We start from the raw sequence: 57,671 nt of genomic DNA on the forward strand, positions 1-57,671 counted from the left end.
AATAATGAAGCGGATTTTGCAATACTAATATGTGGAACAGGAATTGGTATGAGTCTTTCTGCTAATAAAGTTAAAGGAATAAGAGCTGCTTGCGTATCTGATGTTTATTCTGCAAAGATGTCTAGAGCACACAACAATTGTAATGTTTTATGTATTGGTGCAAGAGTAATTGGATCAGAAGTTGCAAAGATAATTGTAGAAACTTTTGTAAAAACTAAATTCGAAGGTGGAAGGCATCAAAGAAGAATAGAAAAAATCACTGAAATTGAGGAGAATAATTAATGTTTAATGAAAAAGATATCAATGCTATAAATGCAATTAGAACTTTATCAATTGCTCAAATAGAAAGTGCAAATAGTGGACATCCTGGTCTTCCAATGGGTGCAAGCCCAATGGCATATGTATTATGGAATAAGGTTTTAAATGTAAATCCAGAAAAAAGTGATTGGCATAATAGGGATAGGTTTGTTTTATCAGCAGGTCATGGATCAGCAATGCTTTATTCATTACTTCACCTAAGTGGATTTGATTTATCTATTGAGGACTTAAAAAACTTTAGACAAATAGGTTCTAAGACTCCAGGACATCCTGAAAGAAAACATACTGATGGAGTTGAGGTAACCACAGGACCATTAGGTCAAGGAATTGCAAATGCAGTTGGATTTGCTATAGCTGAAAAGCATCTTGCAGCTTTATATAATAAAGAAGACTTAAAGATTGTAGATCACTATACTTATGCCATATGTGGAGATGGTGATCTTATGGAAGGTATTTCATATGAATCTATGAGTCTTGCTGGACACTTAAATTTAAATAAACTTATAATTTTACATGATTCTAATGATATATGCTTAGATGGAGATTTAAAAACTTCATTTTCTGAAAATATTGAAGGAAGAGTTAAGGCTCAAAATTGGAATTATCTTAAAGTTGATGATGGTAATGATTTAGATGCTATATATGAAGCAATAAATAAAGCTAAAGAAAGTAAGGATAGACCTAGTTTCATAGAGATTAAAACTATTATAGGTTATGGTTCTTTAAACCAGGGTACCAATAAAGTTCATGGTGCTCCTATAGGTTTTGATGATTATAAAAGAGTAAAAAAATTCTATAATTGGTCCTATGACGACTTTGAAATACCTGAAAATATATACGAAACCTTTAGGGAAAATATATTGAAAAATGGTAAAGAAAAATATCAAAAATGGCTTGAAAAATTTAAAGAATATAAAGAAAAATACCCAGAAGACGCAAAAAATTATATAAGTGGATTTGAAAGAAAACTTGATGAAAATTGGATTGATCAAGTTAAAAAATATTCACACGAAGATGCACCGATTGCCACAAGAGCTTCAAGTGGCGATATAATTCAAGATATAGCAAAAATAAATAAAAACTTTTGGGGAGGAAGTGCCGATTTATTTTCTTCAAATAAGACAGATATAAAATCAAGTGATAGGTTCAAAAAATCAAATCCTGAAGGAAGAAACTTATGGTATGGAGTAAGAGAATTTGCAATGTCTGCTATTGCTAATGCAATTGTAGCACATGGTGGATCTTTCCATCATATATCTACATTCTTCGTATTTTCAGACTACCTTAAGGCTGGTTTAAGGCTTTCTGCTCTATCTCATATACCTGTAACTTATGTGTTTACTCATGATTCGGTAGCAGTAGGTGAAGATGGACCAACACACCAACCTATAGAACAATTAGCAATGATTAGAGCAATTCCTAATACTATAGTGCTTAGACCATGTGATGCTAATGAGGTTAGGCTTTCATGGAAGATAGCACTTGAGAGTAAAGAATCTCCAGTAGTTATAGCCCTAACTCGTCAAAATGTGTCTAACTTAGAAGAAACTGAAAAATTGGATGATATATCTATGGGGGCCTATATAATTAAAGATTCAAATAAAGATAAACCTGATGGAATTATAATAGCAACAGGAAGTGAAGTAGAGCTTGCTATAGAAACTAGAGAAGAACTGTTAAAAGATAATATTGATATTAGGGTAGTATCAATGCCTTCTTTTGAATTATTTAGAAAACAAAGTGAAAAATATAAAGAGAAAATTTTACCAAAAGATGTAAGAAATAGAGTATCTATTGAAATGGGAACTTCTTTTGGTTGGAGCGAGTTTACAGGTAATGAAGGTTTAAATATAGCTGTAGATAGCTTTGGTATATCAGGTAATTTTAAGGATGTTAAAGAAGAATTAGGTTTTGATAAAACTATAATAGCTAAGAAATATAAAGAAAAATTCAATTGATTAAGGTGGCAAGCTTACTACTTGCCTTCTTTATTTTAAAAAAATACTAAAAAGTGATATATTATAATTATAAGAATAATAAAAAGGAGTGAATATGAGTATACCAACACCACATATTTCAGCAAAAAGTAAAGATGAGATTGCTAATACTGTATTAATGCCTGGAGATCCTTTAAGGGCAAAGTATATAGCCGAAAATTTTTTAGATGATTATAAACAATTTACAAATACTAGAGGAATGTTAGGATTTACAGGCTTTTATAAGGGTAAAAGGGTATCTGTAATGGGTAGTGGAATGGGAATTCCATCATCAATGATATATTTTAATGAACTATATAAATTCTATGATGTAGAAACTATAATAAGAGTTGGAAGTGCTGGAAGCATGCAAGAAAATGTGAAATTGCATGACATTGTTCTTGCAACAAGTGCTTGTAGTGAGTCCTCAATAAATGATAATTTATTTGGAAATATACATTTTTCACCAACACCAGATTTTGATTTACTTTTGACAGCTTATAATAAATCAAAAGAGTTAGGTTATATAACTCATTGTGGACAAGTGCACTCTTCAGATCAATTCTATAGTAATATTGATGAGAAAGTATTTAAAAACTTACAACAATATGATGTTTTATGTGTTGAAATGGAATCTTATGGTCTATTTACAACCGCTAGAAAATACGGAAAGAAAGCTTTAGCAATATTTACCATTAGTGATTCTTTAGTGTCAAATGAAGCTGATAGTGCTGAAAACAGACAAAATTCTTATACTCAAATGATGGAATTAGCACTAGAAGTTGCACCTAAATAAGGGGTTAAAATGCTTAAAAATATAATACTTGCAGCAGGAGAAGGTACTAGAATGAAATCTAATACCTCTAAAGTTATGACCAAAATTCTAAATAGAGAAATTATATCATATATAATTGATGCGTGTGATATAGAAAATTCTAAAACCATACTAATAGCTGGGAAAAATAAAGCACTTATAGAAGAAAAATTTCCTAATCTTGAAATAAGAGAACAAAAAATAGGAGAAGATTATCCTTATGGCACAGCATATGCGGTAAGTATGGCCTTAGATCTTTTAGAAGATGAAGACGATATTATAATATTAAATGGTGATATCCCACTAATAACTAAAAATTCACTTAATAGTTTTTATAATTTCCACAAAGAAAATAATAACAATTTGAGTGTAATGTCTACTGAAATTGACAATCCAACAGGATATGGAAGGATTATTAGAGAAAATGGGAAATTCAAAAAAATAGTAGAACAAAAAGATGCTAATAAGGATGAACTTAAAGTAAAAGAAATAAATGTAGGTATATATGCTTTTAAGGCAATAGATTTAAAAGAATCACTAAAAAAAATCAATACTGATAACAAGTCAAATGAGTATTACCTAACAGACTGTATTGAGATTTTAAATAATGAAAATAAAAAAGTTGAAAGCTATGTAGCTAGTAATCCTGATCAATTTTATGGAATAAATAATAAAAAAGAGCTTGCAGAAGCTGGTTCAATTTTAAGAAAAAGAATAAATGAATATCATATGTTAAATGGTGTAATCATTGAAAATCCAGACATAGTAACAATAGAAAAAGATGTAAAAATAGGAAAAGATACTCTTATATCAGGTCCTTGTAAAATTTTGGGAAAAACATCTATAGGTGAAAATTGCATTATTGAAGGCAGTTCAAGAATTGAAGATTCTGAGATAAAAGATAAAGTTAAAATTGATAATTCAGTAATAGAAAAATCTTTTGTAGATGAAGGAACAGATATTGGACCATTTTCTCATTTAAGACCAAAATCAAAATTAGGTAAAAATGTTCATATTGGAAACTTTGTTGAAGTTAAAAACTCAAACATAGATGATGGGACTAAAGCTGGACACCTTGCCTATATAGGAGATGCCGATTTAGGAAAAAACATAAATGTTGGTTGTGGAGTTATTTTTGTTAACTACGATGGTAAGTTTAAGCATAGATCAATTATAGAAGATGATGCCTTTATAGGATCAAATTCAAACTTAGTAGCACCAGTCCATATAGAAAAAGAAGGATATATAGCGGCAGGATCAACTATAACAAAAAATGTAGAAGAAGGAAATCTTTCAGTAGAAAGAGCAAAACAAGTGAATATACCTGGATATGTTGAAAAAAAGAAAAAAAGAGATTTAAAAAAATTAAAGGAGCAAAATTAAGATGACAGAGTGTGTAAATCCATCTAATATTTGTAGGGGAGAGCTTATAGTAATTGCTGGTAATTCAAATCCAAAACTAGCACAAGATGTCGTTAATTCACTAGGAATAGAATTAGGGGAAGCTGAAGTTAAACACTTTGCTGATGGTGAAATTAATGTAAAAATAAATGATACTGTAAGGGGAAAGGATGTATATATAATTCAACCAACTTCATATCCCACCAATGATAATTTAATGGAATTATTGATATTGACTGATGCTTGCAGAAGAGCTTCTGCAGGTCATGTCAATGTAGTAGTACCATACTATGGATACGCAAGACAAGATAGGAAAACAAGAGGTAGAGAACCAATAAGTGCAAAATTAGTTGCAAATTTGATTACAGTTTCTGGTGCAGATAGGGTAATTACTATGGACCTACATGCAGGTCAAATTCAAGGATATTTTGATATTCCTTTAGATCATTTTTCTGCAATTAGACTTTTATCTTCATACTTTAAAAAAGAAGCTTTTGGAAAAAGTGATGATTATGTAGTAGTAAGTCCTGATTTAGGTGGGGTAACTAGGGCTAGAAACTTTGCCGATTATTTGAAATTAACAATAGCCATTATTGAAAAAAGAAGACCAAAACCAAATGTTTCAGAAGTTATGAATGTCATAGGAGATTTTAAGGGAAAACACTGTATTCTAGTTGACGATATGATAGATACTGCTGGTACAATATGCAATGCTGCAAATTATTTAATGGAAAATGGAGCAAAGGATGTATCAATGGCTGCAACTCATGGAGTTTTAAGTGGACCAGCTATAGAAAGATTAGAAGAATCTTGTCTTAAAGAAATAGTAATTACAGATACAATTCAATTGCCAGAAGAAAAAAAGATAGATAAAATAAAAATCATGTCTATAGCACCACTGCTTGCTGAAGCAATAAAAAGAATAAATAGTTATGAATCTATAAGTGGTTTATTCGAGGATGCTAAGTAAAATGTATTATATCGTAGGGTTAGGAAATCCTGGTTTAAAATATGAAAATACAAGACACAATGTTGGCTTTTTAACAATAGATTATCTAGCAAGAAAGTACAATATTGACGTACGAAAAATAAAATTTAAGTCTTTAATTGGTCAGGGAGTAATTTCTGACCAAAAAGTCATGCTTATAAAACCTCAAACTTATATGAACAATTCAGGAGAAGCCTTAAGAGAAATATATAATTATTTTGATTTTAAACATGATAAGTTAATTGTTATCTTTGATGATATAGATATAGATTTTGGTAGTATTAGAATAAGAAAAAAGGGCTCTGCTGGGACCCATAATGGCATGAAATCTATAATCTACAACCTTGAATTTGATGACTTTCCAAGAATTAAATTAGCAGTAGGCAAGAAACCTGAATATATGGATCTTGCAAATTTTGTATTAAGTGGATTTTCTAAAGATGAAGCAAAAATAATAGAAGATGAAATTAAGTTTACTAGTAATGCAATAAGTATGATATTAACTGAAGGAATCGATAAGGCTATGAGTTTGTTTAATTCAAAAAGGTTGATAGAAAATAATGAATAGTATTACTAATCAACTATCATCTATCGAAAAAATATCAAAAATATTAAATAATTATAAGGATTTATCCCCAATATTTTTACACGGTATTACCAGAGAGCTTTTATCACATTTATCTCTAACTTTCTTTCAAATTCTTAATAAGAATATAATAGTAATATGTGAAAATGAAAAAAAAGCAATGGAATTTGCACAAGAAGTAAATTTCTTAGAAGAAAATGAGTGTCTATATTTTCCTTCTACCGAAGTTAATTTTTACAATATTAAAAGTCTTGAAAGATCAGATGAAATTAAAAGGTTAGAGCTCTTAAACTGCTTATCAAAAGGTAAAAAATGTATTATAGCTACAACACTTGAAGCCTTATCCAATAAACTTACTCCTTTAGAGATTTATAAAGATAAATCTTTCATGATTGATTTTAATTCAAAAATAGATATAAACGATTTAAAGAAAAAATTTCTCAATCTAAATTATGAATATAATAAATTGGTAGAATCTAAAGGAAATTTTTCGATAAGGGGGTCTATAATAGACTTTTGGCCTATAGAATATGATAATCCTGTAAGATTAGAGCTCTTTGATAATGAAGTAGATTCTATAAGATTTTTTGACAGTAACACTCAACGTTCATTGGGAAATATAGAAAGTGTTGAAATAAGACCTACAAAAGAATTAATCTATGACAAAGAAGACTATAAAAAAGTAATTCTTAATATAGAAGAGCAATTGGATAAGTTAAATAATACTAGTGATTTTATAAAGCTTAAAGATAAATATAGACAAATCATTTCATATATTAAGGATAGTCTATATATAGCTAATGATGATTTGATTACTTATTTTAGAGATGAAAATTATGAAAGTATTTTTGATTATATTAATGATGAGCCAATCATTATATTTGACGATTTAAATAGGGTTGAAGAGGAATATAAAGATAGAAGGGATAAATTTTCATTAGATTTAGGTTTACAAATAGAAAATGAAGAAGTATTTTCATCTTTTTCTAATATAAAAATACCTATCAAAGATGTGTTTATAAATATCAAATCTTTTCCTATAATAAATGCATCTAGTTTGTTGAAAAATACGTCAAATATTAAAGCAAAAAAAATTATAGAATTAAGAACTATAGAACAAGAAAACTTTAATAATGATATAGATTCTTTTATAGCAAATATTAAAAACTTAATATATAAAGATGAAAAGATTCTAATATTAGGTGCAACCAAAAAGACTCAAGAAAATTTAGCAGACCTTTTTATAAAAAATGGTATTAATAATTTTACTTATGATTTTTATAGTAATTTTGAAAATAATAATATAATAATTACTGACAGAAATACATCTAGAGGTTATATAATAATTGACTCAGCAATAAATGTATATAGTTATAGGGATATTTTTGGTAAGGATAAAAAAAGAAAGAAAAAGAAAAAAAAATCAAAGATTTTAAATGCTAATGATATCCTAAACTATTCTGATATTGAAGTTGGTGATTATGTAGTACACGAAAATAATGGTATTGGTATATATAAAGGTTTATCCCAAATAGAAGTCAATAATATAAAAAAAGATTATTTCCTTATTGAATATATGGGAAAAGACAAGGTCTTTGTGCCAGTAGATCAAATGGACTTAGTTAGTAAGTATATTGGTAATAAGGGTGATAAACCTAAATTATCATCTCTAGGCTCAAATCAGTGGAAAAAAGCAAAACAAAAAGCAAAAAAAGCTGTAGATGAAATAGCTGAAGACTTAGTAGAATTATATGCTAAAAGATCAAAATTAAAGGGTCATGCCTTTAGTAAGGATACAGCTTGGCAAAAAGAGTTTGAAGATTCATTTATATATGAAGAAACTGAAAGTCAGTTAAGAGCCATAAATGAAATAAAAAAAGACATGGAAAAGGATAAACCCATGGACAGACTCTTATGCGGTGATGTTGGTTATGGAAAAACTGAGGTTGCTCTAAGAGCAGCATTTAAAGCTATAATGGATGGATATCAAGTTTGCTTTCTAGTTCCAACTACAATTCTTGCAAGACAGCATTATGAAACTATGCTTGAAAGGTTTAAAGATTTTCCAATTGATTGTAGGATGCTTTCAAGATTTGTTTCAAAAAAAGACCAAGATAATACCATTAAAAACTTAAAATCAGGAAAAGTTGATATAATAATTGGAACCCATAGACTTTTATCATCAGATATTGTATTTAAAAACTTAGGATTACTAATTATAGATGAAGAGCAAAGATTTGGCGTAAGACATAAAGATAAAATGAAAAAATTAAAAGAAAATCTCGATGTTCTTACATTATCAGCAACTCCAATTCCTAGAACTTTACAAATGTCTTTAACTGGAATAAGAGATATGTCAACCTTAGATAAGCCGCCAGAAAGAAGAATGCCAGTAAACACTTATGTAATAGAATATGATTTTATAATAATAAAAAGAGCAATAGAAAAAGAATTAGATAGGAATGGTCAAGTATATTTTGTTTATAATAGGGTTGGAAATATAGAAAAAATTTATAATCATCTTAAACAATTAGTTCCTGATGCAAATATAGCCATTGCTCATGGTCAAATGACTCCAAAAAGTTTAGAAAAGGTGATGGAAGACTTTATAAAGGGTGAAATTGATATATTACTTTCTACAACAATCATTGAAACTGGAATGGATATACAAAATGTAAACACAATTATAGTTTATGATTCTGACATGATGGGGTTGAGTCAACTTTATCAATTAAAGGGCCGCATCGGTAGGTCCTCTAGATCCTCATATGCATATTTTACTTATAAAAAAGGTAAAGTTTTAACAGAAATAGGAGAAAAAAGACTGAAATCAATTAAGGATTTTTCAGATTTTGGATCTGGCTATAAAATTGCTATGAGAGATTTAGAGCTAAGAGGAGCAGGTAATATTTTAGGTGAAAGTCAGAGCGGACAAGTAGAAGCTATTGGGTATGACTTATATGTTAAATTTTTACAACAAGCTATTAATAAGGCAAGTGGTAAAGAGATTAAAGATTATAAATTTAATAATGTATATATTGATATAAAAATTGATGCATATATACCTGAAACATATATAGAGGATCCTGGTCAAAAAATTGAAATGTATACTAGAATTTCTAAGATTGATAATCTAGAAGATTATAGCCTAATTGTAGAAGACTTAATAGATAGATATGGAGATGTGCCAATTATGGTGGATAATATAATGTATGTATCTTTAATAAAGTCTTTAGCTGATAGATTAGGTTTTGATGAAATTAGAGAAGTTAAAGATCAGATTAAAATATCATATAGTGATAGAAATAAATTTACATTTAAAGAACTCTCACAAATTAATGAAAAATATAAAAGTAAACTATCATTAGACTTATCTCATAATCCATCATTTAATATACCAAACACAAGTACCAAGTTATTAGACTGCTATGAACTTTTAAAATTAATAAAAGAAATTAAGGAGACAGAATGAATAAAAAAATATTAGCTTTAGTATTAGCTACAGGATTTGTATTAGGGGCTTGTTCAAATAATAATACAAATAACAATGCCTCAAGCAACAAAAAAGAGACAACTGCTACAGAAAGTTCTAATCAAGAAAAAGATAAAACTAATAAAGATGTAAAATTAGAAGATGATGCTGTTGCAATGGTAGCGAATGAAAAAATTCCTAAAGATGCATATAAAGATGAAATGAGTTTTTATTCTGCAATGCTTGCAAGCCAACAACAATTAAAATCTTCAATTGTAAATATGATGATTCAAGATAAACTTATATCGAATGATATGAAAAAAAACAATGTTAAAGTTGATGATAAGGAAGTAAACGAAAAATTTCTTAAATACATCCAACAATTTGGAGGAGAAGAAAAATTCGATAAGATGCTTGATGATTATAATATGAGCAGTGACAAATTTAAAGAAACCATCAAAAAAGACCAAATTTATCAAAAACATAGAGCATGGTTTGAAGAAAATAATCCTGTTTCGGATGATGAAATAAAAAAATATTTTGATGAAAATAAAGATAACCTAATTCAAGTTAAAGCCAGTCATATTTTAGTTGAAGATGAAGCTACAGCCAAAGAATTAAAAGAAAAATTAGATAAGGGTGAAGATTTTGCAAAACTAGCTAAGGAATATTCTAAAGATACTGCTAATGCAGCCAAGGGCGGTGACTTAGGCTACTTTAACAAGTCTCAAATGGCTAAAGAATTCTCAGACAAGGCTTTTTCTATGAACAAAGGTGAAATATCCGATCCAGTAAAGACATCTTATGGCTATCATATTATAAAAGTTGAAGACAAGAAAGATAGTGCTGAGGACTTAAAAGAAGATATTTCTAAAGCACTTAATGATAAAAAATATTCTGAATATCTAACTAAATTATTTAATGATGCAAAAGTTGTAACAGAAGATGGACCTCAAACAAAAAACTCTGAGACAGATATAAAGCAAAAAAATAATGATAGTTCAAACAAAGAAAACAAAGAAAATTCTAATAGTAATAATTAGTCTTATTTCTTTTTTAATTACATCTTGTTCGACAAATAATATAGACAAAAACAACTGTGTAGCAATAGTTGATAATAAACCAATATTTAAAGAAAAATTTGAAAAAGAACTTAGCTTTTATCAAAAATTTTATATAAAAAAATATGGGGAATCATACCTTGATGATAAAAATAAGAATGGAGATTCTAATTTTAAAAAGTTAGAGTCTGAACTTCTTGATTCATTAATAAAAGATCAGATATTTTTAAATGATTTAGATAGAAATAATATTAAAGTTAGTAAGAATGATTCTCAAAATTTATTAAAAGAACTATCTGATAAAATAGGTGATGAAGCATCTCTTTTGGCAAATGTTGAAGCCTTTGGTTCTGATCAAAGTGAAATTAACGAGATTTTATTTAATGATTCAATCAGGAAAAAACATTGGGAATTCTTTGTGAATAATAATAAGATTAAAGATAAGGATGTAAGAGAATTTTATAAAAATAATAAAAAATTACAGAAAATGTATAAATATGATGTTCTTATTTTTGATGATAAATTAGAAGCTCAGAAAGTTAAAGAACAAATTAATAATAGTAATGATTTTAGGAAATTTTTAGAATCTGATATTAGAAATTATGAAATATTTAGGTCTGATTTTGTATATAATGATGATAAACTTCTATCTTTAGCAAATATTTATGAAAAAGATAAAGTTAGTAAAATCTTCGAGAATGAGGATTCATACTTTATACTAATGGTAAATTCATTAAATACAAAAGAAAATGATTTATTAGTTAGAGCTAAGGAAATTTATTTAAAAAATGAGTATGATAAATATATAAAAAATCTAATAAAAAACTCAAATATCAATCTTTTTATTAGATAAATGCTTGAAAAATATTATATATTTATGTATAATCTAACTTAGAGTTAAGCAGAATAAGATTAAGATTGATTTATAAGGAGGAAATATGAATAAATCAGAATTATTAGTTAATATTTCAGAAAAAAGTGGACTTAAAAAAGTTGAAGCAGAAAGAGCTTTAAATGCTTTTATCGAAACTGTAACAGAAGCTTTAGCAAAAGAAGAAAAAGTACAATTAGTTGGATTTGGAACTTTTGAAACAAGGGATAGAAAAGCTAGGGAAGGTAGAAATCCTAGAAAACCAGATGAAGTTATAAAAATTCCAGCTTCTAAAGCTCCAGTATTTAAAGCAGGAAAAACACTTAAAGAAGCAGTTAATAAATAAATAAATAATTCAAAACTACTAGCTATATGTTAGTTTGCACAAAAGTGCATAAGACATGAATACAGGCACGCCCCTATTGGGGCTGTCGAGTATTCTAAATATAAAATACTATATCAACTATTATATAACCTCAAAATCCGAAATATAGATTGAGGTTTTTTTATGCCAAAATATTTTTAAGGCTCTTGTCGAATCGTGTTGATAGATAAAAATAAACACAATTATTTACCAGGAAGTAGAACATACTACCACCTGGTTTTTAATTTCTTAAAACTAAATTTCTAATAATAAAAATTTTAGTCCTAAAATTAACAAATAATCTAAAAGTAAAAATAATGCTTTTAATAGTCTTGATAAATTGTTAATCTCTTTAATCACTATATTAGAGTATTTATATAATTGATTTAGTTTAATTATCTTAATCTTTTTTATTGTATTCTTTTATATAAATCTTTTGGCTTGTCGCTTAAATCTACAGTTATAGTATTAAAATTTTCATAATATACCATACCAAGCTTAGAACCCTTGGCCTTATTTACATTCTTTTTTTCAGTGTAGTCTACATCCACTTTTAATGAATTAGAAAGAGAAGAATTACTAGCAGCAAGATAGGATGCAGATATTAAATCATTTTCATTAAAATTATCTGTCTTTAAAATAACATGACTTCCAGGTGCATTTCTAACATGGAAAAAGTAATCATGTTTTCCAGCTAATTTTAAAGTAATATAATCATTTTGCCTAGAATTTTTACCCACATATATATGACTATTATTTATAGTTATATAATGTTTAGGTTTTGACTTTTCTTTATTTGATTTTTTATTTCTACTAGAATCTTTGATTATTTTATTAGATATAAGTTCGGATTTTATATCATCTAAATCGTTTATACTATCACTTCTTTCTACAAAATCTAGAAGTTGAAGGAGATAATTTAGATATTCTATTTGATTTGGATAATCTTTTTTAGCATAGCTAATAGAATTTTTTAATTTTTTATATCTCTTATAATAATTATCTACATTTTCCCAAGGATTTTTTAATGGATCAATTATAATTTTTATTTCTTTATTTTCATCATAAAAATTATTTACTCTTATTGAATTCATTCCTTTACTTATTTTATTTATATTAGCTGCTAGCAAATCTCCACTTTTCCTATAAAGTTCCATAGAATTTTCTTTACTAAGATTTTTATCTAGTATTGTAATTTTCTTTTTAGTAGACTTTATATGGCTATTTATCTTTCTTTCAAGATCATTTTTAATTTGTCTTAGCCTATCGTTTGACTTATTAACTTTATAAAATTCTTCTATAGCTTCGCTTATAAAGTCATATTTTTTATATTCATATTGTAGATGTCTAAGTCTAAAAGAATAAAATTCTTTAAATTTATTATTTTCTTTATATAATGTAGGAGTGTAATCATTTTCTAATAATTTTGATCTTAATTTAATTATATTTTTATTTAAAGCTTTTTTCTCGTCTTCGCTAACTAATCCCCAATTAACCCTAGTATCTATACCTGCTCTATAACATAGTTCATTAGCTATTGTAGGTGAAAATCCTAAGTATGTAGAATATAGTAATTCTTTTGGATTTGCATTATCTGGAGTTTTTTTATCTATATAATATATATCCTTATCAAAGTTTTCAAGTATATTAAATTTATCACTTTTTATAAAATTATAATTCTTGCCTGGCAAAATTTCTCTTACAGATGACATCTTGTTGTTAACTCTCTTTATAGAATCAATGATTTTGAAATTATCATCAGTAAGAATAATATTTGAGTATTTACCCATAATTTCAACTATTAATTTATTTGATACATCAAATCCCATTTCATCAATAGAAGATATATGAAAAATAATTACCCTATCTAATTTATACTGTTCAATGTCAATGATTTTACTTTGGTTAAGATATTTTCTTAAAACCATACAGAAATTTGGTGGATTTTGTGGATTTTCAAATTTTTCATTTGAAAAACTAACTCTTCCTTCGTTATTATTTGCACTTATCATTAACTTATAGCTTTTTCCTAAAGAGTATATACTTAATACAATATCATTTTTAGAAGGTTGGCTGATTTTTTGAATTTTTCCTCCTATTACTTTATTCTTAAGTTCATAAGTGACAGCTCTGGTTACTAGACCATCAAAACTCATATTATCACCTCTTTTAATTGATACTAATCATTATACAGACTTGAAGTAAATTTTTCCATAAAGTAAAATAGAAGTAATAAGGAGGCGCAATGAAAAAAGGATTTTTATTAGTAATTTCTGGACCTTCAGGAGTTGGTAAGGGTACAGTACTACATGATCTTATGAATACACAAAAAAACTTAGTTTATTCTGTATCTGTTACTACCAGGAAGCAAAGACCTGGGGAGATAGAAGGGGTAAGCTATTTTTTTAAGAGCCATGATGAATTTGAAAAAATGATAAATGAAGATAAGTTTTTGGAATATGCTAAAGTACATAATAATTATTATGGAACTCCTAAAGACTTTGTAGAAGAAAAAATTAATGAAGGTAAAATAGTTATTTTGGAGATTGATGTTCAAGGAGCATTAAATGTAAAGAAAAATACTGATAATGGAGTTTTTATTTTTCTAGCGCCTCCTAGTCTAAGTGAATTGAAAAATAGAATTGTAAATAGGGGAACTGAAACTACTAAAGATATTAAACTTAGGATGAATAATGCTAAAAAGGAATTATCCCATATCAATGAATATGATTATTTAGTAGTTAATGATCATCTAAATTCAGCAATAAATTTAGTTAATGAAATAATAAACGCTGAGAAACATAGGGTATTTAGAGAGGAAATAAATTTCGAAAGGGAGTAAAATGAATAATCCATCATTTAAAGAATTATCAAATATTAGTTCAAGTAGGTATGAAATTTGCATGATGTGTGCAAAAAGAGCAAGAAGAATTGTAAATGGTTCAGATCTTTTGACTAAGGATAAAGAAGCGAAACCAGTAACTCAAGCATTACATGAAATAATGGAAGGAAAAGTTAGAAAGTATGATTAAAGGAAAGAATATACTTCTTGGAGTTTCAGGAGGTATAGCTACTTATAAGGTTCTAGACTTATGCTCTAGGCTAAAAAAAGAAGGGGCGAACCTTAAAATAATAATGACAGAGGGAGCTTGTAAATTTGTAACCCCATTGTCATTTGAAACCATGGGAAAATGCAAAGTATATTCTGATATGTTTGAAGGTCATCATGATAAGGTCCATCATATAGAACTTCCTAAATGGGCAGATGTTTTTCTAATAGCACCACTTACAGCTAATACCTTAGCTAAAATGACTTATGGTATAGCAGATAATATGCTAACAGCAAGTATACTTGCTTGTGATAAGGATATAATTGTAGCACCGACAATGAATACAAACATGCTAAATCATCCCGCTACTCAAAAAAATTTAAAAACTATAGAAGATAGGGGTGTTTACATAATAAATCCTTTATCAGGTATGCTTGCTTGTAATACACGCGGTGATGGCAGAATGCAAGAACCTGTAAATATAGTAAAATATTTAGATTATTACTTTACCAAAAAAGACCTAAATGGGAAAAAAATTATAGTAACAGCTGGTCCTACTGTAGAAAAGATTGATTATGTTAGATATATTACTAACAAATCAAGTGGTAAAATGGGATATAATATTGCATATGAAGCTTTTAAGCGAGGTGCAGATGTAAAGCTTATTTCTGGTCCTGTTAGTCCATTTGAAGTTGATTGTGTTGATAAAGTGAATGTCAATACTAATAAAGAATTAAAGGATGAAATAGATAAAGAATTTGATGATGCAGACGCCCTAATAATGGCGGCTGCACCTACTGATTATAAAGTTGAAAAACCAAGTGATGTCAAAATAAAAAAGGATGGAAATAACTTAAATTTAGAATTAATTGAAAATATTGATATTTTAAAGTACTTTGGTGATAAAAAAAATCAACAAACTCTTATAGGTTTTGCAGCAGAAACAGATGATTTGATTAATAATGCACAAAAAAAATTAGAAGCTAAAAAGGTTGATTATATTATAGCAAATGATCTTAAGAAAAAAGGTGCAGGTTTTGACGTAGATACTAATATAGCTTCAATTCTATCTCATAAGAGTATTGAAAAGCTTAATATGATGACAAAAAGAGAATTGGCTAATAAGATTTTGGATTTATTGGTTTAGGTGATTTTTTGTATTGTTATGTGATTCTTGATAGTAAAAGTAGATTTTTAGATAGATCATTTACATATCATATTCCAGTAAAGTTTAAAAATAGTTTAAAAAAAGGAATGAGAGTAATAGTACCGTTTGGAAAAGCAAACAAGCGTACTATTGCTTTTGTTTATGAGATAAAAAAAGATATTGAAGAGGAAATTGAAACAAAAGATATCATAGAAATTATTGATAGTGAAGCTATAATTAATGAGGAATTAATTGATATAGCTTTTTTTATGCATAAAAGATACTTGGCACCTTTAAGATCATGTATTAAACAAGTTATGCCTCCGGGAAATATAAAAGAAATAAGAGAGTATTTTTATAAGTGTAATCATAAAAATTCTGATAAACTTTTAGATTTTTTGGATGAGAAAAAAAGTTATGAAGAAATAAAAGAAAAGTTTAATATTAACTATGATATTTTAGAATCATATAAAAATGATGGGTTAATTAAATCGAAATTTGAATTAATAGGTAATCAAAAAATAAACTATATTTATTATATTAGTCTTAATAAAGAAGTAAATTATAATATAATAAGTAAAAACGCTAAAAAACAAAAAGAAATATTAACTTATTTAGAAAAAAATAATATAACAGAATATAAGAAATTACTAACTACAACAAAGTCTAGTAAAAGTTCTTTAGATTCATTAATAAAAAAAGGGTTAGTAAAAGTTCTAAAAAAAGAAAAAAATGAATCAGTTGAAAATTTTATGGAGTCATATGACAAATTTAAACTTAATGATGAGCAGGAAAAAGCTTATAAAGAAGTTATAAATAATCCAAATAGACCCTATCTACTTAAAGGAGTTACTGGTAGTGGAAAAACCGAGGTGTTTCTACAAATTGTAGAAGAAAATCTTAAAAATAATAAAGATGCCATAATATTGGTTCCTGAAATATCACTTACACCACAAACTATTGAGAGATTTCAAGGAAGATTTAAACAAAAGATAGCTGTAATGCATTCAAAGCTTACTATAAAAGAAAGATTTCAACAGTGGAGAATGATAAAAAATGGAGAGGTAAAAATTGTAATAGGTGCAAGAAGTGCAATCTTTGCTCCTTTTAAAAACTTGGGCATAATTATAATTGACGAAGAACATGATAAGAGCTATCTATCTGGAAAAGACCCTAAATACCATACTGATGAGATAGCCTTATTAAGAAGAAAGTTTCACAATGCTAGTTTAATATTTGCATCAGCTACTCCATCTTTAAAGACAATGTTAAAAGCTAAATCTGGTGAATATGGATTGCTTGAGTTAAAAGAAAGAATAAACAAGACTTTTCCAAAAATTGAAATTGTCGATATGAGAAAAGAGCTCAAAAATTCAAATTACTCAATGATTAGTGCTAATCTTTATGGAAAAATCATAGATAGGCTTAAGAAAAAAGAACAGATTATTTTATTTTTAAACAAGGTAGGGCATAACTCTTTTACATTTTGTAGATCATGTGGTCACGTAATAAAATGTGAAGCTTGTGACGTAGCAATGACCTATCATAAGCATGTATCAAAACTTGTGTGTCATTATTGTGGAAGAACTAAAAATCAACCTAAAATTTGTCCATCTTGTGGGTCTAAAAAAATAAAAGAATATGGAGCCGGAACTGAAAAACTTGAAGAAGAAGTAAGAGATATGTTTAAAGGTGCAAAAATTTTAAGAATGGATTCGATTACTGTTAAAAATAGAGATTCTTACCTGAAAATGTATAAGCTTATGAAAGAAAATAAGGTAGATATTTTAATAGGAACTCAAATGATAGCGAAAGGGCTTGATTTTGATAATGTTACTTTAGTTGGTGTAATAAATGCTGATATAAATTTAAATGTTGATGATTACACAGCTTTCGAATCTAGCTTTCAAATTCTCACCCAAGTTTCAGGAAGAGCCGGAAGATCTAATAAAAATGGAGAAGTAGTTATTCAAACTTATAAACCCGATAATTTTGTAATAAATACGGTAAGTAATAATGACTACAAAACATTTTATGAAAATGAAATAGCCATAAGGAAGGCATTCTCTTATCCTCCTTTTATTAATTTACTTACTATAAAAATTTTAAATGCCTCAAGACTTAAGTGCATAGATATTTCAAATAGAATAAAGAAATATCTAGATTTGGAGTTTTCTCAAAATATTTATGTCGAGATTATAGGTCCTAACCCATGTAAAATTAGTAGAATTAATAATAAATATAGATATAATATCATTATAAAGTGTAATGATAATAATTTAAATTATCTTTTTGATTTTTTAGTGAGATTAAGAAATCACTTTATAAATAAGTCTAAGGATTCTAGTATTATTATATCATTAAATCCAAATGACATTAATTAAGGAGTATAAATGTTTGATTTTTTTAGAAAGAAAAAAGCTGATGAATGTAAAGAAGAAAAGTATATAGAAAAAGAAAATGTATATAAGAATGATAAGCTAAATGAAGAAGAAAATAAAGAAAAGTTAGAAAAAGACTTAATATTAAATCAAAAAAATATTGAAAATACATCAGATGATGTCGAAGAAAATCTGGGCTTTTTTGCAAAAATATCAAAAGGTCTTTCAAAAACCCGTGAACAATTTTCATCACAATTAAAAAATATATTTACTGCAAATGTAAAAATAGATGATGATTTATATGAAGAATTAGAAGAGATTCTTATATCTTCTGATATAGGAATGAAATCTACTATTGAAATAGTAGACAATCTTAAGTTTGAAATAAAGGCTAGATCTATTAAAGAACCTGAAAAAATATTTCCTCTACTAAAAGAAATTATGATAGCAAAACTTGATGAAAAAAATCTTGATAATTCATTAAATATTAAGGATAATGAGTTGACCGTGATATTAGTTATAGGAGTTAATGGAGTTGGAAAAACAACTACAATAGGTAAGCTTGCTAATAATCTTGAAAAACAAGGCAAGAAAGTAATCCTGGCAGCTGCAGATACCTTTAGGGCCGCAGCAATTGAACAATTAGATTCATGGGCAAAAGAGTCTAACACTCCTATGATATCTCATAAAGAAGGATCAGACCCATCAGCTGTAATTTTTGACGCAATTCAGTCTGCAAAGTCAAATAAATATGATGTTTTGATATGCGATACAGCTGGAAGACTTCATAATAAGAAAAACCTTATGAATGAATTAGAAAAAATTAATAGAACAATATCAACCCATGCTAATAAAGCCAATAAGGAAACTTTACTAATTTTAGATGCTACTACAGGTCAAAATGCTATTAGTCAACTTAGAGAATTTAAAAATGTATGCGATATAACTGGTTTAATACTTACAAAACTTGATGGAACTGCCAAGGGTGGAGTAATATTTCCGCTTCAAGTTGAACTTGAGGTTCCTGTTAAGTATATAGGATTAGGTGAGGGAATTAATAACCTAGAAAAATTTGATTCTAAGTCTTTTGTTGAAAGTATGTTCTAAATGCTTGTTTTTTAAAAAAACTTGTAGTATACTAAATAAGTACTATGCACATCTTTTGATAGATCTACGTTGCCAAATAGGTTTATGGTCTAGTTGAAAAAGATGGAAGATAATAAACGGAGGTAATAATATGACAGTAGTATCAATGAAAAAATTATTAGAAGCTGGTGTACACTTTGGACATCAAACAAGAAGATGGAATCCTAAGATGAAAAAATTCATCTTCACTGAAAGAAATGGAATCTACATTATAGATTTACAAAAAACAGCTGTTCAAATTGAAAAAGCTTATAAAATTATTAGAGATACAGCAGCTGAAGGTGGAAATATACTATTTGTAGGTACAAAAAAACAAGCACAAGACTCAATTGAACAAGAAGCTAAAAGATGTGGTCAATTTTATGTATCTAACAGATGGTTAGGTGGCATGCTAACTAATTTCAATACTATTAGAAATAGTGTAAATAAACTTAAAAAATATGAAATGATGGAAGAAGATGGAACTTTTGATCTTTTACCAAAAAAAGAAGTTTTACAATTCAATAAAGAAATGGATAAACTAGAGAAAAATCTTGGTGGTATCAAAGAAATGGAAGAACTACCAGATGTATTATTTGTAGTCGATCCATCAAATGAGCAAATAGCTGTTCATGAGGCGAAAATTTTAGGAATCCCTGTTATTTCAATTGTAGACACAAATTGTGATCCAGATGTTGTTGATTTAGCAATTCCTGGAAATGATGATGCAATTAGGGCAGTTAAACTTATCACATCACTTATGGCGGATGCAGTTATCGAAGGAAATCAAGGTAACGAATTTGAAATAAATGAAGAAGATTTCGAAGAATTAGATGATGAAATCGAAGATAATGAAGAAGCTGAATCTGAAGAAGAATAATTAATAGGAGGATATGATGGCAGTAACTGCAAAATTAGTAAAAGAATTAAGAGATAAAACAGGCGCTGGAATGATGGATTGTAAGAAAGCTTTAACTGAAACAGATGGTGATATAGATAAGGCGATAAAATTACTTAAAGAAAAAGGACAAGCTACTTTAGATAAAAAAGCTGATAGAATAGCTGCTGAGGGGGTTATTGGTTCTTATATCCATAATAATAAAATTGGTGTTATAGTTGAAATTAATACTGAAACAGACTTTTCTGCTAATACCGATTCTGTAAAAGAATTTGCTAGAAATATAGCTATGCATATAGCTGCTTTAAATCCTTTATATGTTTCAGAAGAAGATGCCGATGAAAAAGATGTTGCAGAGCAAAAAGAAATACTTATCAACCAAGCTTTGAATGAGGCTAATGATAATATGCCACAAGATAAAAAAGAAATGATAGCTCATAAAAAGGTTGAAGGAAGACTTAAAAAATATTTCAAAGATGTTTGCTTACTAGATCAACAATATATAAAAAATCCCGATTTAACAGTAGAGCAATATCTAAGAGATACAGCTAATAATGTAGGGGAAAATATTAAAATCAGAAGATTTGCAAGATTTGAAGTTGGCGAAGGTTTAGAGAAAAAAGAAGAAAACTTTGCAGACGAAGTTCAAAGTCAAATCAAGGGTTAATAAATTTCTTTAAAGAAGGCAAATGCCTTCTTTTTTTAAAAAAATTAATCTCTAGTAAAATACTATGAATATTGTTTTCTAATTGAAAAGGAATAATATTATAATATAATACTAACAAGTGTCAAATAATTAAATAAAATAATAAGGAGTTTATATGACGATTTATAAAAATAGCAAAGCATTAATAGGGAAAACTCCCTTACTAAAGCTTAAATCTCTTGAAAAAGAGGGAAGAGCTGATATATATGTAAAAGTTGAAAAAAACAATTTGGCTGGATCTATTAAAGATAGGATTGCTCTTTATATGATAGAAGAGGCTGAAAAGTTAGGAAAGCTTAGAGAAGGTTATACAATTGTAGAACCAACAAGTGGAAATACAGGCGTTGCACTAGCTGCTCTTGCTGCAACTAAGGGATATAAGTGTATTTTAACAATGCCTGCTTCGATGAGTGAAGAAAGATCTAAACTTGCAGAAGCTTATGGAGCTGAAGTTATAAGAACGACAGAAGGAGCTCTTCAAGGTGCTGTTAATAAGGCTAAGGAACTATCTAAAAAAGACGGGTATTTTATGCCAGATCAATTTTCAAATCCTGCAAATATAAAAGCTCATTATGAAACAACAGCAGTTGAGATTTTAGATGAATTAACACCTGATGCATTTATTGCTGGAGTAGGTACAGGTGGAACTGTATCAGGTGTAGGAAAAAGAATTAAGGAAGTAAATGAAAATGCACAAGTTTATGCAATTGAACCTGCAGAAAGTCCATTACTTTCTGGAGGAAAAGCTTCAGCACATAAGATTCAAGGAATAGGTGGTAATTTTATTCCTAAAAATTTAAATTATGATATCCTAGATGGAATTGTTGATGTTAAAAGTGATGAAGCTATAAATATGTCAAGACAACTTGCAAAAGATGAGGCTTTAGCTGTAGGCATTTCTTCAGGAGCAAATGTTGTAGGTGCTATAAAAATAGCTGACAAGTTAGGTGAAGGAAAAAAAGTTGTAACTGTATTACCTGATACAGGTGAAAGATATTTATCAACTAAATTATATGAATTAAAATAATGACATTTGAAGATTACAAAAATGAATTAATTAAAACTGCTTTAGCTAAAGATCCTGCTTTAAAATCTGAGGATGAGGCAATTAATTTTTCTCCTGGAATAAGAGCTTTATTAGCACATTACAAGGCTCATAATCTATATATGAGTGGAGAATTTGCTAAAGCAGATGAAATTAGCTTGAAATCTAGGATGGAAACAGGAATAGAAATCCATCCTGGTGCTAAAATTGGTAGAAGATGTTACATCGATCATGGAATGGGTGTAGTTATTGGCGAGACTGCTGAGATAGGTGATGATGTATTGATGTATCACGGTGTAACTTTAGGAGGTTTAGTCAATAAAAGAGTAAAAAGACATCCAAGTGTCGGAAATAATGTTTTAATTGGTGCAGGAGCAGTTATTTTAGGGAATATAAAAATTGGAAATAACTGTAAGATTGGTGCTAATGCAGTTGTATTAGAAGATGTGCCTGATGATTGCACAGCGGTTGGAGTACCAGCCCAAATTATAAAACATAAAAAATATAATAAATGATAGGCTGCTGCTAAATAAAATTATATGGTTTAACTTTTAATCCATGTGTATTTGCGGCAGCTTTTTTAAGGAGAATATATGTTTAAAAAATTCAAGTGGTTTATAGATTATTATAAAAAAAATTATATAATAGGCATAATATTTCTTTTGTTAAGTGATGTAGTATCACTATTTTTACCTTATATTATAGGCAAATTAATAGATTTAATTTATAATAAGGGCATAGATTTTGATAAATTTATAAAAATTGTTATATTCACATTTTTTGTAGTAATTATAAAGTATTTTCTAGCAATGGGATGGTCATACAATGTTTTTAAAGCTAGCGGAAGTATTGAATACTTAACTCGAAATAAATTAATGAACAAATTTTTACGTCAATCACAAGAATTTTTTGAGAATAATTCAACTGGTTCATTAATGGGAAAATCTACAAATGATATACAACAAATTTCCATTATGGCAGGTTATGGTACTTTGTCATTAATTGATTCTACAATTCTTCCTTTAAGCGTAATTATAGTTATGATAGTAACCGTCGATTTAAAGCTTACAATATTTTCTATATTACCCATACCTTTTATAGCTTTTGCATATTTTAAAATTGGAAAGAGAATTTATGATAAGTCAATTAAAGTAAATAAGTCGTTTGATAAACTTAACGATAATGTATTAGAAGATGCTGAAGGTATTAGAATTATTAAGGTTTTTAACTTGGAAGATAAGAGAAGAAAAATGTTTTATAAAAATGCGGATAAATTAGCTGAAAACAATATAAATCTTGCTAAGTACCAGGCTTTACTTGCTCCTGTAGAAAGAATAATTACTTCTATAACTTTCATAATAGCTATATCCTATGGATCATATATGATATATACATCAAAGTTAAGTATTGGGCAAATTGTATCTTTTACTTATTATTTAAATATGCTTGTTTGGCCAATGTATGCCTTAGGAGATTTTATAAACTTAAAGCAACAAGCCAGTGCATCAATGGATAGAATAGAAGAAACTTTAAATTACAAAGAGGAAATTTCAGATTCATCTAATAAAATAGATGCTGGTGAAAACATAGATATATTGTTCGACGAGCATAATTTTAAATATCCTAGCTCAAAAGATTATATTTTAAATAGAATAAATTTAAGTATTAAAAATAATAAATCCTTAGGAATACTTGGAAAAACTTCTTCTGGTAAAACCACATTAATAAAACAACTATTAGACCTATATAAAGTAGATAAAACTAGTATTTATATAGGTAAATATACAGCTTCAGATACTTCTTTTAAACTATTAAAAGAAAAAATTGGATATGTACCACAACAACATATGATTTTTTCGGATACTTTAAAAAATAATATTTTATTTTCAAATGAAAAAGCTAGTGAAAAAGACTTAAATAAAGCAATAGAGATGGCTGACTTTAAAAAGGATATAGAGGAATTTCCTGAAGGGTTAGAAACAATGACAGGAGAAAATGGCATCTCTTTATCAGGTGGTCAAAAGCAAAGATTATCTATAGCAAGAGCTATTCTTAAAAATCCTGAAATTCTAATATTAGATGATGCTATGAGTGCTGTAGATGCTAATACCGAGAAAAACATATTGGCTAATTTAAAAAAATACAGAAATAATAAAACCACAATAATTATTGCACATAGGATAAGTCAAGTACAAGACTGTGATAATATAATAGTTTTAGAAAATGGAAAGATAGTAGAACAAGGTAATCATGAACATTTAATAAAAGATAATACATGGTATAAAAGACAGTATTTAAAACAAATTATGGGTGATGAAATTGAAGAATATAGTAAAAAATAAAAGCATAAATAAGCTTAAAGATTATGCCCTATTAGAGAAAAAATATTTATTTATAGGCTTTATATTTTCGTTTTTGAGGACATTTTTAGAAATACTAGGTCCTATGATTATAGCCTATATAATAAATAATATATTTATCTCTAATATAACAAAAAATGATTTTAAAACTATAGCCTTATTATTGAATATTTATCTTATTATATTTGTATTATCGGGAATTCTATTAAATAGATCTAAAGTTTATTTTCAAATAAGCGCTAATAAAATTGCAGCAAGAGTTCAAAAAGATGTTTATGACAAAGTTTCAAACTTTCCTATTTCTTATTTTGATAATCTTCCTGCGGGTAAAATAGCATCTCGTGTAACTAATGATACAAATAAATTAAAAACTATGTTTCAACTATTGTTTTCTGATATAGCAAATGCATTTATATTAGCTGTTGGTTTATATATAACCTTATTTTTTACTGATACTATTGCAGCTTTAATGCTTTTAATACTAGTTCCTTTTGTGTACATCATTTTTAAAACATATTTAAATAAAACATATGTATATACAAAGAAAATAAAAAAGTATACAGCAGATATAAATGCTAAAATAAATGAATATATCCATAACATGGAAATAATTCAAGTTTTTAATAAAGAAAAATATATGTATGACAAATTTGAAAATGTTAATAAATCAATATTTGATATTAACATAAAATTATCAAAATTAAGATCTTATTCTGGTTATAGAGCAATGGATGTTATACAATATCTGGCTATTATTATAGTTATGCTTTATTTTGGTATAGGTTCAATTACCAATATATATACAGTAACAATAGGCTCATTATATATGGCAATAGATTATACAACAAAAATATTTAATAATATTAATACTATAATAATGAGGTTTGGCGATATAGAAGATGCCTTATCTTCAGCTAACCATATTTTTGAATTATTGGATAGGAAATCTTTAAAAAAACTTGGAAAACATAAAATTGATTTAAATAAAGATATAGAATTCAAAAATATATACTTTGCCTATAAAGAAAATGATATTATAAAAAATCTATCTTTAAAAGTCAAAAGTGGAACTTCTATTGCATTTATTGGTCAAACCGGATCTGGAAAGTCTACTATAATAAATCTTTTACTAAATTTTTATTCTCCAAGAAAAGGAACAATTGAAATAGGTGGTGTAAATATATCTAGTATAAATAGAGATGATTTGAGAAAGGATATGGCTGTCGTTCTTCAAGATTCATTCTTATTTAAAGATACAATCAGAGAAAATATAAGTATGGGAGATGATTTTTCAACATCAGAAATAATAAAAGCTTTAAAAACTGTTGGTGGTGAAAAAATTATAAAGCGAGGAATTGACAGTGAAATACTCGAAAATGGTTCTAATTTAAGTCAAGGTGAAAAACAGCTTATATCTTTTGCGAGGGCCTATATAAGAGATCCTAAGCTATTGATTCTTGATGAAGCAACTTCAAATATAGATACTGAGACTGAGCAAATAATTCAAAATGGAATAAATAAGCTCAAAAAAGATAGAACCACTTTTATTATCGCACATAGGCTTTCAACTATTAAAGACGTAGATAAAATCATAGTTTTATATAATGGTCAAATTCTAGAAGAAGGAAATCATAATGAGTTAATGAGAAGAAATGGCTATTATAAGAAAATGTATCTACAACAAATGAAAGATGAGTAATCTAAAAAAACTTTTTCGAATAATTATAAATTTATGATATAATAAATACCAGGATGAGAATCCAAAATTTAGGAGGTGATTAAATGGATTTTTTAAAAATTATTCTATCTGTCGCCTTCATTATGTTAGCTTTTTTTATAGGCTATCTTTATCGTAAAAAAATAGGTGAATCAAAAATTTCTTCGGCAGAAGAATTATCTCAAAGAATTATAAATGATGCAAATAGAGATGCTGAGTCCCTAAAAAACAAGGCACTGATGAGTGCAAAAGATGAAATTTCAAAAATAAAATTGCAAGCTGAAAAAGAAATTAATAAAAAAAATAATGAGCTAGCAGTTAAAGAAAGTCATCTTTTAAAAAAGGAAGAAAGTCTAGATAGCAGATCCTTATTAATTGATAAGAAATCTGATGAAATCTCTAGCGACCAAAAAAAGTTAAAGCAAAAAGAAGACAGAATTGAAAAACTAATTGAAGAGCAAGAGGTAAAGTTACAAGATATAGCTGGACTTACTATAAGTGAAGCTAAAGAAATTTTACTTCAAAGCTTAAAAGAAGATGTAGTTCATGAATCAGCAAAAATCATTAAAGAGTATGAAGAAAAGACCAAAAATGAAAGTAAAAAAATAGCTGCTGATATAATTGCAACTACTATTCAAAGATATGCGGCTGACGAGATAGCAGAAAATACTGTTACAGTTGTTTCCTTACCAAACGATGAAATGAAAGGCCGTATAATCGGTAGAGAAGGTAGAAATATTAGAGCGTTTGAACAATTATCTGGAACAGATCTTATTATAGATGATACTCCAGAAGCTGTTGTTATCTCTGCCTTTGAACCAATAAGAAGAGAAATAGCTAAAGTAGCATTAGAAAGATTAATACTTGATGGTAGGATAAATCCATCTAGGATTGAAGAGATGCTAATAAAAGCTGAAGATGAAGTTGAACAAAGAATAATTGAAGATGGACAAGCTGCTATAGAGGAGGTTGGAATTCATAACCTACATCCTCAACTTGTAAGACTACTAGGAAAGCTAAAATTCAGAACTTCATATGGACAAAATGTGTTAAAGCATTCCATAGAAGTTGCAAAAATAGCCGGAATGCTTGCTACAGAACTAGGTATAGATCCTAGAGATTCTATAAGAGGTGGATTACTACATGATATAGGAAAAGCAATTGATCATGAAGTAGAAGGAACTCATATATCTATAGGTGTCGAAGCTGCTAAAAAATATGGTGAAAATAAGAATGTTATAAATTGTATAGAATCTCATCATGGAGATGTAGAAGCATTTTGTATAGAGGCTATACTAGTTCAAGCATCTGATACAATTTCAGCAGCAAGACCAGGAGCAAGAAGGGAAAGTTTAGAAAATTACATTAAGAGACTTGAAAACTTAGAAGAAATAGCTAATTCATTTGATGGTATAGAAAAATCATTTGCTGTACAAGCAGGTAGAGAATTAAGAGTTATGATTCAACCAGAAAAAATTTCTGATGATTCTATGGTTGTAATTGCTAGAGAAATTGCACAAAAAATAGAAAATGAATTAGAATATCCAGGTCAAATAAAGGTTAATGTAATTAGAGAATCAAAAGCAATTGAATATGCAAAATAAAAAAGGTTCTTTGTCAAATAGTGTTAGTAGATAAAATAAACACAATCAAAAACCGGGAAGTAGAATATACTACTTCCCGGTTTTTGATTTCTTAAAACTAAATTCATAATTACAAAAATTCTAATCCTAAAATTGACAAAAGATCTAAAACCAAAAGCAATACGCTTAATAGCCTTAATAAAATTTTTAATTACCTCAATAGCATTATCAGAATATTCATAAATAAATACATCTTAAAAAATATTATCTTTAATATAAATAATTAAATATACTTATTTTTTTCATTAATAAATTGTATTAGTAAAATTATCATTTACTTTAACCAGCACGATTTATTATAGAGCTAACAAAAATGGATATAGCTATCTTTTTTAATTTATATAGTTTACAAAAAAGTAATAAAAATATACAATATGCTCAAATATCTTTGAAAAATGCCGACTTTATGGCTTGACTAAATTAATAAATATATATAATTATAATAATAGTAATATAAGGAGAAGTAAATGAGACAAAATAAGAACAAAAATATTACAAAGATAATAAGTGGTGCCTTAGTATTATTATTAGCTAGTGGTGGATTAGAATTTAATTCTCAAGCGAGTGGGTGAGAATGTAATCGCTGAAGGTGACAATATTATAGTTGATAATAGAGAAACGGAAAGCACAAAAGTTGAAGATATTAATAGTGTATTAGATAATACCGGAAATATAGATAAAATTAAAACAGAAGAAAAAAAAGATAATAGTAAAGTTAATGATTTATTAAAAAATTTTAATAGTAAAATTTCGGAAGTTAAAGCTATTACTGATCCAGAAGCTGGATTTAACGAAGAGTTTAAAAATAGAGCGAGAGCATTATTAAATAAATATGAAAGTTCCATTGGTACAAACTCTAGTGAAAGCGAAATAAATGCTACAATTGATGAACTTCAACTTACTATAAGTTAAGAAGGCAGCAATTTTATAAATATTCAAGATACTAAAGAAAAAGTAGTTGACGAGGAAGAAAATAATAGTCAAGCTGTTAATGAAAAAGATAATACTGAAACAAACGACGAAAAAAACTAACGAGTCATTAACTGAAGATAAAAAGGCTGAGTCAAAAGAAGAAAAAACTGAAAAAAATGAACAAGTAGAAAGTAAGAAAGAAGAAAAGGTTGAAGATAAAAAAGAAAATACCGAAAATAAACTTCCTTACTCTAATAAAACAGAATTTATTGACTTTTTATCTAAATTAAATATTCAGATAAGGCCAAGAATAAAAATATCTTCCCTAGCGTAATGATAGGTCAAGCTATACTTGAGTCAGCAAATGGTACTTCAAAACTAGCTACTGAAGACTATAATATTTTCGGGATAAAATCCACAGATAAGACTGAAGGTAAAAGCTATAAAACAGAAGAATTTAAAGATGGAAAACTAATAAAAACTACTGATAAGTTTAAACAGTATGATTCTTTTGAAGATGCAATAAATTATTACCTAGATCTTCTAAATAGGGGAACTTATGCTAAACATAAAGTAGCTGAAGCAAAAACTGCTAAAGAACAATTAGAACGCATAAAGGTAGCAGGTTATGCTACTGATCTAAATTATGTAACAAAAGTTTTGAATAGAATTAAAGAAGAAAATCTAGAAAAATTTGATATTGGGTTTAAAGAAAATCTTGATGATAAAAAGGCTGAAACTTTTAAAGAAGAATCTGAGAGAGATGATAAAAACAATAAAACAGATCAAGCTATGGATAATTCTAAAACACAAGCAGATCAAGAAGAGAAAAACTTAGTAAATAAAGATAAATTAGCTGATGAAATTAATAAAATCAAAATTTTATTAAAAGATGGATCTTGGACAAAAGAATCAGGTCAAAATGCAGAAAAAATTATTAAAGAAGTTGAAGAAACTTTATTAAAAGAAAATTTAACATCTAAAGAATATGATAAGCTTAAGGATGAATTAAATAATATTCAAATTAATATTTTAAAAAAAGCCAATGATGCTGAAGTAGTTACCTATTATATGCAAGGAAACAAGGCTTATAAAAAATATAATAATAACAAGACAGAGCTTGCAAAAAATGAATGGTTAAAAATAGGCGGAAAAGATTATAGAGCTAATTCAAATGGAAACCTTATGTTTGGTGTTCATAAAATTGGCAACTACTATTATAACCTTACTGAAAATGGTTTAGCTAAAGATTATAAAACATTTTTTGCTCACAACGGATATGATGGAGCTGGTAGGCTGTATAGTTTCGATAAATCTGGAAAGGGTGAACTTATTTCGAATAGTTATATACCTAAAAAAGATTTAGATGTGACAATTGGCTGGATGTGAACTTTAATTATGAATATGATATGAGTTATCCTAATAGAGACAAAATTGAATATGCAGACTGTTCGTCAGCTGTTTATAGAGCTATGAAACAATGGCGGCTTTATTTCGAAAAATACTCCTAACGGAAATACAGAAACTTTGTTTGAGTTAGGAAGACGCGGGCAAGTTTTAAGACAAATTTCAGAAAATCAAATAAGGTATGGTGATATATTTGTTGCGGGTGTACCAGGAAGATCACTAGGTGCTGGCGGACATACAGGATTTATCTTAGATAAGAATACAATAATTCACTGTAACTGGGCTGACAGAGGTATATCTATAACTCCTAGAAAAGGAAGAATGGGAGATAATAAGTATCCTGTTAGATACTATAGATTAGTAGGTGGAAAATCTACAAAGTATAATATATAAACTTAAACTCAACCATAATTTTATTTGGTTGAGTTGTTTTTTTTAAAAAAAATAAAGGCGTAGTATATATATTAAGTATGGATCAAAATATAAAATCGCTTAAAACGCAAAATAGAGATTCGAAAATCAGCTGATTTATAAGTAGAGGAATAATAATTAGAAAATACAAAAAAGTAAGAAAAAATAAAGTAGAATTTATAATCAAAATATAAAGACCATATATAAATAAGTTAAAATTATTTGAAAAGGTAATAGATTTATGGATGAAATTTATTGCACAAAATAATAATTTTGTGCAATAAATTGAAAAATGCTTAATTTTATGTTATAATTACTATTATAATAGAATAAAATCAAGAACGGAGTTTTAAAATGAAAATAAATTCACCCCTTATACTTACGGATTATTTAAACTATTTAAAATCAATAAGAGGTTTATCAAATAAAACTATAAGTGAATATAATTATGACCTTATCAACTTTATTTCATTTGTGATTTTAAGAAAAAGCTATTTTGGAAATAAAGAAAAATTTGAAAAAGATTTATCAAATAATAAAGTTGATTCTAATAAGATATTTACAGCGGAATTTATAAGTTCTATAACAGTTCAAGATATGTATTCTTATATTAGCTTTCTTGACAACATACTCGATGACAATGCTTCAACAAGATCGAGAAAGATTTCTGCTCTCAGGTCATTCTATAAATATTTAAGTCAAGAAATCGAAATTATTGACAATAATATAACAGAAAAACTCAGAAACCCAAAGATTCAAAAAAGACAGCCTGTCTACCTCACTTTAAACGAAACAGAGAAGTTGCTTGAAGTTGTAGGCAAAGAAAAAAATGAATTTCTCAAAAATAGAGATTTGGCAATTGTTTTTACTTTTCTAACAACTGGTATGCGTCTATCAGAACTTGTTAGTATTAATTTAAGTGATATAAAAGATGATCATTTTAATATAGTTGGGAAAGGAAATAAAGAAAGAACAATATATTTAACAAATAATTGTATAGATTTAATAGAAAATTATATAATGATACGTAACAATTATTTAAAAAATATTAAGACTGATGCCTTGTTCATATCAACACGAAAAAAAAGAATATCCAATAGAGCTGTCCAATCTACAATAGATAAATATCTTAAAAAAGCTGGTTTTGATACTAATATTTATTCTACACATAAATTAAGGCATACTGCAGCAACCTTAATGTATAAATATGGTAATGTTGATATCCGAGCTTTAAAAGACATTCTAGGACATGAAAGTGTATCAACTACACAAATATATACCCACCTTGATGATGAAGACTTAAAAAAAGCTGTTAATAAAAATCCCTTGTCGAATCTTGAGATATAAAATTCTAATAATCTTTATATATTTTACATAAAGAAGTTTTAGAGTATTAGTAAATAGAATAAATTTCTCAATTTAATCTACTTTTAATAGCTAACAATCCCATCCTAATATATAATTTTATCTAGTTTAGCATATTTTAAATTATTAATACTCTGAAATATCTTTATAAACTTATTTCTTTTTTATTTAATAAATTATTTTTAAGAAATTTATCTAGTACATTCATCAAGGCTAATTTACCATGATATTTATTAAGCCCACCTTGTAAGTAAACTATATACGGTTCTCTTAAAGGCCCATCACAAGATAGCTCTGATGTGGCTCCTTCTATAAATCCTCCTGACGACATTATTACAGGATCTTGGTATCCAGGCATATCATCTGGTATTGGAGTTAAATTAGCATCAACGCTGCATGATTCTTGAATTGCTTTTGCAAATAACTTTAGTTTATCACTATCATTGAGTATTATAGACTGAACAATATCGCTTCTCGGGTCATTTACCTTTGGTATAACTTCATAAGAAAGGTTTGTGAAAGATTTGGCAAATAATAAATTTACTTTTATTGACTCTATTGTTGTATGAGGAGAAAAGTATAAACCTTGTAATACACTTCTAGTAGTTCCAAAACTCAATCCTTCATCTTTTCCTATCCCAGGTGCTGTAAGAGTATTTGAGCAATATTCAATCAAGTTTTTTTTGCCAGATATGTATCCTCCAGTTAAAGCTATACCACCCCCCATATTCTTAATAAGAGAACCTGCAATTATATCAGCTCCTACTTCTATTGGTTCCTTAATTTCTGTAAATTCTCCATAACAGTTATCTATAAATATAATTACATTATTATTTACTTCACGTATTATACTTATAGCTTTCTTAATTTCACCTATTGTGAAAGCTCTTCTATTCGTATATCCTGTAGATCTTTGAATCATGACTATTTTTGTATCATAATCTAGCTTATCTTTTATCTTCTCATATTGAATACTTGTTCCATTTTTTAAATCTATTTTGTCATATTTAATTCCTTTAGATAAGAGATTTCCCTTTTTATTTCCCTTTATTCCAATAACTTGTTGTAAAGTATCATAAGGGTCACCAGTAATGGACAATAATTTATCATTATAATTTAAAAGTGCATATAAAACTATAGATATAGCATGAGTGCCTGAAACTATATTTGGTCTTACCAATGAATCTTCTGCTTTAAATATTGTAGAAAAGATATCCTCACATTTCTCTCTTCCTATGTCTGCATATCCATAACCTGTAGCAGAATTAAAATCCATAGTAGATAAGTTATTTTCTTTAAAAGAATTTAAGACTTTAATTTGATTGAATTCACTAATTTTATTTAAATCATCAAACTTCCCATTGAGAGATTTATCTATATTATCTACATATTTTACTATAAAATTATCTATATTATAAAAATTACTATAAATCATATTTCTCCTTAATATATTCATATATTTTTCCAATGTTTAAATTTTCCTTATAAATCAAATCAGAAAAATCATAATTTAAATATTTTTTCATCCAAGTTATTTGCCTTTTCGCGTAATGTCTAGTATTCTTTTGTATTTCATCTATTAGCCTATTTTTATCTATTTCTTTACTTAAATAAGGAAAGAATTCCTTATATCCGATAGCTTGTAGTGATTTTGAATTCCTATTAAGGTTATAATATTTTAAAATCCTCATAAATTCATCTTCTAGACCTTCATCAAACATTTTTAAAACTCTAGCATTTATTTTTTTATAAAGAACATTTCTATCTTTATAGTTTAAAAAAATCAATAGAGGATCTATATCTTCATTTAGTTTTCTAGATCCTTTCCTAATTTGACTAGGTTTTTTTCCAGATAATTTATATGTTTCGAGAGCCCTTATTATTCTATTTTTCTCATTTGGATGATATTTTATAGATTCATTAGGATCTATTTCTTTTAATTTTTCATAAATATAATTATTTCCTTTTTCTTCAGCTAATTTGTTATAATATTTCCTTATACTTTCATCTTTTTTTGCAATTCCATAGTTCATATTAAATAATATTGAGTCAATATAAAATCCTGTTCCTCCAACAACTATGGGTATCTTATTTTCTTTATTAATTTTTCTTATTAACTTTCTTGCACTTTCTTTGAATTCATTTACGGAATATTCTTCATTAGGTTCTCTAATATCCAAAAAATAATGGTTAATACTATCCATATCATGTTTATTAATTTTATTAGTACCAATATTCATTTTCTTATATATTTGTTGACTATCTGCCGATATTATTTCGCCATTAAATTTTTTTGCAATCTTTATAGCTAAATCACTTTTCCCACTCGCTGTAGGTCCAGTAATTATGATTACCTTATCTTTCAAAATATTTCTCCATTTCACTTTCAGATATACTGATTAATATAGTCTTACCATCAAATGTTTTATAAGGATTATCAAGCTTATTTAAACCATTAATGAGTTCATTAGCCTCATCTTCATTAATCCTATCACCTTTCTTAAAACTTATATTATTTATTATTTTTGATATTTTATCATAAAATAAATCTTCATCATTAAAGTTTAAATCTAAAAGTTCATAGAAAAAGTTGATTTTTTCAGGTATATCAAAAATCAGAGGTAAAGATCTTATAATAAGCTTATCTGATGAAAATTCCTCAATATCAAAACCTAATTTTTTAAATAAATCTTTATTTTCTATATATTTACTATAATCATTTATATTTATTTTCATAATAATAGGATCTAATAACTGTTGAGAAACTATTTCTTGATTTTTAAAATCTTTTATATATTTTTCAAATTTTAGCCTTTGCTCAGCACGCCTATGATTTAATAATAAGAGTTTATCATTATATTCAAATAAAGAATATTTTCCAAATAATGAAGATTTATAGATTATTTTACTTATATCAAAAATATTTTGTTTTACTAATTTGCTTTCTTCGTGACTATTAATACTTTCTTGGATATAATTATCTTCCATATTAGTAATATTATTTTCTGATTCTACATCCTTTTTATTAAAGAAATTATAAAAATATTGACTGTTATAATTATCTTCTTTAACTATACTAGAATCATTGATTTTATTATAAGCATTTAAGATGTCACTATAATCTTCATAGAAATTTAGTTCTTTAGATTTTTCATTTTTAATTTTTATTTCTTTACTTGATACATTTTCTATGACTTTTTTTCCTATATTTTCTTTTATTAGAGAAAGAAGCTCATCTTCGTATGAAAGTTTTATTTCTCTTTTATTAGGGTGAATATTGACATCTACATTATTAGAGTTTGTATTTATAAAGATAAAAAATGCTGGATATCTTGAATTTGGTATAAGTCCACTGTAGGTATCTTCAATAGAATTGCTTATTTTTTTGTATTCAACCAATCTATTATTAATAAAGATATATTGTAATGATCTATTTCCCCTATAGTAATTAATGCTTGAAGTGTATCCACTTATCTCATATAAGTTATTTTTTATTTCTAAATGAATTAACTCATCTTTTAGATTTTCATCAATTAAATTATAGATTTTACTTATTAAATTTTGATTTTCTAATGTATGAAAGATAAATCTATCATCTTTTATAAATTTAAAAGAAATACCATCATAACCCAAAGCAAAAGCATGGATAAGCCTACTTATCCTATTTGATTCTCTTATATCACTTGCTAAAAATTTTCTCCTTACAGGAATATTCTTAAATAAATTATATACTTCAATACTGGTACCTATATTGGTTGCTATAGATGATTTATGAATAAGCTTATTGTTTTTATAGACTACTTTTTTACCAACCTTGCTATTTTTTGTACATGATATTAAAGTAAGATCAGCACAAGCTAAAATAGAAGAAAGAGCCTCACCCCTAAATCCTAAAGTAAATATATTATATAAATCATCAAATGTATTTATTTTTGACGTAGCATGCCTTTTAAATGCAAGTTCTAATTCATATTCTTCAATACCTGTGCCATCATCGGTGACTCTGATATAAGATTTACCACCATTCTTAATTTCAACAACTATATTCTTTGCCTTGGCATCAATTGAGTTTTCAACCAATTCTTTTACAATTGATAGTGGAGATTCAATTACTTCTCCTGCTGCAATTTTTTCGATTGTATTTTTATCAAGTTGAACTATTGCCATTATAGCTCCCTAACCTTTATAATTAATTTATTTAAAATATTTATAGCCTCTAGTGGGGTTAAATCATTTATATTAATATTTTTGCAAAAAGATTTGATATCATTAATTTTCCTATTTTTTATATTACTTAAAGTTTCTTTTATATTTTCTTTTGAATTTCTACTTATATTAGAAATAGACTTATTATCATCAATTTTTGCCATAAATATTTTAGCATTTTCTATTACTTCTTCTGGTAGACCCGACATTTTAGCCACTTCAATACCATAAGACCTATCTGACTTGCCTCTTGAAATCTTTCTTAAAAAAACTAGGGAATTATTCTCTTCAAGGATATCAATTTTAAGATTAACTACATTTCTAAGCTCGTTTTCTAGAATTGTCAATTCATGAAAATGAGTCGCAAATACTGTCTTTATTCTTTTTTTCTTACTTAAGTACTCTACAAGACTCATTGCAATTGATAAACCATCATCAGAACTTGTTCCCCTTCCTACTTCATCTAAAATAATAAATGAGCTCTCAGTTGCATTTTTTAATATATTACTTACCTCATTCATTTCTAACATAAAGGTAGATTCACCTTTAGAGATATTGTCACTTGCCCCAATTCTTGTAAATACTTTATCACATATAGATATCTCAGCTTTGTCACATGGTACAAAGGAACCTATTTGAGCAAGTATAATAATTATAGCCATCTGCCTCATATAAGTAGATTTACCTGCCATATTAGGTCCTGTTATAATTTGGATTAAGTTATCTTCTTCTCCTATATCTGTATCATTTGCAATAAATTCATTTTCTTTAAGATTTTTTTCTATGACTGGATGGCGACCATTTATAATCTTAATGATATTATCATTTCTCATTATAGGCTTAGTGTAATTATTTTCCCTTGCAAGCTTACTCAAAGAGTTTAATGCGTCTATAATTGCTATTAACTTAGACAAGTATTGGAGTTTTTTCGTATTTTCTAAAATAAAATCTCTAAGTTCATTAAAAATTTCATATTCAAGCTCATTTATCATATCGCTTGAGCCTAATATCAAATTAGATAATTCTTCTAATCTTTCAGTTGTATATCTTTCTTGATTTTTTAGGGTTTGTTTTCTTATATAGCTTTTTGGAACCATATTTATAAAAGACTTAGTTACTTCAATAGAATAACCACTATTTTTATTGTAGTTAATTTTTAATTTTTTAATACCCGTTTTTTCTCTTTCACTTACCTCATATTCAAGGAGATCTTTTTCAGCAGATTCTGATTCAAGCTTTAACTTATCTAGCTTATCATTAAAATTATCCTTTATGATGCCTCCGTCAGTTATAGATATAGGAGGATTATTAACTACAGCTTTTTCTAAAATTTCATAAATATTTCCAATATCTGGTATTATATTAGCTAAGTCCTTATATGCCTTATTATTTAGATTAGATAAATATATTTTAAATTCCGGTATATTCCTTAATGACGATTTTAATGAAATCATATCTCTAGCATTTGCTCTTTGATAGGAAATTTTTCCCACAATTCTTTCTAAATCATATATATCATCTAAAAAATAAGTGATTTTTTCTGAAACATCTCTATTTGAGAAAAGATATTCAACCATATCAAGCCTTTTTTCAATCTTTTCTTTTTCAATTAATGGTCTTTCAAGCCATTCATTTAAAAGTCTTGAACCCATTACTGTATCCGCCTTGTCAATAAGCTTTATTATAGAGTTTTCCTTGCCTTTTTTATCTATATTATTGTGAAGTTCTAAGTTACGTCTAGTATTTGCATCAAGCTCCATATATGAATCAATTTCAAGAAGCTCTATTTCATTTAAGTGAGCTAGATTTTCATTATGAAATTTGTAAATATAGCTTAAAAGATTTGAACAAGCTACAAGTGCGATTCTTAAGTTATTAATTTTACTATAATTAATATCACCAAGATGTTCTCTTACATTTTGGATAAAATCTTCAAAGTTATTATTATCATCTATTTTATTTATTAGAATACTAGGATTTAAATCCAAATATTCTCTGAATTTTTTGTTTTTAAAATTTGAATTTATAAGTATTTCTGAAGGAGAAATTTTTTCGACTTCATCTATAAGCTTGTTTCCAGTAATATCAATTTTATTTCTTATTTCAAAGCATACTAATTTTCCTGTTGATATATCAGAAAAGCATGCTCCAATACCAAATTTATTTTCATATAACGAAAGAAGATAGTTATTTTCTTTTTTATTAAGAGAGTCTAGATCAACTATAGTACCGGGACTAATAACTCTTGTTATAGCCCTTTTTACTAACCCTTTTGCTTTTTTGGGATCTTCAACTTGATCACATAAGGCCACTTTATGTCCTTTTTTTACTAATTTATTTACATAAGTATCAATTACATGATGGGGTACTCCACACATTGGTGCTCTTTTATCATGACCACATTCTTTTCCTGTTAGTGCTAATTGAAGTACTTTGCTAATAGTAATGGCATCATCAAAAAAAGCTTCATAGAAATCACCAACCCTATATAATAGGACTGAATCATTAAAGTTTTTTTTGACATCTACATAGTGTTTGAGCATAGGAGTTAGTTTTTCGTATTTAAACTCATTATTCATATTATCACATCCTTAATCAATTATATCATATTGATCTATCTTCTAAAATAAATAACCCATGACTAGTCATGAGTTATTTTATATTAATTATTTTTACATTTTTAATCCATTTATTGGCATCTTTTTGCTGTTTATCTACTACATAGAATACACCTAATTTTTTATCAAAATCTATATTAGCTTTATTAATAGTTTTATAAACAAGATAAACTCTATCAACTTCAAGTGCACTTTCTAGAGCTATACTAGTTTTGTTTCCCTTACCATCTATAAATTCAATAATATTATTTAAATTAGGATCTATATCTACTTTGTTTATTAGTCTATCAAGTGACAGCCCTTCAATATCTATAACTACATCACTATGTTGATTTATTTTTGAATTTTGACCACCCATTTTTCTTATATCTCTAAGGCTAAGTGAAGTGATTTCATTATCTTTATTTTTTATTACTATCATTTCATTGTCATATTTGGATAAGTTTTTATTAGAAATATTATCTATAATATTTGCTAGAAGAAAAACTGCAAATATTATGGCAATTATAATTAAGATAATGTTATACTTATTTTTATTAAAATTTTTTTTGATTGAATTTTTCTTCTTTCTCATTATTTCCCTGTTGAGCCTATTCCTCTTTCTCCCCTACTTGTTTCACTTAATTGGTCAACCTTATTTATTCTAACTCTTTCATAAGGTTGAATTATTAATTGAGCAAGCCTTTCTCCCTTTTTTATAACTTGAGTTTCTTTGCCAAAGTTATAGAAAAATAACTTAATCTCTCCTCTATAATCACTATCTATTATACCAGTAGAATTTGCAAGCATTAAGTTTCTTTTTACACCAGTTGAAGATCTTGGATATATCGCTGCAAAATATCCCTCAGGTATTTCTATCTTTAGACCTGTATCTATACATTTTGTTTCACCGCTTTTAATGATTACATCCTCATCATTAAATCCATATATATCCATACCAGCTGAGGATGCTGTTTTATATTCTGGTAATTTATTTTCAGTTTTAATATTCAAATCTTTCATTTAATCAACCCCTATAATCATAATCTATAATTAATTTTACCATAAATCCCAATTTTTAAAAAATAAGAAAAATCAAGAATTTTCAAGTTATAAAGCATTTAGAAACTGCTTTTATCAAATTATAAATTAGTAGTATAATTAGTATTGAAAGGAGTTAATATGACAGATATTTGTAATAGGTTTTTAAAATATATAGCTATTGATACTAAGAGCAATCCGGAAAAAGCTTCAGAGATTAAACCTACAAGTGAGGGTCAACTTGAATTAGCAAAAGTTTTAAAAGATGAATTAAGAGATTTGGGACTTGAATCTACTATAAATGAGGAGGGGTTTCTTTTTTCGACTTTAAAAGCTAATATTGATAAAGACTTACCAAAAGTTGGATTCATTGCCCATATGGACACTTCACCAGAAATGGATGGGAAAATTGTAGATCCGCAAATTATCAAATATAAAGGTGGAGATATTAAACTAAATGATAATATTTACCTAAAGACTAGTGAATTCCCTGTATTAGATAATTTAGTAGGTAAAACCTTAATAACAACTAGAGGTAAATCGCTCCTAGGTGCTGATGATAAAGCTGGTATAGCTGCAATTATGAACGCATTAGAATTTTTAGTAAATAATCCAGAGATTAAGCATGGAGATATAAAAATTGCCTTTACACCCGATGAAGAGATTGGAACAGGTTGTGATAGCTTTGATGTATGTAGTTTTGGAGCTGATTTTGCTTATACTATAGACGGAGGTAGATTGGGTGAATTGGAATATGAATCGTTTAATGCTGCCGATGCAAAAATTTATATTAAAGGTAAGTCAGTGCATCCTGGTACTGCAAAAAACACTATGATAAATTCTATCAGCCTTGCGAAAGAATTAGATGATATGTTAGGTCAAGTACAAAGACCTGAGCATACAGAAGGATATGAAGGATTTTATCATATGGTCTCTATAAAAGGTAGTGTAGAAGATACTCAATTAAACTATATAATAAGAGATTTTAATAAAGACGAATTTCAAATTAAGAAAGCTTTTTTATCAGATTGTATAGAATTTTTAAACAAAAAATATAACAATAATATAAAACTTGATTTAAGTGATACTTATTATAATATGGGAGATATTTTAAAAGACAAACAAGAAATAATAGATTATGCAAGAAAAGCTATGGAAAATCTTGGAATAGAAGTTATCTGTCAACCTATAAGGGGTGGTACTGATGGCTCAAAATTATCTTTTATGGGTCTACCATGTCCTAATATTTTTACAGGAGGATATAATTTTCATGGTATATATGAATTTATTCCAATAGAAGATATGGAGATGGCAAGTAAAGTTATTGTAGAAATTACAAAAGAAATTAGTAAAAATAATAAAGTGATATAAATCTCACCTTAATGGGTATAAATGTAATATTGAAGATTCTAATTAATATTTATAAAGGAGATTTTTATGACAGATAAAAAAGTAACAAATGCCAATCAATATAAAGGTGATGAAGAACTTGATAAAAAAGTTAGAGAAGAAAATAAAGAACAAGGTGGAGAATCATTAGATAAAAAACATAATGCAGACCAAGAAAATCTTAGAACTATATCAGATGAAGCTGATGAAAACTCTAACGTTGGAGTAGAAGCTAGAAGAACAAGATCAGATTTTTCTGAAAATCCATCTAAAGACAAAGAATAAGCATTAAAATAAGCAACAATTCTTTAAAAATGGCTTGTTGCAAAGACGCCAAAATTAAAGGTAATGAAAAAGAATAGATATTGAAGTGTATCCATAAAACTGGACGTAATATTTAATTAATTCGTTGTAGTGGATGTGGGTCTGTAAATAGTTTTGTGTATCAACCTAAATCCTGAAATGATATGTACCCTCTTTACCGGACAAACCAGTAAGGATGGTACATATCATATTCTATTCTGTTTTCACTACTTTTTTTATTTTATTTCTCGTCTAACAATATCACCTTTTTGGAGTTCATGGTCTATTTTAATATATACTATTTGTTTTGCCTTATTTGCAGTATCAATATCATTTCCGTTAGAATCTTTCATATTATTTATTTTAAATTCTATATATTCAGAATTATTTCCGAATATTTCAACCTTGTCGCCTAATATAAATTTATTTCTTTCCTCAAGTTTTGCTATTTTTTGATTTTTATCATAATCTAGAACTACGGCAATAAAATCATAATTTCTAATATATGATGAATTTTCATAAATTTGTGCATCTTTGCCAGGTCTTCCATAGAAAAATCCCTTAGTAAAATGTCTATGACTAGCTTTTTTTATTTCATCAAAATATTTTTGTGCAATTTTTTCATTAAATGTACCCTTATAATATGCATTAATTGCTTGCCTATAGCTCCTTATTACAGTTGCTACATAAAATACCGTCTTCATTCTTCCTTCTATTTTAAAAGAATCTATTCCTGCTTCAATTAACTTATCAATTTCATCTATTAAACATAGGTCTTTAGAATTCATAATAAAAGTTCCGTTTTCATCTTCTTCTATAGGATAGTATTCACCTGGTCTTTTTTCTTCTTGAATACTATATTTCCACCTGCAAGCGTGAGCGCAATCTCCCCTATTAGAATCTCTCCCTGTCATATAATTGCTCAATAAGCAACGTCCAGAGTATGAAATACACATAGCACCATGAATAAAACATTCTATTTCTAAATCTTTAGGCACATTTTTTCTAATTTCAATAATCTCATCTAAAGACAGTTCACGTGCAAGTATTACTCTTTTTGCTCCTAAATTATACCAAAAATTAATAGTATGAGAATTCGTAACAGAAGCTTGAGTAGAAATATGTAAATCTATATTTGAGTTTTCTTTAGCTATCATGAAAATACCAGGATCTGATATTATTAATGCATCAACTCCAATTTTATCTAAAAACTTTATATAGTCAACAATACCATCTAAATCATTATCATGTGGTACAATATTCATAGTAATATGACATCTTACATTATGATTATGTGCATAGTCAACAGCTGCTTTTAATTCTTCAGAATCAAAGTTCTTTGAATTTTTTCTTAATCCAAAACTATTTCCAGCCATATAAACCGCATTTGCTCCAAATTTTATTGCTGCTTTTAATTTTTCAAAATCTCCTGCAGGTGCTAATAATTCAACTTCTTTATTCATTAAGCCTCCTTGTGCTTATACTTATTCCATCTCCTATAGGAATTATACTTGTATCAAATTCTTCTAAATTAGTTATATATGATAAAAATTTTCTTAATTTTTTTACTATGGTAATACTTCTTCTTATTATAAGATCATCATTGGATACTTCGCCTCTAAATAAAATATTATCACATACAATAATGCCATCTTTATTTAACAATTTAGAAGCCTTATCAAAATAATATTTGTATTTTGCTTTGTTTGCATCTATGAAAACAAAATCAAAGCCTTGATTTATTTCATTCAAGGCTTTTTTTGCATCCATGTTTATAATATTAATTTGTTTGTTGTATTTAGAAAAGTTTTTTTTAGCTATTTTTGCCATTTCTTCTGATTTTTCAATAGTAGTTATTCTTGCTCTACTATATTTAGAAAAAATTAAAGAAGAGTAGCCTATAGCTGTACCTATTTCAAGAATAGATTTAGGTTTTTTTATATATATTAAGCTTTTAATAAACTCTTTAGTTTCTAACTTCATAATAGGTATATTATTTTCCAAGGCATATTTTCTTTCAAAAATATAATCATCATCTAAATATATATCTTTTAAATATTCGCTTATATAATCATAATTAATATTCATTTTCACTTACTTCTGTTAGTACTGGCAAAATCATAGGATCTCTTCCAGTTTGGTTATATATATATGACTTTAGAGCTTCTCTTATTTGATATTTTATCTGACTAATAGCGTGTATATCCTTATTTTGACACTTATTCATAGTTCTTAAAACTACATCTTTTGAATTTTCAATTAAATCTTGATTTTCTTTAACATAAATAAAGCCTCTTGACACAATTTCAGGATTTGATAAAACTTTTTGAGTATGTTTCTCTATAGTTAAGGATACTACAAGTAGACCATCTTCAGATAAGTGCTTTCTGTCTTTTAATACAATATTACCTACATCCCCTATTCCAGATCCATCCACTAATACATTCCCCGCTTGAACTTTACCATTGATTCGTGCAGATTTTTTAGTAAATTCAAAAATATCTCCATTTTCACCTACTAGTATATTAGAGCTATTCATACCCATATCCATAGCAATTTCTTTATGTTTTTTTAGTTGTCTTGGCTCTCCATGGGCAGGAATAAAGTACTTTGGCGTAGTTAGTTGATGCATTAATTTTATTTCTTCTTGACAAGCATGGCCAGAAGCATGAACTTTAGCTAAAGAATCATATATAATATCACATCCTATTTTAGTCAAGTTATTAATGGTATTATTAATTGACATCTCATTACCTGGGATAGCAGAAGATGATAATATAACTGTATCAGACTCATTTAAATGTATTTGTCTATGCTCATTATTTGCCATTCTTGTCAAAGCAGATAAAGGTTCACCTTGTGTACCTGTAGATAAAATTACGATTTGATCATCTGAATATTGTTTTATATTTTTTATATCAATTAGAGTATTACTCCTAACCTTTAAATATCCTAAATTACCAGCTATTTTTACATTATTTAACATTGAACGTCCAGATAAAACCACTTTTTTATTATACTTTTCAGCAGCATATATTACTTGTTGAACTCTATGAAGATTTGAAGCAAAAGTTGCTACTATAATTCTACCCTTAGCTTGACCAAAAATATTTATAAAGGTTTGTCCAACCTCACTTTCACTCATAGAACTTCCTTCTATTTCTACATTAGTCGAATCAGAAAATAGGCATAAAATACCTTTTTTGCCAAGTTCTGCTAATTTTTGAATATCAGTTGGTTCTCCGTCTATTGGTGTGAAATCCATTTTAAAGTCACCTGTAAATAAAACTGTTCCTATTGGAGTTCTAACAGCTATAGCACATGAGTCCGGTATAGAATGACTTACTCTAATAAATTCACAACTAAGATTTCCTAATTTAACTGTATTATTAACATTAACCATCTTAATCTTATTTGGGTTAAGACCATGTTCTTTAAATTTATTTTCTAATAGACCTTTAGTTAACTTGGAGCAGTATACATTTGTATCTATATTTTTTAATAGGTAAGTTATTCCACCAATATGGTCTTCATGTCCATGAGTGATAAATATACCCTTAAGTTTTTCTTTGTTTTCTTCAATATAAGTAAAATCTGGAATAACTATATCTACTCCTAACATATCTTCATCTGGAAATGTTAATCCACAATCAATAAGAATCATTTCATTTTTATATTCTACTACAGTACAGTTTTTCCCAATTTCACCCAATCCCCCAAGGGGGATAACTTTCAATTTATTTTGCGTTCTCATTTTTACTCCTTATTTCATTTTGACAATCGGAGCAAATCCCATAAATTCTTAAGGAATAATAGTCTAAATCAAAATCATATTTATCTCTAAGTATTTCTGCTAGTTCATCATTTTCTAATATTTTTTCTTCAACTATTTTCCCGCAATTAGTGCAAATTAGATGATCATGATGCTCATCATTTTGCCCAATAAGCTCATAAGTATTAACAGAATCTGTAAATTCTTGTTTGTTTACTATACCTAATTCTTCGAAAATATTTAAAGTTCTATAAACTGTGGCTATTCCAACTTGTTTATTTTCTTGATGAACTATTGAAAAAAGTTCCTCAGGTGTCAAATGTTTTGAATTAGCATTATTTAGAGCATTGAAAATTATTTGTCTTTGCTTAGTGAATTTATGGCCATTTTTTTCAAAAATCTTTTTCAATTGTTCGTTATTCATACTAATCTTCTTTCATATCTTCATATATATTAATAATCTCGTCTAATTCCTTATCATTTTCAATAAACTTAAAACTTACGGAATCTTTTTCTTCAATAACTTCAAAAATAACAATAAAATCCTCATCTAAAGGTTCTAATGCCGCATAAGTTTTTTCATCCACTCCGAATGTGTCGATTATATTAAATTCGACTTCTTTATTATCTTTGTCTTTTAAAACAATTTTATCCATTAGATCTCCTATCTAAATAGGTTTGTAAAATAAAGGTTGCTGCAATCTGATCTATGTATTTTTTTCTATTTTCTCGTCTTACAGACATATCCATTAATACTTTGTTAGATTGCAAGCTTGTCATTCTTTCATCTTGATATTTAATTTCAATATCAGTCGTGCTTTTTAATAAGCTTACAAAAGAAATCACCTTCATAGCCTGTGGGCCTAAGGTGTCATTCATATTTTTAGGAAGTCCAATTACTATTAAATCAACTTCTTTTTCTTCTATTATTTCTAATAGTTTTTCTATATCCAAGCTAGCTTTTTGTCTTTTTATTGTAATATAAGCTTGTGCAGTAATAAATAAAGGATCGCTAAGTGCGACCCCTATAGTTTTATCGCCCAAGTCTAGTCCCATTATCCTACTCATTTATATAATAATTAATAATTTCTTCCAATATTGTATCTCTATCAACTTGCCTTATAAGCTTTCTAGCATTATTATGGCCTGTTATATAAGTAGGATCTCCACTCATTAGATAACCTATTATTTGATTTGTTGGTTTATAACCCTTATCTTCTAAAGCCTTATAAACTTCAGTAAGAATTTCCCTTATATTTACTTCTTTTTCTTCTTGTGGTTTAAAACGCATAGTTTCATTGAAATTATTATCTGACATTTTTACTCCTTATATTAATTGATAAACTGCATTTAAAGCCTCATCTAGCTTTGAAATATCTTTACCACCAGCTTGAGCAAAGTTTCTTTTGCCGCCCCCATTTCCACCTGTTATTTTACTTATAATTCTAACAATTTGTCCTGCATTGTATCTATCCACTAAAGAGTCAGAAATTGAAGCAGTGAAAATAATTTTCCCATTATTTACAGTTGCAAAAACAATAATCAAATCTTTATAATTATTTTTCATCCTATCTTCAAAGTTTCTTAAAGTTTCCATATCTATGTTGTCAAACTTATGAACTAAAAGATTTATTCCATTAATATTTTCTACGCGATTAGCTATATCATTAAATACATCTTCATCATTAAGTCTTTTTAATTTTTGGACTTTTTCCTTTAGCGATTTTACTTCATTTTCCAACGAATCAATTCTATCTAAAATATTTTTAGGATTAGTTTTTAATTTATTAGCTATTTTTTCAATCTTATCAATATTAGAATTAGTCAATTCATATACTTTTTTCCCAGTATAGGCTTCAATCCTTCTAATACCTGCTGCTGCAGAAGATTCTTGAATTATTTTAAATATTAAAACTTCTGATGAATTATTTACATGACATCCACCACATAGCTCTTTCGAATAATCACCAATGGAGACAACTCTTACCATGTCCTTATATTTATCTTCAAATAATCCAATAGCTCCTATTTTTTCTGACTCTTCATATGGCATTATCTGTTTTTTTACAGGTAGTTGTTCTCTTATTTTTTTATTAACTTCATCTTCTATTTTTCTTATCTCTTCCTTTGTAAGAGCTTTAGAATAAGTAAAATCAAATCTTAGCTTATCTGCATCTACTAATGAGCCTGCTTGATTGACATCTTCCTTTAATACATTTCTTAAAGCTTGATCTAGCAAGTGAGTAGCTGAGTGATTTCTTGTTATGTCTAGTCTTCTATCCTTATCAACTATAAATTTAGCTGAAGTTTTAGATAAATTCCCTTCTATAACTTCTATATAGTGAACAATTACATCTTTTTTCTTTTGTACATCATATACTCTAGCTTTTGTATCTTCTGTTACTATAAAACCTGAATCTGCAACTTGTCCACCACTTTCGGCATAAAAAGAAGTCTTATCACTTATTACTATACCCTTTTTACCCTCTTTTATAAAGTTTAAATCCTTGTTTTGATCAAATAAACCTATAATATTAGCTTCTACACTGAGCTTATCATATCCAACGAAATCTGTTTTATCGAAACTATCGATGTTTATTGATTCAAGCGACCAACCAGAATCTGACTTTCTGGCACTTCTTGCAAGTTCTTTTTGTTTTTCCATAAGCTTATTAAATTCGTTGATATCTACACTTAAATTATTTTCTTCTAAAATTTCTCTAGTTAAATCAAGTGGAAATCCATAAGTATCATATAATTTGAAAGCATCAGCACCATTTAATACGCTTTCGTTATGATCTTTTAAATTTTTTATATATGAGTTTAATATATCAAGGCCACTATCAATTGTTTTTTGGAAGTTCTCTTCTTCCTTACTTACTATTGAAAGAATTCTATCCTTGTTTTCTATTAATTCATTATATTCAATTTTATAAGTATCTATTATCTTTTCAATTACAGATTTCAAAAACTCATTCTTTATACCTAGTAATTTACCATGTCTATAGGCTCTTCTTATAAGTCTTCTTAAAACATAACCTCTCTTTTCATTAGAAGGTAATATTCCATCACTGACCATAAAGGTAATGGCTTTTGCATGATCGGCAATAACTCTAATAGAAATATCATCTTTTTCATCTTCCTTATATTTTTTATTTGAAAGATTCTCTATTTCTTTAATAATACTTTGATTTACATCAACCTCAAATATATTATCTTTACCTTGAAGGACCATGGCTATTCTTTCAAGTCCCATACCTGTATCTATATTAGGATGAGATAGGGGAATATACTCTTTGTTTGCATTTTTATTAAATTGGGTGAAAACCAAATTCCAAACTTCCATAAATCTATCAGAATCATCATTTCCAGGCTTATTATCATTTTCATCAATCGCCTTATCTATTCCTCTATCAACAAAAATTTCTGAATCAGGTCCACAAGGTCCTACTTCAAGCTCCCAAAAGTTATCTTCTTTTCCAAATTTTAATATTCTTTCGCTATCTAAACCTATTTCATCATGCCATATATCATAGGCTTCATCATCATCTTCAAATACTGACACCCAAAGGAGATTTTTATCTATTTCAAGATTCACAGTTAAGAATTCATATGCCCAATGTATAGCCTCTCTTTTAAAATAATCACCGAAGGAAAAATTTCCAAGCATTTCAAAAAAAGTTCCATGCCTTTCAGTCATTCCTACCCTATCTATATCTCCTGTTCTTATACATCTTTGAGATGAAGTGGCTCTATTATTTTTCATTTTTTTCTCACCAGTAAAATATTTTTTCAACGGTGCCATACCAGCATTTATTAATAATAAGGATTCATCATCTTCTGGGATAAGTGGAAAAGATTTTAAAACTGTATGATTTTTTTTCTTTCCAAAAAAATCTAAGTATTCTCTTCTAACTTCATTCATTCCTAATTTCTTCATCTATTGTATCTCCTAATTAATCAAATTTTTCATTCACCATATCTTGTATGGTTATTGAGTTAACAGCATTATTAATTGCTTTATCTATTTTTGTAAATACGTAATAGGCTTCACATTCTTCATTATCGCAATTTGTCCTATTAGCAACACACTGACTTGAAGTCATCTCACCTTCTAAAACTCTTAATACATCTCCAACAGTTATTTCACTAGAGTTTCTTGATAATTTGTATCCACCTCTAGCTCCTCTTGCTGAAACTACTATATTATTATTTTTTAAAATTCTTATTAATTGTTCTAAATAATTATCAGGTAATTTTAAGGCATTTGAAATATCAGAAACTGAAATATAACCTTTATCCTCGTTCTCTGCCAAGTAATGAACAGCTCTTAACCCATATCTTCCTCTTGTTGATAATTTCATAAACAACCTCAATCTACAACTATCATATCTTTCATTGCTTCAAAATATTTATCACCAATACCAGAAACATTTTTAATATCTTCTATTTTATTAAACTTATTACCTTCTCTATATTCAATTATTGCTAAGGCTCTTTTCTCACCTATATTAGGTAATGTCATTAATGTAGCTTTATCGGCAGTGTTTATATTTACCTTATGCTTATTTTTATTTGCATCAGTTACAAGAACATCAGCCTGATTTATTTGTTCTTGATCACTTTTTTTGTCATTTATATTTGGAATAATGATTCTCATTTGATCTTCTAGCCTTAAGGCTAAGTTAATCCTATTGATATCAGCATCATCAGATAAACCACCTGCATTTTTGACTAAGTTGTCTAACCTATCATTTTTATTTACCGTATATACACCAGGGTTTTTTATCTCACCACTAATATGTACTTTTATTGAAGAGTCATCATTACTTTTGCTATTCGTAGTAAAAGTATCTTTATTATCATTGCTTTTATAATTAGTTAAAGAAGAAATAGAATCCTTATTTCTATTTATGACAAGTTCTTCATTATCTTTTCTATTAACAAAATTATAAGATAAGGTTAATACTATTAAAATAGCTAAGGCAATAATTATCTTATCTTTTTTATCATTATCCATTTTTAACCTCTACATTAATTAAGACTCCCACAGATCTTCAATATTATAAAAGCTTCTTTGAGATGAAGTGAATATATGGACTACTACATCTCCACAATCAATTAATATCCAGTTTCCATCTCTAAGTCCCTCTACTGAAAGTATATCATAGTTTTCCTTTTTTAAATTCTCTTCAATATATTCTAAAAGTGCTTTATTTTGATTTATTGAATTACCAGTAGCTATAATAAAATAATCAGCTATTGATGATTTGTTCTCTAAATCAATTACTTTTATATTACTTGCTTGCTTATTTTCTAACGTTTTAATTATTATATCTAATTTACCCATTTTTCTCCTTTAATAAGTAATTCCTAGCCAAAATTGTTAATGGAAAAATAATTAATCCCCTATCAATTAAAGATTTAATATTACCATCTAGGGTTTTTAATACAGCTTTATCTAAATCTTTGAAGGCTAAATTTCTTATTTCTTCTACTCCTTGATAATTTCTTTTTTCCTCACATGCATCAGCTAAAAAAATGATTTTTTCAAGCTCCGTCATATTAACTCTTCCCGTTGTATGATATTTTATTGCATTTAGAATTTCTTCATCATTAATATTATACTCTTTCTCAGCAATAATTTTTCCTAAAAACGCATGAATAACAGCCTTGTTTTCTAAGATTTCTTTATCAAAATTACAATAATTTTTGTATTTATCTAGGTAATACTTTTCATTATACTTGGCACAGTCATGTAAAATAGCGGCAGTTTCTATTTTATAATTATCTAGTCTTTTGTTTAATTTTAAAGCAAAGTCTCTAACCCTAAGGCAATGATTAAATCTTTTTATACCAATATTATCTATAAGCTTATCTTTATATTCATCTAAATTAAACATATAAATCCTTCTTTTTTATAATAAGTTCCACATCATCTGTTACTAGGTATTTTATACTTTTTTTATTCATTACAAGTTTTCTAATAAGACTTGATGAAATATCAACGACCAAGTTGTCTATTATAAAAATATTATCTCTAAATTTACTATAATGATTGAGTTTATTTTTAATTTTTTTACCATCATCAGAATATCTCTTGAATACTATAATATTATTTTCTAAAATTCTTTTATAGTTTTTCCATGTTTCAATTTCTAAAAAAGAATCTTCACCCATAATAAAAAATATTTCATCTTCATTATAGGCATTAACAAAGTATTCTATGGTTTGAAATGTATAATGAATATTATTATCTTTATAATCATAATCATTAATTTCTATTCTAGGATTATCTTTTATAGCCTCTTTAACCATTTTTACCCTAATTTCAGTAGAACTTTTATGATTTTTAAGTTTATGAGGAGGATTAGAATTAGGTAGAATAAAAATTTTATCCAGTCCCATTAGATTTATACAATTTTCCATAACAATCAAATGGCCTACATGTATAGGATCAAATGTCCCCCCAAATAATCCGATTTTCATTATAAGCTAATTTTATTATTATTTTTACTTTTTCTATAAATAGTAAAAATATTACCTAAATGAGAAACAAATTCACAATTTAGCTTTTCAATAGCTTCATCAATTATTTCATTATTATCATCTAAGTTATTATTTAAAATTTTAATCTTTATTAGTTCTCTTTTTTCCAAAGCTTCATCTATAGCATCAATAACTTCTACGCTTAGTGAATTTTTGCCTATATTAATAATAGGCTTTAAATCATGTGCTAAGCTTTTTAGCTGTGACCTTTGTTTTCCTGTTAGCATAAATTCTCCTTACTCATAATAATCAAATACTATATCACCTATAGCAACAGAGTCTCCTTCTTCTATACCCATTTCCAAAAATTTATCGAAAACACCCATATCTCTAAGTTTTTTTTCAAAATACATTCTACTATCATAATCATCTAAATTAACTCTTTCTAAAAGCTTATCTATCCTATATCCAGTACAAACGTAAATTCCTTCTTCCTTATAGAATTCGAGATTTCCATTTTCCATATTTTTATTATAGTAGTTTTGTAAATAACTTTCATTTATTTCTTCATCTAGAGTATATTTTTCTTCATCAATTTTAGAAAGAACTTTAGTTACTTCATCAATTAGTTCTTTAATTCCTTGAGTGGTTGCTGCTGATATTTTAAATATTTTATACTTATCTTTAAATTCATTTTCAAATTTTTTATAATTTTCATTATAATCAAGATCTGACTTATTTAGAGCCACTATTTGATATTTGTCAGAAAGTTTCTCATCATAAAGTTTCAATTCTTTATTTATTAATTTAAAATCTTCAATTGGATTTCTTCCTTCTAAACCAGATATATCCACTAAATGAATTAGTATTTTACACCTTTGAATGTGTTTTAAAAAGTCATGTCCAAGCCCTTGTCCTTCATTAGCACCTTCTATTAATCCAGGTATATCCGCAACTATAAAGGATCTTTCTTTATCCACTTTTACTACACCTAAATTTGGGTCAAGTGTTGTAAAATGATAATTAGCAATTTTAGGTTTAGCTTTTGTAATTACTGAAATAAGAGTAGATTTCCCAACATTTGGTAGACCTACTAACCCAACATCGGCTAAAATTTTAAGTTCTAAACTTACTTCTATACTTTGTCCTTTTCTTCCTTTTTGGGCAAATCTTGGTGCCTGTCTGGTTGAAGTTTTGTAATGAACATTACCTTTTCCACCTCGACCACCCTTTGCTATTAGAAATTGCTCACCATTTTTCTTTAAATCTTTAATTATTGTATTACTTGATACTTCTCTAATTATTGTTCCAACTGGTACATATAAAACAAGGTCTTCACCTTTTTTTCCGAACCTCTTTTTACCCATACCATTTTCGCCATTTTCTGCCCTATATTTACTTTTATATCTATATTCTTCAAGAGTTGATAGTGAATTGGTTGCCTTTATGTAAATATTAGCCCCATCTCCTCCATCTCCCCCAGCAGGTCCTCCTGTAGGTTCATATTTTTCTCTTCTAAAAGCTACAGCTCCATCCCCACCATTTCCTGCATGAAGTTCTATTTTAGCATAATCTATCATAGCTATTTTTCCTCTTTATAAAAAAAGCTTGCCATATGGCAAGCTAGTTCTCTATTAAGCAATGTCTTGCTTTGGGTATACAGAAACTTGTTTTCTATTTTTACCTTTTCTTTCAAATTTTACAACACCTTCAATAGATGCAAAAAGAGTATCATCTCCACCAATTTTGACATTTTTACCTGGATGGATTTTTGTTCCTCTTTGTCTAACAATTATTGTTCCTGCATTTACAGTTTGACCATCTGCCCTTTTAACACCTAATCTTTTAGCATTGGAATCTCTACCATTTTTTGAAGAAGAAACCCCTTTTTTACTAGAAAATCTTTGCAAATTAATGTTTAAAAACATCCTAAACCTCCTCATAGTTTAATTTAATATATTCGCTATAATTTGTAAGCAGTGTTTTTATACCTATCTCAAAAGTTTGTAAAATAACATTACTTTGACTACTAGCTTTTTTTACAACTACACACATTATATCATTATCATCATGAAATTCTAGATTATAATTATAAAAATCAAGACTATTAATGCATGTATAAGCTAGCGTTGATACTGCTGCACAAACTATATCAAATCCATGCTCATCGAAATTTGCATGACCTTGGATTTTAAATCCAATTTTTTTTTTATTTTTTAATAATAAAGTAACATCAATCATTAGCAAGAAATTTTGTTAATTTCCACTAAAGTATATGGTTGTCTATGACCTTTTTTAGTCTTAGATGCTTTTTTAGGTCTGTATTTAAATACAACAATTTTTTTGTCTTTTGCTTGGTCTTTTACAGTAGCTTCAACCTTAGCATTTTCTAGTATTGGAGTACCAACTTTTAGGTCCCCCTCATTTTCAACTAAAAGAACTTCTTCAAAGTTGACATTTTCTCCTATTTCAGCATTAAGTTTTTCAATTCTAACTAAATCGCCTTCTGATACTTTATATTGCTTTCCACCTGTCTTAATTATAGCGTACATAGTACACCTCCTGTTTACATTCTCGCCAGTCAAGGTGATCAGAACCCATACTGAGCGGTTTACTTATATATATTACCAATATTTGTATTTTTTGTCAAATTAAATGTCAAATATTTCCATATTCTCAATAGCTTCAGACTCTAATTTCTCTATAGATAATTTTTTTTCACTATCTTTTATATAATTTAATTTAGGTTTTGTTATTGGGTTCGATGGCGCAAATATTGAACAGCAATCGTCATAAGGCTCTATGGATTTCTCATAAGATCCCATATGTATAGCTCTATTAATTATTTCTATCTTATCTAAGGCAACAAGAGGCTTAAATATCTGATAATTTGTAGCATCTCCAATTACGCTCATTGATTCTAATGTTTGACTTGCTACCTGCCCTAAGCTTTCTCCCGTAATTATGGCATCATAATTATTTTTTTGACATATTTTTTCCGATATTCTCATCATAAATCTTCTAGATAAAATAGTAGTTTGATTTCTGTTGCAATTTTTATTTATTGCTTTATATATTTCAGCCATGTTTATTGAAAATACTTTCATTTCACCAGTATACTGAGATAGGATTTTTGCAAGGTCTAGTGCCTTATTTAAAGCTCTTTTTGATGTAAATGGATATGAATGGAAATGAATACAATTGATTTTCATTCCTCTTTTAGCCATCATATACCCTGCAACAGGAGAATCTATGCCTCCTGATAAAAGTAGAAGACCATTACCACTAGAGCCTACAGGAAGACCACCATTTCCCTCTATTCTATCTGCATAAATATAAGCATATTTTTTTATATCAATGAAAACTTTAAAATCAGGATTATGAACATTGACACTAAGGTTATTTTTACTAGCATATTTCTTTAATATATAAGCACCAATTATTCTAGATAGTTCTGGAGATTGTATATCAAAAGACTTATCAACTCTGTTAGTTTCTACTTTAAATGTTTTATCTTTTAAATCCATATTATCTAAAATTTCTGATGTGGCTTCTTCTATCTTGTTTATATCCTTATCACATTTTTTTATTTTTGATATATAAATTATTCCAAATACTTTTTTTATTTCTATAATTAAGCTATCAAATTTCTCCTTATCAGCACTTATGTAAAGTTTTGAACTTTCAAGATACATATCATCATAACCTATATCTTTAATATTTCTTTTTATATTATTGATAGCAGATTTAAAAAATTTATTTCGATTCTTACCCTTTAAAAATAATTCACCAAAACTTACTGATAATAAATCATTCATTAAAATACCATCCTTATTTCTTCTACATGTTTCTTTAAACTTCTTACTACTTTATCTAAATCTTCAAAACTTATATCACTTGAAAATGAAAATCTTATAGAACCATCTTTATATTTATCATCTAATCCTATTGCATCAAGTATTCTATTATCCTTACCCTTGGAACATGCAGAGCCACTTGATATATAAATTTTATCTTCTTCTAGCATATGAAGTAAAATTTCAGATTTGATTTTTTCAAAACTAATATTTAATATATATGGGCTTGAATTCTCTATGCTGGAATTAACATGGATATTTTCAATATTATCCATAACTTTATTTCTTAGGTATAAATTAAGTTTTTTTACATAATCTATATCCTCTTTTTCTTTTGACAAACTAAGTGCTTTATAAAATGCATATATAGCAGGTGCATTAAGTGTGCCTGATGAAACAAGTTCTTGTCTTCCACCAAATAAATAAGTTTTAATTTTACCTAATTTTTTCTTATTTATATATAGCCCACCTATTCCTTTAGGGCCATGTATTTTATGAGACGAGAAGCTTAGGGCATCAACACCTAAATTTTTCACATTACAATCAATTTTACCTAAAGCTTGAGTAGCATCTAAGTGAATGAATACATTCTTATTTTTATTTCTTATCACTTCATTTATTTTTTTAACATTTTGAATTGTGCCTATCTCGTTTTGAACATATATAAGAGAAATAAGATTGGTTTTATCATCAACTAAATTTTCCAAATTTTTTATATCAATAAAACCAAAATTATCATTATCTACTAATTTAACTTCCTTAAATTGGGTATTATTAAATGTATCAATTACAGATGCATGTTCAAGTTTTGATGTTATTGCAGTATTTTCAGAAGATTTAAAGGAATTTATAATAATATTGTTAGACTCTGTAGCTCCTTTAGTAAAAAATATTTCATTCTCGTCTGAACCAATATAGTCTGCAATAAATTTTCTACTTTCCTTAACTTTTTCTTCAACTTCCATTCCAAAACTATGTAAAGCAGATGGATTAGCAAAATAATTTCTTTCAAATTCTTTTTCAATATCTATTACTTCATCATACATTCTTGTTGTTGCTGCATTATCTAAATAAATCATATTATCACTCCTTTTAACTAGTTTATTATATAATTACAAGCATATAAAATCAAATATTGGTATAATGATTTTATGCTTAATGTTAGATATAGATATAAAAAGAAGAATATAGATAAAGATGAATTGATTTTAGATATAGAAACTACTGGACTTAATGCCCAATTCGAAAATTTGGTTGTCTTAGGTCTTATATATTTTGATAATAAAAGAAATGATTTTTATATAGATCAATATTTTGCAAAAACAGATAAGGAAGAGATTAAATTATTAAAAATTTATCTTAAAAAAGTAAAAAATAAAAAAGTGATAACTTATAATGGTGATATATTTGATATTCCCTTTCTAAATATAAGGCTTGAATACCATAATTTAAATCCTATATGGCCTAATTGCTTAGATCTATATAAACTAATTAAATCAAAACGTAAATTTCTTTCCTTGGATTCAATGAAGCTTATGGATATGGAAAAAAGAATTGGAATTTTTAGAAATGATCCATCTAGGTATAAGGTTATAAGTAAATTAAATAATGATCTAAAATCAAGGAATAAACCTTGGCCTATTTTAATCCATAATAAGAATGATCTGATCGCTACAGAATCTCTAGCTAATATTGGTGAGATAATAAATAAAAAACTTTCAATTAATATAAATGATTATATTATATATATAGATAATGCTAATATTGACAATAATGTGGCTAAAATCATTTTGAGATCTAATAAAACTTTTCTCAATTCCTATTTTTCATCAAGTAATTATATTTTAAAAACCAATTATAAAAAAATAGAATTAGATTTATTGGTTTTATATGGAAATATTTCAAAAAATGCACAAGGCTTTGTAACTATAAATAATTTTAATATAGAAAATAAAAATAGCTATAAAATAGATAAAAATCTTATTACTATAATGGAAGA

The 57,671-nt window shown here is 27.4% G+C and carries 58 protein-coding genes (2 of these 58 running past the window's edge); 30 read left to right on the plus strand and 28 right to left on the minus strand.

Going from position 1 to position 57,671, the window contains the following annotated elements; all coding sequences use genetic code 11:
- The 10 genes from rpiB to HV819_RS00905 form a co-directional block, all read left to right on the plus strand.
- A protein-coding gene (rpiB, locus tag HV819_RS00860) for a ribose 5-phosphate isomerase B (protein ID WP_154538801.1) crosses the window boundary here: on the plus strand, window positions 1–282 show its 3' portion. Its footprint begins 162 nt before the window's first position; the window shows 282 of its 444 coding nt (coding positions 163–444); the start codon falls outside the window, past its left edge; its stop codon occupies window positions 280–282.
- Complete coding sequence (gene tkt / locus HV819_RS00865) at window positions 282–2,276, plus strand: transketolase (protein WP_154538800.1); 1,995 nt, start codon at window positions 282–284, stop codon at window positions 2,274–2,276. Before rpiB ends, tkt begins: the two co-directional genes overlap by 1 nt.
- A gap of 94 nt (window positions 2,277–2,370) precedes the next feature.
- Complete coding sequence (gene deoD / locus HV819_RS00870; RefSeq protein ID WP_154538799.1) at window positions 2,371–3,090, plus strand: purine-nucleoside phosphorylase; 720 nt, start codon at window positions 2,371–2,373, stop codon at window positions 3,088–3,090.
- Between the two features lie 9 nt (window positions 3,091–3,099).
- Window positions 3,100–4,491 carry a bifunctional UDP-N-acetylglucosamine diphosphorylase/glucosamine-1-phosphate N-acetyltransferase GlmU gene (gene glmU, locus HV819_RS00875; protein WP_154538798.1) on the plus strand — a complete coding sequence of 464 codons (1,392 nt, stop codon included), beginning with the start codon at window positions 3,100–3,102 and terminating at the stop codon, window positions 4,489–4,491.
- Window position 4,492: 1 nt separating this feature from the next.
- On the plus strand, window positions 4,493–5,479 hold the full coding sequence (locus HV819_RS00880) for a ribose-phosphate diphosphokinase (protein ID WP_154538797.1): 987 nt from the start codon (window positions 4,493–4,495) through the stop codon (window positions 5,477–5,479).
- A gap of 1 nt (window position 5,480) precedes the next feature.
- Window positions 5,481–6,065 carry an aminoacyl-tRNA hydrolase gene (pth, locus tag HV819_RS00885; protein ID WP_154538796.1) on the plus strand — a complete coding sequence of 195 codons (585 nt, stop codon included), beginning with the start codon at window positions 5,481–5,483 and terminating at the stop codon, window positions 6,063–6,065.
- On the plus strand, window positions 6,058–9,555 hold the full coding sequence (gene mfd, locus HV819_RS00890) for a transcription-repair coupling factor (RefSeq protein WP_154538795.1): 3,498 nt from the start codon (window positions 6,058–6,060) through the stop codon (window positions 9,553–9,555). Before pth ends, mfd begins: the two co-directional genes overlap by 8 nt.
- Window positions 9,552–10,598: a foldase protein PrsA gene (locus HV819_RS00895; protein WP_154538794.1), complete on the plus strand. Its 1,047-nt coding sequence runs from the start codon at window positions 9,552–9,554 to the stop codon at window positions 10,596–10,598. Before mfd ends, HV819_RS00895 begins: the two co-directional genes overlap by 4 nt.
- Window positions 10,549–11,469 (plus strand): SurA N-terminal domain-containing protein, encoded by a 921-nt coding sequence (locus tag HV819_RS00900; RefSeq protein WP_154538793.1) that lies wholly within the window; start codon window positions 10,549–10,551, stop codon window positions 11,467–11,469. Before HV819_RS00895 ends, HV819_RS00900 begins: the two co-directional genes overlap by 50 nt.
- Before the next feature lie 85 nt (window positions 11,470–11,554).
- A complete protein-coding gene (locus HV819_RS00905) occupies window positions 11,555–11,833 on the plus strand; it encodes an HU family DNA-binding protein (RefSeq protein WP_154538792.1) in 279 nt (92 codons plus the stop codon).
- Between the two features lie 428 nt (window positions 11,834–12,261).
- On the opposite strand, the gene HV819_RS00910 is transcribed toward HV819_RS00905, so the two are convergent.
- Window positions 12,262–14,007, minus strand: coding sequence for an Rqc2 family fibronectin-binding protein (locus HV819_RS00910; RefSeq protein WP_154538791.1), 1,746 nt, complete (start codon window positions 14,005–14,007; stop codon window positions 12,262–12,264).
- An 89-nt stretch (window positions 14,008–14,096) separates the two neighbouring features.
- Here HV819_RS00910 and gmk point away from each other — a divergent pair, with 89 nt between their 5' ends.
- The 12 genes from gmk (at window position 14,097) to rny (ending at window position 27,884) form a co-directional block, all read left to right on the plus strand.
- Entirely contained in the window at window positions 14,097–14,693 is a 597-nt protein-coding gene (gmk, locus tag HV819_RS00915) for a guanylate kinase (protein ID WP_176269320.1), read from the plus strand.
- Window position 14,694: 1 nt separating this feature from the next.
- Window positions 14,695–14,883: a DNA-directed RNA polymerase subunit omega gene (rpoZ, locus tag HV819_RS00920; protein WP_154538789.1), complete on the plus strand. Its 189-nt coding sequence runs from the start codon at window positions 14,695–14,697 to the stop codon at window positions 14,881–14,883.
- On the plus strand, window positions 14,876–16,048 hold the full coding sequence (gene coaBC / locus HV819_RS00925) for a bifunctional phosphopantothenoylcysteine decarboxylase/phosphopantothenate--cysteine ligase CoaBC (RefSeq protein ID WP_176269321.1): 1,173 nt from the start codon (window positions 14,876–14,878) through the stop codon (window positions 16,046–16,048). Before rpoZ ends, coaBC begins: the two co-directional genes overlap by 8 nt.
- An 8-nt stretch (window positions 16,049–16,056) precedes the next feature.
- A complete protein-coding gene (gene priA, locus HV819_RS00930; RefSeq protein ID WP_154538787.1) occupies window positions 16,057–18,432 on the plus strand; it encodes a primosomal protein N' in 2,376 nt (791 codons plus the stop codon).
- A 9-nt stretch (window positions 18,433–18,441) separates the two neighbouring features.
- The gene (ftsY, locus tag HV819_RS00935) at window positions 18,442–19,536 is read left to right on the plus strand and encodes a signal recognition particle-docking protein FtsY (RefSeq protein ID WP_154538786.1); all 1,095 of its coding nucleotides are present in this window, start codon (window positions 18,442–18,444) and stop codon (window positions 19,534–19,536) included.
- Window positions 19,537–19,666: 130 nt separating this feature from the next.
- Window positions 19,667–20,434, plus strand: coding sequence for a 30S ribosomal protein S2 (rpsB, locus tag HV819_RS00940; RefSeq protein WP_154538785.1), 768 nt, complete (start codon window positions 19,667–19,669; stop codon window positions 20,432–20,434).
- A 13-nt stretch (window positions 20,435–20,447) separates the two neighbouring features.
- Window positions 20,448–21,119, plus strand: coding sequence for a translation elongation factor Ts (gene tsf, locus HV819_RS00945; protein ID WP_176269322.1), 672 nt, complete (start codon window positions 20,448–20,450; stop codon window positions 21,117–21,119).
- 154 nt (window positions 21,120–21,273) lie between these two features.
- On the plus strand, window positions 21,274–22,185 hold the full coding sequence (cysK, locus tag HV819_RS00950; protein ID WP_176269323.1) for a cysteine synthase A: 912 nt from the start codon (window positions 21,274–21,276) through the stop codon (window positions 22,183–22,185).
- Window positions 22,185–22,718 carry a serine O-acetyltransferase EpsC gene (gene epsC, locus HV819_RS00955; RefSeq protein ID WP_154538782.1) on the plus strand — a complete coding sequence of 178 codons (534 nt, stop codon included), beginning with the start codon at window positions 22,185–22,187 and terminating at the stop codon, window positions 22,716–22,718. Before cysK ends, epsC begins: the two co-directional genes overlap by 1 nt.
- A 78-nt stretch (window positions 22,719–22,796) precedes the next feature.
- Complete coding sequence (locus HV819_RS00960) at window positions 22,797–24,545, plus strand: ABC transporter ATP-binding protein (protein ID WP_154538781.1); 1,749 nt, start codon at window positions 22,797–22,799, stop codon at window positions 24,543–24,545.
- Window positions 24,523–26,262, plus strand: a complete 1,740-nt coding sequence (locus HV819_RS00965) for an ABC transporter ATP-binding protein (protein WP_407926324.1) — start codon at window positions 24,523–24,525, stop codon at window positions 26,260–26,262. The genes HV819_RS00960 and HV819_RS00965 overlap by 23 nt, the downstream gene beginning before the upstream one ends.
- Window positions 26,263–26,345: 83 nt before the next feature.
- Window positions 26,346–27,884, plus strand: a complete 1,539-nt coding sequence (gene rny / locus HV819_RS00970; protein ID WP_154538779.1) for a ribonuclease Y — start codon at window positions 26,346–26,348, stop codon at window positions 27,882–27,884.
- Window positions 27,885–27,907: 23 nt separating this feature from the next.
- Here the strand turns inward: rny and HV819_RS11820 are convergent, their stop codons facing one another.
- Window positions 27,908–28,108 carry a transposase gene (locus HV819_RS11820; RefSeq protein ID WP_176269399.1) on the minus strand — a complete coding sequence of 67 codons (201 nt, stop codon included), beginning with the start codon at window positions 28,106–28,108 and terminating at the stop codon, window positions 27,908–27,910.
- Between the two features lie 379 nt (window positions 28,109–28,487).
- Here HV819_RS11820 and HV819_RS00980 point away from each other — a divergent pair, with 379 nt between their 5' ends.
- The 5 genes from HV819_RS00980 to HV819_RS01000 all read left to right on the plus strand — a co-directional run bounded on the left by HV819_RS00980 (window position 28,488) and on the right by HV819_RS01000 (window position 32,000).
- Window positions 28,488–28,835: a hypothetical protein gene (locus HV819_RS00980; RefSeq protein WP_154538778.1), complete on the plus strand. Its 348-nt coding sequence runs from the start codon at window positions 28,488–28,490 to the stop codon at window positions 28,833–28,835.
- Between the two features lie 79 nt (window positions 28,836–28,914).
- On the plus strand, window positions 28,915–29,169 hold the full coding sequence (locus HV819_RS00985) for a hypothetical protein (protein ID WP_176269324.1): 255 nt from the start codon (window positions 28,915–28,917) through the stop codon (window positions 29,167–29,169).
- Complete coding sequence (locus tag HV819_RS00990; protein WP_176269325.1) at window positions 29,169–30,224, plus strand: glycoside hydrolase family 73 protein; 1,056 nt, start codon at window positions 29,169–29,171, stop codon at window positions 30,222–30,224. Before HV819_RS00985 ends, HV819_RS00990 begins: the two co-directional genes overlap by 1 nt.
- A gap of 102 nt (window positions 30,225–30,326) precedes the next feature.
- A complete protein-coding gene (locus HV819_RS00995; RefSeq protein ID WP_176269400.1) occupies window positions 30,327–30,635 on the plus strand; it encodes a peptidoglycan amidohydrolase family protein in 309 nt (102 codons plus the stop codon).
- Between the two features lie 372 nt (window positions 30,636–31,007).
- Window positions 31,008–32,000 carry a tyrosine recombinase XerC gene (locus tag HV819_RS01000; protein ID WP_154538773.1) on the plus strand — a complete coding sequence of 331 codons (993 nt, stop codon included), beginning with the start codon at window positions 31,008–31,010 and terminating at the stop codon, window positions 31,998–32,000.
- A 163-nt stretch (window positions 32,001–32,163) separates the two neighbouring features.
- Here the strand turns inward: HV819_RS01000 and HV819_RS01005 are convergent, their stop codons facing one another.
- The 6 genes from HV819_RS01005 to dut all read right to left on the minus strand — a co-directional run bounded on the left by HV819_RS01005 (window position 32,164) and on the right by dut (window position 39,844).
- Window positions 32,164–33,453, minus strand: a complete 1,290-nt coding sequence (locus HV819_RS01005; RefSeq protein ID WP_154538772.1) for a methionine gamma-lyase family protein — start codon at window positions 33,451–33,453, stop codon at window positions 32,164–32,166.
- Complete coding sequence (gene miaA / locus HV819_RS01010; protein ID WP_154538771.1) at window positions 33,443–34,384, minus strand: tRNA (adenosine(37)-N6)-dimethylallyltransferase MiaA; 942 nt, start codon at window positions 34,382–34,384, stop codon at window positions 33,443–33,445. The genes HV819_RS01005 and miaA overlap by 11 nt, the downstream gene beginning before the upstream one ends.
- The gene (mutL, locus tag HV819_RS01015; RefSeq protein WP_154538770.1) at window positions 34,374–36,185 is read right to left on the minus strand and encodes a DNA mismatch repair endonuclease MutL; all 1,812 of its coding nucleotides are present in this window, start codon (window positions 36,183–36,185) and stop codon (window positions 34,374–34,376) included. Before mutL ends, miaA begins: the two co-directional genes overlap by 11 nt.
- Window positions 36,185–38,803, minus strand: coding sequence for a DNA mismatch repair protein MutS (gene mutS / locus HV819_RS01020; protein WP_176269326.1), 2,619 nt, complete (start codon window positions 38,801–38,803; stop codon window positions 36,185–36,187). Before mutS ends, mutL begins: the two co-directional genes overlap by 1 nt.
- Before the next feature lie 73 nt (window positions 38,804–38,876).
- Window positions 38,877–39,416, minus strand: coding sequence for an oxidoreductase (locus tag HV819_RS01025; RefSeq protein WP_154538768.1), 540 nt, complete (start codon window positions 39,414–39,416; stop codon window positions 38,877–38,879).
- Window positions 39,416–39,844 carry a dUTP diphosphatase gene (dut, locus tag HV819_RS01030; protein ID WP_154538767.1) on the minus strand — a complete coding sequence of 143 codons (429 nt, stop codon included), beginning with the start codon at window positions 39,842–39,844 and terminating at the stop codon, window positions 39,416–39,418. Before dut ends, HV819_RS01025 begins: the two co-directional genes overlap by 1 nt.
- 159 nt (window positions 39,845–40,003) lie before the next feature.
- Between dut and pepT the strand changes: the two genes are divergently transcribed.
- Together pepT and HV819_RS01040 are read left to right on the plus strand one after the other, a co-directional pair.
- Window positions 40,004–41,233, plus strand: coding sequence for a peptidase T (gene pepT, locus HV819_RS01035; RefSeq protein WP_154538766.1), 1,230 nt, complete (start codon window positions 40,004–40,006; stop codon window positions 41,231–41,233).
- Window positions 41,234–41,299: 66 nt separating this feature from the next.
- Entirely contained in the window at window positions 41,300–41,536 is a 237-nt protein-coding gene (locus HV819_RS01040; protein WP_154538765.1) for an elastin-binding protein EbpS, read from the plus strand.
- A 254-nt stretch (window positions 41,537–41,790) separates the two neighbouring features.
- Here the strand turns inward: HV819_RS01040 and HV819_RS01045 are convergent, their stop codons facing one another.
- The 20 genes from HV819_RS01045 to HV819_RS01140 form a co-directional block, all read right to left on the minus strand.
- Entirely contained in the window at window positions 41,791–43,017 is a 1,227-nt protein-coding gene (locus HV819_RS01045) for a peptidase U32 family protein (RefSeq protein ID WP_154538764.1), read from the minus strand.
- Window positions 43,010–43,642 carry an O-methyltransferase gene (locus HV819_RS01050; protein WP_154538763.1) on the minus strand — a complete coding sequence of 211 codons (633 nt, stop codon included), beginning with the start codon at window positions 43,640–43,642 and terminating at the stop codon, window positions 43,010–43,012. The genes HV819_RS01045 and HV819_RS01050 overlap by 8 nt, the downstream gene beginning before the upstream one ends.
- On the minus strand, window positions 43,632–45,308 hold the full coding sequence (locus HV819_RS01055; RefSeq protein WP_154538762.1) for a ribonuclease J: 1,677 nt from the start codon (window positions 45,306–45,308) through the stop codon (window positions 43,632–43,634). Before HV819_RS01055 ends, HV819_RS01050 begins: the two co-directional genes overlap by 11 nt.
- On the minus strand, window positions 45,292–45,750 hold the full coding sequence (locus HV819_RS01060; protein ID WP_154538761.1) for a Fur family transcriptional regulator: 459 nt from the start codon (window positions 45,748–45,750) through the stop codon (window positions 45,292–45,294). Before HV819_RS01060 ends, HV819_RS01055 begins: the two co-directional genes overlap by 17 nt.
- A 1-nt stretch (window position 45,751) precedes the next feature.
- Complete coding sequence (locus HV819_RS01065) at window positions 45,752–45,982, minus strand: DUF1292 domain-containing protein (RefSeq protein WP_176269327.1); 231 nt, start codon at window positions 45,980–45,982, stop codon at window positions 45,752–45,754.
- Window positions 45,975–46,394, minus strand: a complete 420-nt coding sequence (gene ruvX / locus HV819_RS01070) for a Holliday junction resolvase RuvX (protein ID WP_176269328.1) — start codon at window positions 46,392–46,394, stop codon at window positions 45,975–45,977. The genes HV819_RS01065 and ruvX overlap by 8 nt, the downstream gene beginning before the upstream one ends.
- Entirely contained in the window at window positions 46,387–46,644 is a 258-nt protein-coding gene (locus tag HV819_RS01075; protein ID WP_154538760.1) for an IreB family regulatory phosphoprotein, read from the minus strand. The genes ruvX and HV819_RS01075 overlap by 8 nt, the downstream gene beginning before the upstream one ends.
- A 9-nt stretch (window positions 46,645–46,653) precedes the next feature.
- Window positions 46,654–49,266, minus strand: a complete 2,613-nt coding sequence (alaS, locus tag HV819_RS01080) for an alanine--tRNA ligase (protein WP_176269329.1) — start codon at window positions 49,264–49,266, stop codon at window positions 46,654–46,656.
- Between the two features lie 16 nt (window positions 49,267–49,282).
- Entirely contained in the window at window positions 49,283–49,690 is a 408-nt protein-coding gene (locus tag HV819_RS01085) for an RrF2 family transcriptional regulator (RefSeq protein WP_154538758.1), read from the minus strand.
- An 8-nt stretch (window positions 49,691–49,698) separates the two neighbouring features.
- On the minus strand, window positions 49,699–50,346 hold the full coding sequence (locus HV819_RS01090) for a helix-hairpin-helix domain-containing protein (RefSeq protein ID WP_154538757.1): 648 nt from the start codon (window positions 50,344–50,346) through the stop codon (window positions 49,699–49,701).
- Window positions 50,347–50,364: 18 nt separating this feature from the next.
- Window positions 50,365–50,676 carry a ribosome silencing factor gene (gene rsfS / locus HV819_RS01095; RefSeq protein ID WP_154538756.1) on the minus strand — a complete coding sequence of 104 codons (312 nt, stop codon included), beginning with the start codon at window positions 50,674–50,676 and terminating at the stop codon, window positions 50,365–50,367.
- On the minus strand, window positions 50,669–51,229 hold the full coding sequence (yqeK, locus tag HV819_RS01100) for a bis(5'-nucleosyl)-tetraphosphatase (symmetrical) YqeK (RefSeq protein WP_154538755.1): 561 nt from the start codon (window positions 51,227–51,229) through the stop codon (window positions 50,669–50,671). Before yqeK ends, rsfS begins: the two co-directional genes overlap by 8 nt.
- Window positions 51,222–51,815 carry a nicotinate (nicotinamide) nucleotide adenylyltransferase gene (gene nadD, locus HV819_RS01105; protein ID WP_154538754.1) on the minus strand — a complete coding sequence of 198 codons (594 nt, stop codon included), beginning with the start codon at window positions 51,813–51,815 and terminating at the stop codon, window positions 51,222–51,224. The genes yqeK and nadD overlap by 8 nt, the downstream gene beginning before the upstream one ends.
- Window positions 51,815–52,102 (minus strand): ribosome assembly RNA-binding protein YhbY, encoded by a 288-nt coding sequence (yhbY, locus tag HV819_RS01110; RefSeq protein ID WP_154538753.1) that lies wholly within the window; start codon window positions 52,100–52,102, stop codon window positions 51,815–51,817. The genes nadD and yhbY overlap by 1 nt, the downstream gene beginning before the upstream one ends.
- A gap of 9 nt (window positions 52,103–52,111) precedes the next feature.
- The gene (obgE, locus tag HV819_RS01115) at window positions 52,112–53,395 is read right to left on the minus strand and encodes a GTPase ObgE (RefSeq protein WP_154538752.1); all 1,284 of its coding nucleotides are present in this window, start codon (window positions 53,393–53,395) and stop codon (window positions 52,112–52,114) included.
- A gap of 54 nt (window positions 53,396–53,449) precedes the next feature.
- Complete coding sequence (gene rpmA, locus HV819_RS01120) at window positions 53,450–53,743, minus strand: 50S ribosomal protein L27 (protein WP_154538751.1); 294 nt, start codon at window positions 53,741–53,743, stop codon at window positions 53,450–53,452.
- Window position 53,744: 1 nt separating this feature from the next.
- The gene (locus HV819_RS01125; RefSeq protein WP_154538750.1) at window positions 53,745–54,056 is read right to left on the minus strand and encodes a ribosomal-processing cysteine protease Prp; all 312 of its coding nucleotides are present in this window, start codon (window positions 54,054–54,056) and stop codon (window positions 53,745–53,747) included.
- Window positions 54,056–54,367 carry a 50S ribosomal protein L21 gene (rplU, locus tag HV819_RS01130; protein WP_176269330.1) on the minus strand — a complete coding sequence of 104 codons (312 nt, stop codon included), beginning with the start codon at window positions 54,365–54,367 and terminating at the stop codon, window positions 54,056–54,058. Before rplU ends, HV819_RS01125 begins: the two co-directional genes overlap by 1 nt.
- Window positions 54,368–54,466: 99 nt before the next feature.
- Complete coding sequence (gene thiI / locus HV819_RS01135) at window positions 54,467–55,633, minus strand: tRNA uracil 4-sulfurtransferase ThiI (protein ID WP_154538748.1); 1,167 nt, start codon at window positions 55,631–55,633, stop codon at window positions 54,467–54,469.
- On the minus strand, window positions 55,633–56,751 hold the full coding sequence (locus tag HV819_RS01140) for a cysteine desulfurase family protein (RefSeq protein ID WP_154538747.1): 1,119 nt from the start codon (window positions 56,749–56,751) through the stop codon (window positions 55,633–55,635). Before HV819_RS01140 ends, thiI begins: the two co-directional genes overlap by 1 nt.
- Window positions 56,752–56,823: 72 nt before the next feature.
- Between HV819_RS01140 and HV819_RS01145 the strand changes: the two genes are divergently transcribed.
- Window positions 56,824–57,671: the 5' portion of a ribonuclease H-like domain-containing protein gene (locus tag HV819_RS01145; protein ID WP_154538746.1), read on the plus strand. Its footprint extends 70 nt past the window's final position; only the first 848 of its 918 coding nucleotides appear in the window; its start codon is at window positions 56,824–56,826; its stop codon lies off the right edge, out of view.

This window comes from Anaerococcus faecalis (assembly GCF_013371425.1).
Classification (GTDB): Bacteria; Bacillota; Clostridia; order Tissierellales; family Peptoniphilaceae; genus Anaerococcus; species Anaerococcus porci.

Bases quoted from the DNA above. Each gene is read 5' to 3' on its own strand.
- tkt (WP_154538800.1), top strand. From the start codon at position 282: ATGTTTAATGAAAAAGATATCAATGCTATAAATGCAATTAGAACTTTA.
- deoD (WP_154538799.1), top strand. From the start codon at position 2,371: ATGAGTATACCAACACCACATATTTCAGCAAAAAGTAAAGATGAGATT.
- glmU (WP_154538798.1), top strand. From the start codon at position 3,100: ATGCTTAAAAATATAATACTTGCAGCAGGAGAAGGTACTAGAATGAAA.
- HV819_RS00880 (WP_154538797.1), top strand. From the start codon at position 4,493: ATGACAGAGTGTGTAAATCCATCTAATATTTGTAGGGGAGAGCTTATA.
- pth (WP_154538796.1), top strand. From the start codon at position 5,481: ATGTATTATATCGTAGGGTTAGGAAATCCTGGTTTAAAATATGAAAAT.
- mfd (WP_154538795.1), top strand. From the start codon at position 6,058: ATGAATAGTATTACTAATCAACTATCATCTATCGAAAAAATATCAAAA.
- HV819_RS00895 (WP_154538794.1), top strand. From the start codon at position 9,552: ATGAATAAAAAAATATTAGCTTTAGTATTAGCTACAGGATTTGTATTA.
- HV819_RS00900 (WP_154538793.1), top strand. From the start codon at position 10,549: ATGATAGTTCAAACAAAGAAAACAAAGAAAATTCTAATAGTAATAATT.
- HV819_RS00905 (WP_154538792.1), top strand. From the start codon at position 11,555: ATGAATAAATCAGAATTATTAGTTAATATTTCAGAAAAAAGTGGACTT.
- HV819_RS00910 (WP_154538791.1), bottom strand. From the start codon at position 14,007: ATGAGTTTTGATGGTCTAGTAACCAGAGCTGTCACTTATGAACTTAAG.
- gmk (WP_176269320.1), top strand. From the start codon at position 14,097: ATGAAAAAAGGATTTTTATTAGTAATTTCTGGACCTTCAGGAGTTGGT.
- rpoZ (WP_154538789.1), top strand. From the start codon at position 14,695: ATGAATAATCCATCATTTAAAGAATTATCAAATATTAGTTCAAGTAGG.
- coaBC (WP_176269321.1), top strand. From the start codon at position 14,876: ATGATTAAAGGAAAGAATATACTTCTTGGAGTTTCAGGAGGTATAGCT.
- ftsY (WP_154538786.1), top strand. From the start codon at position 18,442: ATGTTTGATTTTTTTAGAAAGAAAAAAGCTGATGAATGTAAAGAAGAA.
- rpsB (WP_154538785.1), top strand. From the start codon at position 19,667: ATGACAGTAGTATCAATGAAAAAATTATTAGAAGCTGGTGTACACTTT.
- tsf (WP_176269322.1), top strand. From the start codon at position 20,448: ATGATGGCAGTAACTGCAAAATTAGTAAAAGAATTAAGAGATAAAACA.
- cysK (WP_176269323.1), top strand. From the start codon at position 21,274: ATGACGATTTATAAAAATAGCAAAGCATTAATAGGGAAAACTCCCTTA.
- epsC (WP_154538782.1), top strand. From the start codon at position 22,185: ATGACATTTGAAGATTACAAAAATGAATTAATTAAAACTGCTTTAGCT.
- HV819_RS00960 (WP_154538781.1), top strand. From the start codon at position 22,797: ATGTTTAAAAAATTCAAGTGGTTTATAGATTATTATAAAAAAAATTAT.
- rny (WP_154538779.1), top strand. From the start codon at position 26,346: ATGGATTTTTTAAAAATTATTCTATCTGTCGCCTTCATTATGTTAGCT.
- HV819_RS00985 (WP_176269324.1), top strand. From the start codon at position 28,915: ATGAAAAAGATAATACTGAAACAAACGACGAAAAAAACTAACGAGTCA.
- HV819_RS00990 (WP_176269325.1), top strand. From the start codon at position 29,169: ATGATAGGTCAAGCTATACTTGAGTCAGCAAATGGTACTTCAAAACTA.
- HV819_RS01000 (WP_154538773.1), top strand. From the start codon at position 31,008: ATGAAAATAAATTCACCCCTTATACTTACGGATTATTTAAACTATTTA.
- HV819_RS01005 (WP_154538772.1), bottom strand. From the start codon at position 33,453: ATGATTTATAGTAATTTTTATAATATAGATAATTTTATAGTAAAATAT.
- mutL (WP_154538770.1), bottom strand. From the start codon at position 36,185: ATGGCAATAGTTCAACTTGATAAAAATACAATCGAAAAAATTGCAGCA.
- mutS (WP_176269326.1), bottom strand. From the start codon at position 38,803: ATGAATAATGAGTTTAAATACGAAAAACTAACTCCTATGCTCAAACAC.
- HV819_RS01025 (WP_154538768.1), bottom strand. From the start codon at position 39,416: ATGAGAAAGAAGAAAAATTCAATCAAAAAAAATTTTAATAAAAATAAG.
- dut (WP_154538767.1), bottom strand. From the start codon at position 39,844: ATGAAAGATTTGAATATTAAAACTGAAAATAAATTACCAGAATATAAA.
- pepT (WP_154538766.1), top strand. From the start codon at position 40,004: ATGACAGATATTTGTAATAGGTTTTTAAAATATATAGCTATTGATACT.
- HV819_RS01040 (WP_154538765.1), top strand. From the start codon at position 41,300: ATGACAGATAAAAAAGTAACAAATGCCAATCAATATAAAGGTGATGAA.
- HV819_RS01045 (WP_154538764.1), bottom strand. From the start codon at position 43,017: ATGAATAAAGAAGTTGAATTATTAGCACCTGCAGGAGATTTTGAAAAA.
- HV819_RS01050 (WP_154538763.1), bottom strand. From the start codon at position 43,642: ATGAATATTAATTATGATTATATAAGCGAATATTTAAAAGATATATAT.
- HV819_RS01055 (WP_154538762.1), bottom strand. From the start codon at position 45,308: ATGAGAACGCAAAATAAATTGAAAGTTATCCCCCTTGGGGGATTGGGT.
- HV819_RS01060 (WP_154538761.1), bottom strand. From the start codon at position 45,750: ATGAATAACGAACAATTGAAAAAGATTTTTGAAAAAAATGGCCATAAA.
- HV819_RS01065 (WP_176269327.1), bottom strand. From the start codon at position 45,982: ATGGATAAAATTGTTTTAAAAGACAAAGATAATAAAGAAGTCGAATTT.
- ruvX (WP_176269328.1), bottom strand. From the start codon at position 46,394: ATGAGTAGGATAATGGGACTAGACTTGGGCGATAAAACTATAGGGGTC.
- HV819_RS01075 (WP_154538760.1), bottom strand. From the start codon at position 46,644: ATGTCAGATAATAATTTCAATGAAACTATGCGTTTTAAACCACAAGAA.
- alaS (WP_176269329.1), bottom strand. From the start codon at position 49,266: ATGAAGAAATTAGGAATGAATGAAGTTAGAAGAGAATACTTAGATTTT.
- HV819_RS01085 (WP_154538758.1), bottom strand. From the start codon at position 49,690: ATGAAATTATCAACAAGAGGAAGATATGGGTTAAGAGCTGTTCATTAC.
- HV819_RS01090 (WP_154538757.1), bottom strand. From the start codon at position 50,346: ATGGATAATGATAAAAAAGATAAGATAATTATTGCCTTAGCTATTTTA.
- rsfS (WP_154538756.1), bottom strand. From the start codon at position 50,676: ATGGGTAAATTAGATATAATAATTAAAACGTTAGAAAATAAGCAAGCA.
- yqeK (WP_154538755.1), bottom strand. From the start codon at position 51,229: ATGTTTAATTTAGATGAATATAAAGATAAGCTTATAGATAATATTGGT.
- nadD (WP_154538754.1), bottom strand. From the start codon at position 51,815: ATGAAAATCGGATTATTTGGGGGGACATTTGATCCTATACATGTAGGC.
- yhbY (WP_154538753.1), bottom strand. From the start codon at position 52,102: ATGCTAACAGGAAAACAAAGGTCACAGCTAAAAAGCTTAGCACATGAT.
- obgE (WP_154538752.1), bottom strand. From the start codon at position 53,395: ATGATAGATTATGCTAAAATAGAACTTCATGCAGGAAATGGTGGGGAT.
- rpmA (WP_154538751.1), bottom strand. From the start codon at position 53,743: ATGTTTTTAAACATTAATTTGCAAAGATTTTCTAGTAAAAAAGGGGTT.
- HV819_RS01125 (WP_154538750.1), bottom strand. From the start codon at position 54,056: ATGATTGATGTTACTTTATTATTAAAAAATAAAAAAAAAATTGGATTT.
- rplU (WP_176269330.1), bottom strand. From the start codon at position 54,367: ATGTACGCTATAATTAAGACAGGTGGAAAGCAATATAAAGTATCAGAA.
- thiI (WP_154538748.1), bottom strand. From the start codon at position 55,633: ATGAATGATTTATTATCAGTAAGTTTTGGTGAATTATTTTTAAAGGGT.
- HV819_RS01140 (WP_154538747.1), bottom strand. From the start codon at position 56,751: ATGATTTATTTAGATAATGCAGCAACAACAAGAATGTATGATGAAGTA.